53 protein-coding genes and 1 pseudogene (1 of these 54 running past the window's edge) are annotated in these 57,671 nt (G+C 35.4%); 44 read left to right on the top strand and 10 right to left on the bottom strand.

Going from position 1 to position 57,671, the window contains the following annotated elements; translation table 11 throughout:
- The 17 genes from fdhF to CER22_RS13005 form a co-directional block, all read left to right on the top strand.
- Positions 1 to 137, top strand: partial view of a formate dehydrogenase subunit alpha gene (fdhF, locus tag CER22_RS13090; RefSeq protein ID WP_088608894.1) — the 3' portion only. The gene continues 2,803 nt to the left of window position 1, outside the view; 137 of the gene's 2,940 nt are visible here — the last part of the coding sequence; its start codon lies off the left edge, out of view; it ends in the stop codon at positions 135 to 137.
- Between the two features lie 12 nt (positions 138 to 149).
- A complete protein-coding gene (locus tag CER22_RS13085; protein ID WP_087981472.1) occupies positions 150 to 632 on the top strand; it encodes a DUF1641 domain-containing protein in 483 nt (160 codons plus the stop codon).
- A gap of 116 nt (positions 633 to 748) precedes the next feature.
- Entirely contained in the window at positions 749 to 1,093 is a 345-nt protein-coding gene (locus tag CER22_RS13080) for a DUF2294 domain-containing protein (protein WP_000039582.1), read from the top strand.
- A gap of 16 nt (positions 1,094 to 1,109) precedes the next feature.
- On the top strand, positions 1,110 to 1,907 hold the full coding sequence (gene fdhD, locus CER22_RS13075) for a formate dehydrogenase accessory sulfurtransferase FdhD (RefSeq protein ID WP_075311558.1): 798 nt from the start codon (positions 1,110 to 1,112) through the stop codon (positions 1,905 to 1,907).
- A gap of 20 nt (positions 1,908 to 1,927) precedes the next feature.
- Positions 1,928 to 2,944: a GTP 3',8-cyclase MoaA gene (gene moaA, locus CER22_RS13070; protein ID WP_206773118.1), complete on the top strand. Its 1,017-nt coding sequence runs from the start codon at positions 1,928 to 1,930 to the stop codon at positions 2,942 to 2,944.
- Between the two features lie 200 nt (positions 2,945 to 3,144).
- A complete protein-coding gene (locus CER22_RS13060; RefSeq protein ID WP_033656377.1) occupies positions 3,145 to 3,924 on the top strand; it encodes a formate/nitrite transporter family protein in 780 nt (259 codons plus the stop codon).
- 24 nt (positions 3,925 to 3,948) lie between these two features.
- Positions 3,949 to 4,965: a molybdopterin-synthase adenylyltransferase MoeB gene (locus CER22_RS13055; RefSeq protein WP_088608892.1), complete on the top strand. Its 1,017-nt coding sequence runs from the start codon at positions 3,949 to 3,951 to the stop codon at positions 4,963 to 4,965.
- Between the two features lie 18 nt (positions 4,966 to 4,983).
- The gene (gene moeA, locus CER22_RS13050; protein WP_088608891.1) at positions 4,984 to 6,291 is read left to right on the top strand and encodes a molybdopterin molybdotransferase MoeA; all 1,308 of its coding nucleotides are present in this window, start codon (positions 4,984 to 4,986) and stop codon (positions 6,289 to 6,291) included.
- Positions 6,272 to 6,736 (top strand): molybdopterin synthase catalytic subunit MoaE, encoded by a 465-nt coding sequence (moaE, locus tag CER22_RS13045; RefSeq protein WP_088608890.1) that lies wholly within the window; start codon positions 6,272 to 6,274, stop codon positions 6,734 to 6,736. Before moeA ends, moaE begins: the two co-directional genes overlap by 20 nt.
- Before the next feature lie 4 nt (positions 6,737 to 6,740).
- A complete protein-coding gene (moaD, locus tag CER22_RS13040) occupies positions 6,741 to 6,977 on the top strand; it encodes a molybdopterin converting factor subunit 1 (RefSeq protein ID WP_088608889.1) in 237 nt (78 codons plus the stop codon).
- Between the two features lie 60 nt (positions 6,978 to 7,037).
- Entirely contained in the window at positions 7,038 to 8,087 is a 1,050-nt protein-coding gene (locus CER22_RS13035; RefSeq protein WP_087982172.1) for a P-loop NTPase, read from the top strand.
- A gap of 15 nt (positions 8,088 to 8,102) precedes the next feature.
- Positions 8,103 to 8,327 (top strand): hypothetical protein, encoded by a 225-nt coding sequence (locus tag CER22_RS13030; protein ID WP_060487359.1) that lies wholly within the window; start codon positions 8,103 to 8,105, stop codon positions 8,325 to 8,327.
- Between the two features lie 42 nt (positions 8,328 to 8,369).
- Positions 8,370 to 8,768: a hypothetical protein gene (locus CER22_RS13025; protein WP_060487358.1), complete on the top strand. Its 399-nt coding sequence runs from the start codon at positions 8,370 to 8,372 to the stop codon at positions 8,766 to 8,768.
- Between the two features lie 158 nt (positions 8,769 to 8,926).
- Positions 8,927 to 9,175: a DUF1294 domain-containing protein gene (locus CER22_RS13020; protein ID WP_000871331.1), complete on the top strand. Its 249-nt coding sequence runs from the start codon at positions 8,927 to 8,929 to the stop codon at positions 9,173 to 9,175.
- Positions 9,176 to 9,266: 91 nt separating this feature from the next.
- On the top strand, positions 9,267 to 10,208 hold the full coding sequence (gene rarD / locus CER22_RS13015; protein WP_088608888.1) for an EamA family transporter RarD: 942 nt from the start codon (positions 9,267 to 9,269) through the stop codon (positions 10,206 to 10,208).
- Between the two features lie 78 nt (positions 10,209 to 10,286).
- Complete coding sequence (locus CER22_RS13010; RefSeq protein ID WP_000447816.1) at positions 10,287 to 10,712, top strand: divergent PAP2 family protein; 426 nt, start codon at positions 10,287 to 10,289, stop codon at positions 10,710 to 10,712.
- A 99-nt stretch (positions 10,713 to 10,811) separates the two neighbouring features.
- The gene (locus CER22_RS13005) at positions 10,812 to 12,665 is read left to right on the top strand and encodes a terpene cyclase/mutase family protein (RefSeq protein ID WP_060487357.1); all 1,854 of its coding nucleotides are present in this window, start codon (positions 10,812 to 10,814) and stop codon (positions 12,663 to 12,665) included.
- Between the two features lie 73 nt (positions 12,666 to 12,738).
- Here the strand turns inward: CER22_RS13005 and CER22_RS13000 are convergent, their stop codons facing one another.
- Entirely contained in the window at positions 12,739 to 12,888 is a 150-nt protein-coding gene (locus CER22_RS13000) for a YfhD family protein (protein ID WP_060487356.1), read from the bottom strand.
- A 133-nt stretch (positions 12,889 to 13,021) separates the two neighbouring features.
- Between CER22_RS13000 and fabG the strand changes: the two genes are divergently transcribed.
- Positions 13,022 to 13,762: a 3-oxoacyl-ACP reductase FabG gene (gene fabG / locus CER22_RS12995; protein ID WP_000395032.1), complete on the top strand. Its 741-nt coding sequence runs from the start codon at positions 13,022 to 13,024 to the stop codon at positions 13,760 to 13,762.
- Between the two features lie 51 nt (positions 13,763 to 13,813).
- Here the strand turns inward: fabG and dhaS are convergent, their stop codons facing one another.
- Positions 13,814 to 15,298: an aldehyde dehydrogenase DhaS gene (dhaS, locus tag CER22_RS12990; protein WP_046954598.1), complete on the bottom strand. Its 1,485-nt coding sequence runs from the start codon at positions 15,296 to 15,298 to the stop codon at positions 13,814 to 13,816.
- 272 nt (positions 15,299 to 15,570) lie between these two features.
- On the opposite strand from dhaS, the gene CER22_RS12985 reads away from it, so the two are divergent.
- The 6 genes from CER22_RS12985 (at position 15,571) to CER22_RS12960 (ending at position 22,081) form a co-directional block, all read left to right on the top strand.
- Positions 15,571 to 15,849, top strand: a complete 279-nt coding sequence (locus tag CER22_RS12985) for a YhdT family protein (protein WP_000800722.1) — start codon at positions 15,571 to 15,573, stop codon at positions 15,847 to 15,849.
- A 3-nt stretch (positions 15,850 to 15,852) separates the two neighbouring features.
- Positions 15,853 to 17,292 (top strand): sodium/pantothenate symporter, encoded by a 1,440-nt coding sequence (gene panF / locus CER22_RS12980; protein ID WP_088608887.1) that lies wholly within the window; start codon positions 15,853 to 15,855, stop codon positions 17,290 to 17,292.
- Positions 17,293 to 17,411: 119 nt separating this feature from the next.
- Positions 17,412 to 18,344 carry a nucleoside hydrolase gene (locus tag CER22_RS12975; RefSeq protein WP_088122800.1) on the top strand — a complete coding sequence of 311 codons (933 nt, stop codon included), beginning with the start codon at positions 17,412 to 17,414 and terminating at the stop codon, positions 18,342 to 18,344.
- Between the two features lie 117 nt (positions 18,345 to 18,461).
- Complete coding sequence (locus tag CER22_RS12970) at positions 18,462 to 19,571, top strand: serine hydrolase (protein WP_088608886.1); 1,110 nt, start codon at positions 18,462 to 18,464, stop codon at positions 19,569 to 19,571.
- Positions 19,572 to 19,672: 101 nt separating this feature from the next.
- A complete protein-coding gene (gene argH / locus CER22_RS12965) occupies positions 19,673 to 21,181 on the top strand; it encodes an argininosuccinate lyase (RefSeq protein WP_088608885.1) in 1,509 nt (502 codons plus the stop codon).
- A 66-nt stretch (positions 21,182 to 21,247) separates the two neighbouring features.
- Entirely contained in the window at positions 21,248 to 22,081 is an 834-nt protein-coding gene (locus CER22_RS12960; RefSeq protein WP_088608884.1) for a GNAT family N-acetyltransferase, read from the top strand.
- A 35-nt stretch (positions 22,082 to 22,116) separates the two neighbouring features.
- On the opposite strand, the gene CER22_RS12955 is transcribed toward CER22_RS12960, so the two are convergent.
- Positions 22,117 to 22,866 carry a (S)-benzoin forming benzil reductase gene (locus CER22_RS12955; RefSeq protein WP_088608883.1) on the bottom strand — a complete coding sequence of 250 codons (750 nt, stop codon included), beginning with the start codon at positions 22,864 to 22,866 and terminating at the stop codon, positions 22,117 to 22,119.
- A 116-nt stretch (positions 22,867 to 22,982) separates the two neighbouring features.
- Between CER22_RS12955 and CER22_RS12950 the strand changes: the two genes are divergently transcribed.
- Positions 22,983 to 30,455 carry a DUF7507 domain-containing protein gene (locus CER22_RS12950; protein WP_088608882.1) on the top strand — a complete coding sequence of 2,491 codons (7,473 nt, stop codon included), beginning with the start codon at positions 22,983 to 22,985 and terminating at the stop codon, positions 30,453 to 30,455.
- Positions 30,456 to 30,502: 47 nt separating this feature from the next.
- Here the strand turns inward: CER22_RS12950 and CER22_RS12945 are convergent, their stop codons facing one another.
- Positions 30,503 to 31,060 (bottom strand): CatB-related O-acetyltransferase, encoded by a 558-nt coding sequence (locus tag CER22_RS12945; protein ID WP_000898179.1) that lies wholly within the window; start codon positions 31,058 to 31,060, stop codon positions 30,503 to 30,505.
- Positions 31,061 to 31,200: 140 nt separating this feature from the next.
- On the opposite strand from CER22_RS12945, the gene CER22_RS12940 reads away from it, so the two are divergent.
- From CER22_RS12940 to CER22_RS12900, 9 genes are all read left to right on the top strand, one after another.
- Complete coding sequence (locus CER22_RS12940; protein WP_088608881.1) at positions 31,201 to 31,542, top strand: ASCH domain-containing protein; 342 nt, start codon at positions 31,201 to 31,203, stop codon at positions 31,540 to 31,542.
- Complete coding sequence (locus CER22_RS12935; RefSeq protein WP_088064151.1) at positions 31,539 to 31,934, top strand: NUDIX hydrolase; 396 nt, start codon at positions 31,539 to 31,541, stop codon at positions 31,932 to 31,934. The genes CER22_RS12940 and CER22_RS12935 overlap by 4 nt, the downstream gene beginning before the upstream one ends.
- Positions 31,935 to 32,020: 86 nt before the next feature.
- Positions 32,021 to 32,641 (top strand): acetate uptake transporter, encoded by a 621-nt coding sequence (locus CER22_RS12930; RefSeq protein ID WP_000070936.1) that lies wholly within the window; start codon positions 32,021 to 32,023, stop codon positions 32,639 to 32,641.
- 139 nt (positions 32,642 to 32,780) lie between these two features.
- A complete protein-coding gene (locus CER22_RS12925; protein WP_001062763.1) occupies positions 32,781 to 33,224 on the top strand; it encodes a flavodoxin in 444 nt (147 codons plus the stop codon).
- Between the two features lie 16 nt (positions 33,225 to 33,240).
- Positions 33,241 to 34,140 carry a WD40/YVTN/BNR-like repeat-containing protein gene (locus tag CER22_RS12920; protein ID WP_088064150.1) on the top strand — a complete coding sequence of 300 codons (900 nt, stop codon included), beginning with the start codon at positions 33,241 to 33,243 and terminating at the stop codon, positions 34,138 to 34,140.
- A 215-nt stretch (positions 34,141 to 34,355) separates the two neighbouring features.
- Positions 34,356 to 34,556, top strand: a complete 201-nt coding sequence (gene cspB / locus CER22_RS12915) for a cold shock-like protein CspB (RefSeq protein WP_001179147.1) — start codon at positions 34,356 to 34,358, stop codon at positions 34,554 to 34,556.
- A 192-nt stretch (positions 34,557 to 34,748) separates the two neighbouring features.
- Positions 34,749 to 35,594 carry an exonuclease gene (locus CER22_RS12910; RefSeq protein ID WP_088608880.1) on the top strand — a complete coding sequence of 282 codons (846 nt, stop codon included), beginning with the start codon at positions 34,749 to 34,751 and terminating at the stop codon, positions 35,592 to 35,594.
- A 192-nt stretch (positions 35,595 to 35,786) separates the two neighbouring features.
- Positions 35,787 to 35,948, top strand: coding sequence for a hypothetical protein (locus tag CER22_RS33055; RefSeq protein WP_088064148.1), 162 nt, complete (start codon positions 35,787 to 35,789; stop codon positions 35,946 to 35,948).
- Between the two features lie 31 nt (positions 35,949 to 35,979).
- Positions 35,980 to 36,327, top strand: a complete 348-nt coding sequence (locus CER22_RS12900; RefSeq protein ID WP_142293473.1) for a hypothetical protein — start codon at positions 35,980 to 35,982, stop codon at positions 36,325 to 36,327.
- 393 nt (positions 36,328 to 36,720) lie between these two features.
- Here CER22_RS12900 and CER22_RS12895 read toward each other — a convergent pair whose 3' ends face one another.
- Positions 36,721 to 37,812 (bottom strand): DUF3900 domain-containing protein, encoded by a 1,092-nt coding sequence (locus CER22_RS12895; protein ID WP_000345047.1) that lies wholly within the window; start codon positions 37,810 to 37,812, stop codon positions 36,721 to 36,723.
- Positions 37,813 to 37,928: 116 nt separating this feature from the next.
- Positions 37,929 to 38,270 (bottom strand): hypothetical protein, encoded by a 342-nt coding sequence (locus CER22_RS12890; RefSeq protein ID WP_116480664.1) that lies wholly within the window; start codon positions 38,268 to 38,270, stop codon positions 37,929 to 37,931.
- Between the two features lie 362 nt (positions 38,271 to 38,632).
- Between CER22_RS12890 and CER22_RS12885 the strand changes: the two genes are divergently transcribed.
- Together CER22_RS12885 and CER22_RS12880 are read left to right on the top strand one after the other, a co-directional pair.
- Entirely contained in the window at positions 38,633 to 39,544 is a 912-nt protein-coding gene (locus tag CER22_RS12885) for a VanW family protein (RefSeq protein ID WP_000488977.1), read from the top strand.
- 191 nt (positions 39,545 to 39,735) lie between these two features.
- A complete protein-coding gene (locus CER22_RS12880) occupies positions 39,736 to 40,644 on the top strand; it encodes a VOC family protein (protein ID WP_088608878.1) in 909 nt (302 codons plus the stop codon).
- A 21-nt stretch (positions 40,645 to 40,665) separates the two neighbouring features.
- On the opposite strand, the gene CER22_RS12875 is transcribed toward CER22_RS12880, so the two are convergent.
- Positions 40,666 to 41,583 (bottom strand): GNAT family acetyltransferase, encoded by a 918-nt coding sequence (locus CER22_RS12875; protein ID WP_088608877.1) that lies wholly within the window; start codon positions 41,581 to 41,583, stop codon positions 40,666 to 40,668.
- Positions 41,580 to 42,098 (bottom strand): GNAT family N-acetyltransferase, encoded by a 519-nt coding sequence (locus CER22_RS12870; RefSeq protein WP_088608876.1) that lies wholly within the window; start codon positions 42,096 to 42,098, stop codon positions 41,580 to 41,582. Before CER22_RS12870 ends, CER22_RS12875 begins: the two co-directional genes overlap by 4 nt.
- A 288-nt stretch (positions 42,099 to 42,386) precedes the next feature.
- On the opposite strand from CER22_RS12870, the gene CER22_RS12865 reads away from it, so the two are divergent.
- Positions 42,387 to 43,064, top strand: a complete 678-nt coding sequence (locus CER22_RS12865) for an MgtC/SapB family protein (RefSeq protein ID WP_088608875.1) — start codon at positions 42,387 to 42,389, stop codon at positions 43,062 to 43,064.
- Between the two features lie 203 nt (positions 43,065 to 43,267).
- Complete coding sequence (gene colA, locus CER22_RS12860; RefSeq protein ID WP_088608874.1) at positions 43,268 to 46,183, top strand: collagenase ColA; 2,916 nt, start codon at positions 43,268 to 43,270, stop codon at positions 46,181 to 46,183.
- A 458-nt stretch (positions 46,184 to 46,641) separates the two neighbouring features.
- On the opposite strand, the gene CER22_RS12855 is transcribed toward colA, so the two are convergent.
- A complete protein-coding gene (locus tag CER22_RS12855) occupies positions 46,642 to 47,895 on the bottom strand; it encodes a sensor histidine kinase (protein WP_088064140.1) in 1,254 nt (417 codons plus the stop codon).
- Between the two features lie 783 nt (positions 47,896 to 48,678).
- Between CER22_RS12855 and CER22_RS12850 the strand changes: the two genes are divergently transcribed.
- The 5 genes from CER22_RS12850 (at position 48,679) to hlyIIR (ending at position 54,072) form a co-directional block, all read left to right on the top strand.
- Positions 48,679 to 49,119 carry a hypothetical protein gene (locus tag CER22_RS12850; RefSeq protein ID WP_088608873.1) on the top strand — a complete coding sequence of 147 codons (441 nt, stop codon included), beginning with the start codon at positions 48,679 to 48,681 and terminating at the stop codon, positions 49,117 to 49,119.
- 436 nt (positions 49,120 to 49,555) lie between these two features.
- A complete protein-coding gene (locus tag CER22_RS12845) occupies positions 49,556 to 49,849 on the top strand; it encodes an ArsR/SmtB family transcription factor (protein WP_088608872.1) in 294 nt (97 codons plus the stop codon).
- 441 nt (positions 49,850 to 50,290) lie between these two features.
- Positions 50,291 to 51,526, top strand: coding sequence for an N-acetylmuramoyl-L-alanine amidase (locus CER22_RS12840; protein WP_087984035.1), 1,236 nt, complete (start codon positions 50,291 to 50,293; stop codon positions 51,524 to 51,526).
- Positions 51,527 to 51,828: 302 nt separating this feature from the next.
- Positions 51,829 to 53,067, top strand: coding sequence for a hemolysin II HlyII (hlyII, locus tag CER22_RS12835; protein ID WP_088608871.1), 1,239 nt, complete (start codon positions 51,829 to 51,831; stop codon positions 53,065 to 53,067).
- A 399-nt stretch (positions 53,068 to 53,466) separates the two neighbouring features.
- A complete protein-coding gene (hlyIIR, locus tag CER22_RS12830; protein ID WP_000520491.1) occupies positions 53,467 to 54,072 on the top strand; it encodes a hemolysin II regulator HlyIIR in 606 nt (201 codons plus the stop codon).
- 142 nt (positions 54,073 to 54,214) lie between these two features.
- Here the strand turns inward: hlyIIR and CER22_RS12825 are convergent, their stop codons facing one another.
- A complete protein-coding gene (locus CER22_RS12825) occupies positions 54,215 to 55,693 on the bottom strand; it encodes an Lsa family ABC-F type ribosomal protection protein (RefSeq protein WP_046954623.1) in 1,479 nt (492 codons plus the stop codon).
- A gap of 1,006 nt (positions 55,694 to 56,699) precedes the next feature.
- On the opposite strand from CER22_RS12825, the pseudogene CER22_RS12820 reads away from it, so the two are divergent.
- Positions 56,700 to 57,671, top strand: a pseudogene (locus tag CER22_RS12820) (GGDEF domain-containing protein); the annotation flags it as partial.

Genomic DNA, 57,671 nt, shown 5'->3' with positions numbered 1-57,671 from the left:
TGGAAGTGCTAGAAGTTGATGGCGCAAATCCGATGCCAAAAGCGAACCCGCGTAACAAAAAACGTCATCCTCAAGCTGGTATTGAGGTAAATCGTAAGTGGGCACGTCCAGGGTATGTGCATTTAACGGATAAGTAGGAGGAGAAAAATATGGCTGCACCTATAAAAGTGATTCAAAAACAAGAATTAACTGAGGAAGAAATAAAACAGCAAAAATTAGATGATTTAAAAGAGCTTCTAGCTAATAATGAAGAGGCTTTAAATCAAATGTTTAATATTGTTGGGGAATTAAATGACATCGGAATGCTAGAAGCTGCAAATTCTATGTTAAAGGCGAAAGAACCGATCGCAAAGATTGTACTTGGCCAAGTGACTCGTGAGCCTGTTACGAATTTAATTAATAATATGATGGGTGCTGCGGGTGCTTTAACAGAACTTGATCCAGAACTTACGAAAAAGCTTATAGGTAGCTTATTAGTAGGGTTAGAAGAAGGTAATGAACATCTAGAGAGTAATAAAAAAGTAGGGGTATTTGACCTTATGAAAGTATTGAAAGACCCAGATATTAACCGTGCTATAGGGTTTGGGCTTCATTTCTTAAAAGGTATGGGTAAAGGGTTAAAAGACGAATAATCTTCATGAAGTGAATCTTTTCGCCCAAATGTTTGTACGAAATATTTTGGGCGGAAGGGTCATTTTGGTAAAATATATAATAAAGTAAAATGAGGATTTTTCGGAGGTATAATTGTATGTCAAAAAAAGTACATGAATTTAATGATATGATACGAAAACTTCGAAAGGAACTTTTCGGAAAAGGACCAGAACGAATTCATACTGTTTTTGCTGAAAATATGGCGATTGCGACCCTTTACGGAAACTTAACACCTACTGAAAAATTCATTTCAAGTACGATGGACGGTGCGGAAATGGTTCATATGGCTAGAACGAAAATGATTCAAGAAGTGTATGCTGCGAATTCCCGTGAACATTTGGAGGAACTTGTTGGAGCGAAATTAGTGAATTTATTTTCAGATATGAAAGTAGAAGAAGATATTGCAGTTTCGGTATTTGTTTTTGATAAAAATATAACGTGAGAGAAGGATACTGATCGTGAAACCGATACAGGTAGAAAGAGAAATCTTTCGTTATGAACAAGGGGCGTTTAAACATATAGAGGACAGTATTGTAACAGAGTTTCCTGTCACGATTAAAATGAACGGACAGGAGTTTGTTACAATGGTTAGTACTCCAGAATATATAGAAGATATGGTAATAGGCTTTTTAGCATCTGAAGGAATCATTCGGAAGTATGAAGATATTGATGACATATGGGTACAAGAGAAAGAAGGATTTGTGCATGTCACAACGAAAAAAGTGAATCCGTATTACGAACAAATGCAAAATAAACGTTATATTACTTCATGCTGTGGTATGAGTAGACAAGGGTTTGTTTTTGCAAATGATGCACTAAGCGCTAAAAAAATGAATGGTGTCCATGTACAGGTTGCTGCAGAAGACTGCTTTCGATTAATGAAAGAAATGCAGCAATCTGCGGAGACGTTTCAACATACAGGTGGCGTTCATAATGCATCTTTGTGTGATGTGAATGGCATTATTTTAAGCCGAATGGATATCGGTAGACATAATGCATTAGATAAAATTTACGGTTATTGCTTAAAAAATAATATTTCTATAAAAGATAAAGTCATTGTATTTAGTGGTCGTATTTCTTCGGAAATATTATTGAAAGTTGCAAAGATCGGTTGTGAAATTATATTGTCAAAATCAGCTCCAACCGAATTGGCTTTGCAGCTAGCAGAAGAATTAGGTATTACTACGATAGGGTTTATTCGGAATCAATCCTTAAATGTATATACGCATCCAGAGCGTGTTATAAATATAAAATAAGTAAAAGTGAGGCAATAAATATGAAATCTGTCACATTAGACAAACTACAACGTCCTTTAAAGGATTTACGTATTTCTGTTACTGATCGCTGTAATTTCCGCTGTCGTTATTGTATGCCAGAAGAAATATTTGGTCCTGATTATTCGTTTTTGTCTAATGATAAAATTTTATCTTTTGATGAGATTGAAAGGATAACACGTATTTTTGTTTCTTTAGGTGTAAGAAAGTTACGAATTACGGGCGGAGAACCGTTACTTCGAAGAGGTCTTCCGCAGCTTATTGAGCGCCTTAATAAAATAGATGGTGTGGAGGATATCGGTTTAACAACCAATGGATCACTACTGAAAAAGTTTGCTCCTGATTTATATAAGGCGGGTTTATCACGTGTGACAGTTAGTTTAGATTCCTTAGAAGAAGATCGGTTTTTCTATTTGAATGGTAATAGAAGCAAAGTGCAAAGGGTCCTGGAAGGCATACAGGCTGCAGCTGAAGTTGGTATGAAAATTAAAATTAACATGGTCGTTCAAAAAGGGAAAAATGAACAAGATATTTTGCAGATGGCGCAATACTTTAAGGAAAATAAGCATATTCTTCGTTTTATTGAGTATATGGACGTTGGAAATTATAACGGTTGGGAATTAAGAGAGGTCGTCTCGAAACAAGAGATAGTAGATGCCATTCATCAAGTTATGCCATTAGAACGGATAGAAGCAAATTATGCAGGTGAAGTTGCGACTCGCTATCGTTATATTGGAAATGAAGAAGAGATAGGTATTATTTCATCAGTAACAGATTCCTTCTGTTCATCATGTACGAGAGCACGTATTTCTGCAGAAGGAAAATTATATACTTGTTTGTTCGCTTCTAAAGGAAATGACTTGAGGGAACTACTTCGATCTGGATACAGTGACGAGGAAATAACAGATATCGTACGTGATATATGGAACAACCGAGAAGATCGTTATTCAGATGAACGCTTAAGTCATACAAGTAAAAAAAGATCGCCTAAAATTGAAATGTCACATATTGGTGGTTGATATATAAGAGTGACGCTTTGAGGAAGTATATACAAAATGGAAAGTATGCAACGTTTGTAGATTTTCTATTTTATAGTAAAAGTGATGATTGATATCTCTGTAAAAGATGTGCAGAGAAATTAAGCAGCATTCAAAAACCTTTATTTTGAGGAGGTTTTTTGAAGCTGCTTTTTTATTTGGAGAAAATGGAGGAATTAGTAATGGCATTTCATAAACCGGAACAAATTGCTGAGCTTGTAATTGAGGCCGGTGTTCAAAAAGTAAGTCAGACGTTGCCAGCAATGCTTATTCTCGGTTTTTTAGGAGGAGCGTTTATTTCGTTAGGTTTTTTGCTTAATATTCGTGTTTTAGGTAATTTACCTGAGCGCTGGGGTAGTTTAGTCAATGTTTTAGGAGGAGCGGTTTTCCCTGTTGGATTAATGCTCGTCGTATTAGCAGGAGGAGAATTAATTACCGGAAATATGATGTCACTTTCTATGGCGCTTTATGCAAAGAAAATTACATTGGTAAGTGTACTAAATAATTGGGTTTGGATTACTTTCATGAATTTCGTGGGAGCTATTTTTGTTGCGTATTGTTTCGGTCATCTTGGCGGATTAACAGAGGGAGATTATTTAAATAAAACGGTAGCGATAGCGGAAGGGAAATTACATGAATCATTTGGGAGAACTTTAATTTTAGCAATTGGTTGTAATTGGCTCGTTTGTCTTGCGCTTTGGCTCGCTTATGGGACGAGTGATTTTGTCGGGAAAATAATCGGAATTTGGATTCCGATTATGGCATTTGTAGTGATTGGATTTCAGCAAGTGGTAGCAAATATGTTTGTTATTTCAGCAGTTATTTTTGCAGGTCATCTGACGTGGATGGATCTTGCTAGAAATTTTGTTCCTGTTTTTATCGGAAATGTAATTGGGGGAGCTGGATTTGTTGGATTTGCTTATTTTGCTTGTTATCAAAAACAACATTCTAATATGAAATAGAGTTCGTGAGAGGAAGGATATGTAATGGATGAGCGGTATTCACGACAACAGTTGTTCAAACCAATTGGGAGTAGAGGGCAAGAAAAAATTCGGAATAAACATGTGTTAATTGTAGGAGCAGGCGCATTAGGAAGTGCAAGTGCTGAAAGTTTCGTACGTGCAGGTATTGGCAAATTGACGATTATTGATCGTGATTACGTTGAATGGAGTAATTTACAAAGGCAACAACTGTACTCTGAACAAGATGTGAGAGAGAAAATGCCGAAAGCAATCGCTGCTAAAAATCGGCTAGAACAAATTAATTCGGAAGTACAAATACATGCTTTCGTAATGGATGCAGTTGCAGAAAATATGGAGGACCTATTAAAAAATGTAGATGTAATAATTGATGCAACAGATAATTTTGATATTCGATTTATAATAAATGACTTATCACAAAAACATAATATCCCGTGGGTATATGGTTCTTGCGTTGGATCGTACGGTATGAGTTATACGGTTATTCCGCAAGAGACACCGTGTTTACATTGTGTGCTGAAGAACGTTCCTGTTACAGGTGTGACATGTGATACCGCTGGAATTATTAGCCCGACTGTTCAAATCGTCGCAGCATATCAAGTGGCGGAAGCACTCAAAATTTTAGTCGGAGATTTCTCAGCAATTAGAAAAACATTTTTCATGTTTGATATATGGAGTAATCAAAACCATTTTATAAAACTAGGGAAAATCAAAACAGAAGATTGCCCCTCGTGCGGTTTGAATCGAACTTATCCTTATTTATCATACGAAAACCAAACGAAGGTGGCTGTTTTATGCGGAAGAAATACAGTGCAAATTAGGCCGGTAGAAAATAGGAAGTACGATTTTGACGATATAGAAAAAGTATTAAAAAAATTGGGGGAAGTAGATCGGAATCCGTATTTACTATCTTGCCAACTAGATGATTACCGCGTCGTTATTTTTCGAGATGGTCGTGTTTTCATTCATGGTACAAATGATATTTCGAAAGCGAAACAATTATATTATCGCGTATTCGGTTAATAGAAAGGGTTGTCAATAATGGAAAGAAGAGTGCCAATTACGGTTGAAGAAGCTGTTCGTAAAGTAATGGGATTTGCTAATGAGGGATTAAAGGAGTTACTACCTATTGAATTAGCTTACGGACGTATATTAGCGGAGGATTTAATAGCTGACCATGACGTACCTTCATTCAATCGTTCACCGTATGATGGATTTGCTATTAGAGCAGAAGATACGAATGTAGCAAGTTATGAAACACCAATTGTGTTTGAAGTAATTGGTGAAATTGGTGCGGGATCAATATTTCACGAGAAAGTAGGGCCGTTTCAAGCGGTTCGAATTATGACGGGAGCGCAAATTCCGAATGGGTGTGATGCGGTTGTTATGTTAGAGCTGACTCGTCAATATGAGGAAGCTGGCAACAATTATATGGAAGTGAAGCGATCATTCAAAACGGGTGACAATATTTCTTTTCAAGGTGAAGATGCTCGTAAAGGAACGGTTCTTGCAAAAAAAGGATCATACATTCATTCAGGTATTTCAGCTCTTCTTGCTACGTTCGGATATAGTGAGGTACCAGTGGCAAGAAAGCCTGTAATTGGATTGTTAGCGACTGGTAGTGAATTACTGGATGTAAATGATTCATTACAGCCAGGGAAAATCCGAAATAGTAATACGTATATGATATTGTCTCAAATTCGAAGAGCGGGCGGAAGAGTAAAATATTTTGGGAAGTTTAGCGATGAGTTTCATACATGCTTCACAGCTGTAAAAGAAGCGTTAAGCCAAGTGGATATGCTCATTACAACAGGTGGTGTATCAGTAGGGGATTACGATTATTTACCAGCTATTTACGAAAAGTTAGGTGCATCGGTTCTTTTCAATAAAGTTGCAATGCGGCCAGGTAGTGTTACGACTGTAGCACAATTAAATGGCAAGTTATTATTTGGTTTATCAGGAAATCCATCTGCTTGTTACGTAGGATTTGAATTATTTGTAAGGCCTTGTATTCGGACGTATATGTTTAGTGAGAAAGCACATGTAAGAAGAGAAAAAGCGTTATTAGGAGAAGATTTTCTAAAACCAAATCCATTTACCAGATTTGTGCGAGCAAAACTGACATATAACGAAGGGCAATTAATCGCTTATCCGTCAGGGTTTGATAAATCTAGCTCGGTTTCTTCTCTAGCAGAGACAAATATATTTATTGTACTTCCAGGTGGTACGAGAGGTTATAAAAAAGATATGTTCGTAGATGTTCTCTTGCTGGAAGATAACGAAGGTAGTGAATGGCCTTGGGCATTTTATAAAGTGAGAGGTGTTTCTAATGGGACAAGCGCTATTTGAGATTGTAGATATACCGATTGTAGTTGAAGAAGTAACGAATAAAGTCGCAAGAAGAGAAGCAGGTGCAATTACAACATTTATTGGTACAGTGAGAGAATTAACAAAAGGAAAACGAACACTACATTTAGAGTATGAAGCATATAAACCGATGGCAGTAAAACAACTTACGAAAATTGGTGAAGAAATTAACGGAAAATGGCCGGACGCAAAAGTAGCAATTAAGCACCGTGTAGGGCGGCTAGAAATCATGGATATTGCGGTCGTTATTGCAGTCTCATCACCGCATCGTAAAGTAGCGTATGAAGCGAATGAATACGCGATTGAACGTATAAAACAAATCGTCCCAATTTGGAAAAAAGAATTTTGGGAAGATGGGACGATGTGGATTGGAGATCAACTTGAAAATACGGCATATCCAGAAGGAAAACCGAAGAAGGAAGAATGAGAAGATGATTACAATTTTATTGTTCGCAAATTTGCGTGAGGAAATCGGATCGGATCAATTAATAATTTCAGAAAAACAAGAAATGACAGTGCAGCAATTAAAAGAATGGCTCAAAGCAAGCTATTGCTTACAATTGCTTGATAGAGTGATGGTGGCTGTTAATGAAGAATTTGTAACGGATGAAGAGATGATAAAAGCTGGAGATATAGTCGCATTAATCCCGCCCGTTAGTGGGGGATAATAAGCTTTTTCGCCAAGAAGATGTTGTATATAAATTCGAATACGAGAAGGGATGAGTTCTATGATTACTCAAGAACAAATAATGAACGCATTAAAACATGTAGAGGATCCGGAGTTACACAAAAGTATTGTAGAATTAAATATGGTTAGAAATATACAAATGAATGGAACAGAGGTTAAACTTGAAGTAGTGCTAACGATTCAAGGTTGTCCATTAAAGGCAAAAATTCAACAAGATGTGGAAGAGTCTCTTCAGGCAATTGGTGCATCTAAAGTAGATTTGACATTTGGTTCTATGACACAAGAAGAACGAGCTGCGCTAACAGAGAAGTTAAAGAAAAATAGTAGAACAGAAACTGGAATGCCGAGCATGCTTCGCCTTGATTCAGGGGTACGATTTATTACTGTAACGAGCGGTAAAGGTGGAGTTGGAAAATCAACAGTGACAATTAACCTTGCAACTGCTTTAGCTCGTATGGGAAAAAAAGTGGGGATATTAGATGCAGATATATATGGTTTTAGCATTCCAGCTATGATGGAAACGAATCAAAAACCGACGATGATTGATCAAACGGCAATTCCGGTTGTAAGTCACGGTGTTAAAATTATGTCGATGGGATTTTTTGCAGAAGGAAATAACCCGGTTATGTGGCGCGGACCGATGTTAAATAAATGGATTCAAAATTTCCTTGCGAATACGCACTGGGGAGAATTAGATTATTTACTTCTTGATTTACCACCTGGCACAGGAGATGTAGCTATTGATGTTGCAGCAATGATCCCGCAGGCGCAAGAAATTATCGTTACAACACCACACAACGTAGCTTCATTCGTAGCATCTAGAGTAGGTGTTATGGCAAAACATACGAAACACGAGATTTTAGGAATTGTAGAAAATATGGCTTATTATGAAGAACAAGATGGATCGAAAAATTATCTCTTCGGAAAAGGAGGCGGCGAAATGCTTGCAGAACAATTGCAAACAGAAGTGATTGCACAAATACCTTTTGCAAGACGAGAAGAAAATAACGGTTCATCTGTATATGATGAAGAGTCTCTTGTAGGAGAAGTGTTTACATCGTTAGCGGAGGATATTATTTATAGAGGATAGAGGGGGAAGTTTAGTATGGCGTGTAATATCGATCATTCTATGGAAGATGTAATGAGTAAACTTGAAAGTCAAAAGAGTTTTTTACCGGAAGTGATTTTTAAAGAGTTAAAGGTATTTTTGCGAGGGAATCATTCACAGGAAATATTAAATGATATCTTTCATCTTTTAAAAAAGTATGATTTGGTTAGTGAAGAAGAACGAGAGATGAGAAATACTCAATTATTGCTGATTATAAAATAAATACGCTTTGGCTTTTGTTTTTTTGCAGAAGGGGTGAATGTAATGAATATGAAAAAGATGATTGAAACGATAGAAGCAACTAAAGTGACTAACGAAGAATTATCGATTTCTACTTTACATCAAAAGCTTGTGAAGTTGTATAGTCAAAAAGATAGTGCGGAGTATACGGAGATATTAAAATATATTTTATCATTATCCGTGCAGCTGAACCTACATTTCGTATTGAAATATTTTGGTGTGCGCCCGGTTGTTGCTGCAGATGAACGTATGCAATTTCAAGAGATATTTAAATGTTTAGCTAAGAAAGATGATAATGGGGAATGGTTTCTAAATTTCGTTTCTTTATATGTAGGACTAATTGTAGTTCTTCATTTTGATGAAAAAGAGATTGAGAGAAGTTTTTTCGATGATATGGTAGTGGATGAAGGGAATGCAATATAAGATTCTGCTCATAATATCTTTCTATTTAATTGCTGTAACTGCGATTTTAGTTGGTTATTTAAATATAAAGGTAACCAATTAATAAAAAGTGTTCTTCAGTTGTTTCCATCGTTTTTTCATGTTACTATTAAGCGAATTTTTCATAGGGAGAGAAAGCGATGAAATGGATTTATTTTATTATTATTAACGTTATAGCTTTTAGCCTTATGGGGCTTGATAAACGAAAAGCGAAGAAGAAACAGTGGAGAACGCCAGAAAGTACGTTGTTTTTATCAGCGGTAGCTGGAGGCGCAGTTGGTGCTTGGATTGGTATGTATATGTTTCACCATAAAACACATAAAAAGAAATTTGTTTTCGGTATACCGTTACTTGTCGTTATAACAGTATGTTTACTTTTTGCTGTATGAGAAATGTCGAAAGAATTGCAGATTGATTATTGGTAAAGTGAGCATGCGGGACCGTATAATGGAGAAAAATGAGAAGAGGAGAAAAGGGAAGATGGGGAGTCAATCAGCACAGCAAAAAAAAGGAATTATATATGCGGCTGGTGCTTATACGATGTGGGGAATCCTACCAATCTATTGGAAATGGGTTGAGGAAGTTCCAGCAGATGAAATATTAGCACACCGCATCGTTTGGGCGTTCGTTTTTATGTTACTTGTGTTAGGTGTTACGAAGAGGTTTCGTCAGTTTATTGGGGAGTTCGTGAATCTTTTTAAACGACCTAAATTATTAATGTCATTAACAATAGCTTCAGTCTTGATTAGCGGAAACTGGTTTGTCTACATATGGGCCGTTAATCATAATCATGTCATTGAAGCAAGTCTTGGATATTATATTAATCCGCTTATTAGTATTTTACTTGGTACAGTCGTTTTAAAGGAAAAGTTAAACTTTTGGCAATATGTTGCAGTTGGTTTAGCTGGAATAGGGGTTATCATTTTAACAGTCCGTTTCGGATCTATTCCGTGGGTTTCTTTATCACTTGCCTTTTCATTTGGATTATATGGATTAACAAAAAAATTGTTAAACTATGATGCGACAATTGGTCTTACGATGGAAACGATGTTAGTGACGCCGTTTGCGATTATCTATCTCGTTATGACAGGAGCGCATGGATTCGGTTCATTTGGATCTATTTCCATGTCATCGACGTTACTATTAATAGGAGCGGGCATTGTTACAGCTTTACCACTTTTTTATTTTGCAAAAGGAGCACAACTTATTCCGCTTTATATGGTAGGATTTTTACAATATATTGCACCAACGATTAGTTTAATTTTAGGTGTATTCGTATTTGGTGAACATTTCACATCTACTCATATGATGGCATTTTTCTGTATATGGGTTGCATTATTTGTGTTTTCAATAGCGAAAACAAAGTTTTTATTGCAGAAACAACCGAAATTTATAAAAAATAAATCAGCAAAAGTATCATAATGCGTAGTATTTTCTACGCATTTTTCTTTATACTGATACTATATAGATTTCCATTATAGTCAGTAGGGAGCTGAGAACGTGGAAACAATTTTACATAATGATCCGCTTATGGCCGCTGTAATTTCATGGTTTCTAGCACAATTAACGAAAGTAGTCTTTAAATTATTCAAAACGGGTGAATTTGATTTTGCAAAGTTTTTCGCTTCAGGTGGGATGCCGAGTTCTCATGCTTCAACTGTTACAGCACTTGCGACAGGTGTTGGCGTTGTAGAAGGTGTGGAAAGTACCTTATTTGCTATTGCTGCTATCTTTGCAATAATTGTTATGTATGATGCTTCAGGAGTAAGACTTGCAGTTAGTAAACAAGCGAAAATATTGAATGAGTTCTTTCACGGTAGACAAACAGAATATAAGAAGTTAAATGAACTTGTCGGGCATACACCGTATGAAGTAGTAGTCGGTGCTTTGGTAGGGATTATTGTCGGAGTGGGATATTGCTTATGAGCAGAACATTTTATATGTTCTGTTTTTCTTTGTTTTCATACATATTTAGCTACCTTTTTGAATATCGTTATACGGATTTCGAAAGGGTGGGTGAGTAACTTGTTATTATATGAAAAAGTGCATGAAGAAATAGCGAGAAGAACAACTGCACTTCAAACGATGCAACGGCAAGATGGTACGTGGCAGTTTTGCTTTGAAGGAGCACCATTAACAGATTGCCATATGATTTTTTTATTAAAATTATTAGGTAGAGATAAAGAGATAGAACCGTTTGTAAAAAGATTAGCATCACTTCAAACAAATGAAGGAACATGGAAATTGTATGAAGATGAAGTGGGTGGCAATTTATCTGCTACAATTCAATCTTATGCTGCCTTACTAGCTTCAAAAAAATATACAAAAGAAGATGCGAATATGAGGCGAGCCGAAATGTTTATTAAGGAACGTGGAGGCGTGGCGCGTGCTCATTTTATGACGAAGTTTTTATTAGCAATTCATGGAGAATATGAATACCCTTCGCTCTTTCATTTGCCAACACCGATTATGTTTCTGCAAAATGATTCACCCCTCAGTATATTTGAATTGAGTAGCTCAGCACGTATCCATTTAATTCCGATGATGGTTTGTTTAAATAAAAGATTTCGAGTAGGAAAAAAGTTACTGCCAAATTTAAATCATATCGCAGGCGGGGGCGGGAAATGGTTTCGGGAGGAGCGGTCTCCGTTGTTTCAAACGTTATTAAGTGATGTAAAACAAATCATATCGTATCCACTTTCTTTACACCATAAAGGATATGAGGAAGTCGAACGTTTTATGAAAGAGCGTATCGATGAAAATGGAACGTTATATAGTTACGCAACTGCCTCATTTTATATGATTTATGCTTTACTCGCGTTAGGACATTCTCTTCAATCATCAATGATTCAAAAAGCTATAGCAGGGATAACATCTTATATATGGAAGATGGAAAGAGGGAATCATTTGCAAAATTCTCCTTCAACTGTATGGGATACGGCTTTACTCAGCTATACGTTACAAGAGGCCCACGCTTCGAAAGATAATAAGATGATTCAACATGCAGCAGCGTATGTATTAAAAAAACAGCATACAAAAAAAGCTGATTGGAGCGTACATGCTCCGGCGCTGACTCCAGGCGGTTGGGGTTTTTCGGATGTGAATACGACAATTCCAGATGTCGATGATACAACAGCTGTGCTAAGAGCGTTGGCAAGAAGTAGAGGGAACGAAAATGTAGATAATGCTTGGAAGAAAGGGGTCAATTGGGTTAAAGGATTACAAAATAATGATGGTGGCTGGGGAGCGTTTGAAAAAGGTGTGACGAGCAATTTATTAGCAAATTTACCAATCGAAAATGCAAGCGATATGATTACAGATCCTTCCACACCAGATATTACAGGAAGAGTGTTAGAGCTTTTCGGGACATACGCGCAAAATGAATTGCCTGAGAAACAAAAACAAAGTGCGATAAATTGGTTAATGAATGTGCAAGAGGAAAATGGATCATGGTATGGGAAATGGGGGATTTGTTATATATATGGTACGTGGGCTGTTATGACTGGTTTACGGTCACTCGGAATTCCATCTAGCAATCGATCAATGAAAAGAGCAGCTTTATGGCTGGAACATATACAGCATGAAGATGGTGGGTGGGGGGAATCGTGCCACAGTAGCGTGGAAAAAAGGTTCGTTACTTTACCATTTAGTACACCATCCCAAACAGCATGGGCGCTAGATGCTCTCATTTCTTACCATGATGAAGAAACGCCAGCTATTCGAAAAGGTATTTCATATTTGCTTGCGAATCCTGATGATAATGAACACTATCCTACCGGAACAGGTTTACCAGGTGGGTTTTATATTCGTTATCATAGCTATGCATATATATATCCGCTACTTACTTTGGCACATTATATAAAAAAATATAGAAAATAAACCGAGAGGATATCTCTCGGTTTATTTTATTGGGTAGTAGGTCCCTGTTGAAAAGAATAAGGTTGTGCGTTCCTTATTTTTCTATTGACTGGCGTTTTTGACGTGCATCAGCGGCATTTGCACGTGCGTTCGCTTCTAAGTCATTGTGGTCAGCGAGTTCACGAGAGAACTCAACATCAATGCCATCAGCAGCTTTGTTTTGCTTGAAATTTTTTTTGTTCATTCGACACAATCTCCTTGTGTTTTATGCGACGTTGCAAAGTTAGTTTGACACAAATAGACTTTTTTATACAAAGAGGAATTGGGAAGCAAAGAGCCGAAATATACAGTATAAGTAATAGAAATGGGGGATAGGGATGGAGTTTTTAAATGGGAAAACAGCTGTAGTAACAGGAGCTGCACAGGGAATTGGAAAAGAGATTGCAAGGGTTTATGCAAAACTAGGGGCTAAAGTATTAATTAGCGATGTAAATGAAGAGAAGCTACAAAAAACGACACGTGAGTTATCAGATGAAGGATATGAAGTGAAGCAGTATCGTTGTGATGTGAGTAATCAAAATGATGCGAAGTCCTTAATTGAATACGCTGTCCAAACATTTGGTACACTGCACATTTTAGTAAATAATGCAGGAATTACGCGAGATGCTATGTTACATAAAATGGAGAAACCGGAATGGGAACAAGTACTGCAAGTAAATTTAACAGGTGTTTTTTATTGTATGCAGCCAGCACTTCTTTACATGAGACAACAAGGGTATGGACGCATTATTAATATATCTTCAATTAGTAGAGAAGGAAACATAGGTCAAGCGAATTATGCGGCTACGAAGGCAGGCGTTGTAGGTTTAACGAAAACGGCAGCGAAAGAAGTTGGAAGTTTCGGCATTACGTGTAACGCGATTTGCCCAGGATTTATGGATACAGATATGACAAAAACGATACCAGATAAAGTGAAAGAAAAGATGGTTGGCGCGATTCCGGTTGGTAGAATTGGAACGCCAGAAGATATTGCGAACGCAGCGGCCTTTTTAGCATCAGAGTACGCATCCTATATTACAGGAGAAGTATTAAATGTGAGCGGGGGATTGCAAGTTTAAATGAATACATAATGAAAAGAACCTGACCGGATAGGCCAGGTTCTTTTTTCGTTAATTTAAGTTGAGCCAAACACTCTTCACTTCTGTATAGTTATTTAATGCGTAAGATCCCATTTCACGACCAAGACCAGATTGTTTAAATCCTCCGAATGGAGATGCTGCATCAAAGACGTTATAACAGTTTACCCATACTGTACCAGCACGTACTTTACTTGCAACATAATGTGCTGTTTTAACATTTTCTGTCCACACACCAGCCGCTAAGCCGAATTGTGATTTATTTGCACGTTCAATTACTTCATCAATATCGTTAAAAGGTATTGCAGAAATAACTGGACCGAAAATTTCTTCTTTTGCGATGGTCATTTCGTCATTTACGTCAGCGAATACTGTAGGAGAAACGAAGTAGCCTTGATCGAATGGATTGCCTCCTCCGCAAAGTACTTCAGCGCCTTCTTCAATCCCTTTTTCAATGTAGCCCATTACACGTTTTTGTTGTTCTTCGGAAACGAGAGGACCGATTGTTGTTTCAGGGTTAAGACCGACACCTTGATTTAGTTTTTTAGAATAGAGGACGAGATCAGCCATGACATTATCATACATTTTCTTCGGAACAAATAAGCGTGATCCAGCAGAGCATACTTGTCCTTGGTTAAACATAACACCAGAAAGTGCACCAGGAATCGCGCGAGATAAATCAGCATCTGGCAAGATGATATTTGGTGATTTACCGCCTAACTCAAGTGTAACGCGTTTTAATGATTCAGATGCTTGTCGCATAATTTGTTTACCGACTGGAGTAGAACCAGTAAATGCAATTTTATCAACGAGTGGATGATTAACGAGAGCTTGTCCAGCTGATTCACCGAATCCAGGAACGATATTAATAACACCTTTCGGGAATCCAGCTTCTTCAATTAATTCAGCTAAGTATAGAGCGGATAGTGGAGTTTGCTCTGCAGGTTTTAAAACGATTGTACATCCTGTAGCAAGCGCTGCTCCCATTTTCCACATTGCCATAAGAAGTGGGAAGTTCCAAGGAATAATTTGACCGACGACACCAACAGCCTCATGGCGTGTATAGTTAAAGTAATTACCAGAAACAGGAATTGTTTGACCAACGATTTTCGTAGCCCAGCCAGCATAATAGCGCATATGTTCAATTGCAAGTGGTATGTCTGCTGCCATTGTTTCACGGATTGGCTTTCCGTTATCTAATGTTTCGAGCTGTGCGAGCTCTTCTTTATGTTCTTCCATTAAATCAGCTAACTTGTACATAAGACGGCTTCGCTCAGCAGTGCTCATGCGAGACCAAGGACCTTCGTCGAAAGCCATGCGAGCTGCAACGACAGCTTTATGAATATCTTCTCGACCAGCCTCAGAAACGACGGCAAGTGTTTCGCCGGTTGCTGGGTTAGGTGTTTTAAATGTTTTTCCGGAAGCGCTTTCGATGAAAGATCCATTCACATATAACTTTTTTGTACCTTGAAGAAACTTTTCTACCTTTTCATGAAGATTTACAGCTAGTTGACTCATTGTATAACCCCCTTGAAAATATAATGTAAACGCAGTACGAGACGGCGTTTATTCCGAAATCAAGGATGTGGGAACTAGATGGAAAGCCTCTAATTTTAATCATAATTAACAAATACTGAAAATTCAAATTTCATTTGTGTTACAATTGTAAAAAATATGTAATGTAAGAGAAACTTCTATATGATTATAAAAAATCCTGCTTGTTTTTGCTTTCTAGTAGGAAAAACTAGAAGAACAATGGTACAATAATACATCGTGAGAGGAGGGAGAAAATGAAGAATTATCATGATGATCCGCGCTTTCGAATTGCCCATAGAGAAGCGTTAATTGGCCTTGGACTTGCTATTATCAATTTTATAATATGGTACGGATTTGCTTATGGGCTTGGTAGTAAAAATCCAAGTGAATATACATATGTATTCGGTTTTCCAGCATGGTTTTTTTATAGCTGTATCGTTGGATTTATCGTTATGGTTATTTTACTTAGTTTAGTTGTTCGTTTTGTATTTCAAGATATTTCACTCGATGAGGAAGAAAAAAGTGAGGAATAATAGATGAATTGGTATGTAATCATTCCAATGATAATTTCGTTTATCGTTGTATTTTTAATTGGTGTATATGCTTCAAGACGCGTACAAGCGACTGCTAATAATAAATTTTTACAAGAATATTTTCTTGGTGGGCGTGAACTTGGCGGTTTATTATTAGCGATGACAATGATTGCTACGTACGGTAGTGCTAGTAGCTTTATTGGTGGTCCAGGTATTGCGTACAATATGGGCCTCGGATGGGTATTATTATCTGCGATTCAAGTTGTAACAGGGTATATCGTTTTAACGGTTATCGGTAAAAAGTTTGCAATTATCGCTAGGAAGATGGAAGCCATTACTCTTATCGATTATTTAAAGGGAAGATACAATAATAAAGCAGTTGTTATACTTTCTGCGTTATGTATTATTATCTTCTTATTTTCAGCAACAGTAGCTCAATGGGTCGGTGGTGGCCGATTAATTGAATCACTAACGGGTCTATCTTATACAACAGCACTATTTTTATTTACTTTTTCTGTACTTGTGTACGTATTAATTGGTGGATTTCGTGCAGTTGCTTTATCAGATACGTTATTAGGAATCATTATGTTAGTTGGAACGACAATCATTTTAATTGCTACTGTCATTGCTGGTGGTGGAATTGAAAAGATTATGCAGGAGCTTATTCAAATCAATCCAAATTTAATTACACCATTCGGAGCGGATGATAGTTTAACGAAATCATATGTGACATCATTTTGGATTTTAATTGGAATTGGTGTTGTTGGGTTACCGCAAATTAGCGTGCGTGCCATGTCTTATAAAAATTCAAAAGCTATGCACCAAGCGTTAATAATTGGAACGGTTGTTGTAGGTACAATTATGATTGGTATGCATTTAACAGGTGTATTTGCGCGAGTCGTACTTCCGGGTATAACGGTACCGGATAAAGTCATGCCGCTACTCGCGATGGAAGTGTTGCCACCTTGGCTAGCTGGAGTTTTCTTAGCTGCGCCAATGGCAGCAATTATGTCTACAGTAAACTCGTTATTGTTACTTGTAAGTTCATCAATTATTAAAGACATATACGTAAATTACATAAATAAAGATGCAGCAGACAGTACGATTAGAAAAGGAAGTTTGTGGATTACTGGTATCGTAGGGCTGCTCGTTTATGCAGCAGCAATTAAACCACCAGATTTTTTAATATGGTTAAATTTATTTTCTTTCGGTGGGTTAGAAGCAGCATTCATTTGGCCAATCGTATTAGGGTTATATTGGAGTAAAGGAAATGCAACAGGAGCGCTTGCCTCTATTTTAGTTGGGGTAGGCTCATATATGTGTATTCATCTTTTCTATCCAAATCCGTTCGGTATACATACAGTTGTCTTCCCAATTTGTTTTGCGTTTATAGCTTATATCATTGGAAGTATGAGTGCTGTGAAGAAAAACAGTATAGGTTAGAGGAAGAACGTAGTCCTTATAGAGGACTACGTTTTTTTGTGTGAATTTATTCTTTTTTATTCTGTATATGTAAGGTTATTCATAAATTAATAACAATTGAGGGGATGGAGTTGAGGTCGATGAAAAAAGTATTATTTTTGGGAGACCCAGGAATTGATGACTCTTTAGCCATCATGTACGGAATTATGCATCCTGATATTGATATTGTTGGTGTTGTAACCGGATATGGAAATGTAACGCAAGAAAAGGCGACGAGTAATGCAGCATATTTGCTGCAAATGGCGGGGCGGGAAGATATACCTGTTATAAATGGTGCAAAGATCCCTTTATCCGGGGATGTTACAACGTATTATCCAGAAATTCATGGGGCAGATGGATTAGGACCAATTAAACCTCCAAAAGCTTTTTCGCCAAATATAAAACCTTTTTGTTCTTTTTTTGATATTCTTGAAAAGTATAAAGGAGAATTAATCATTGTTGATGCTGGTAGGTCAACGACACTAGCGACAGCATTTATTTTAGAAAAACCGATGATGAAGTATGTGAAAGAATATTATATAATGGGCGGTGCTTTTTTAATGCCCGGCAATGTGACACCAGTCGCAGAGGCGAATTTCCATGGTGATCCGATTGCATCACAATTAGTTATGCAAAATGCCAAGAATGTGACATTAGTGCCACTTAACGTTACATCTGAAGCAATTATTACGCCAGAAATGGTGAAATATATTACGAAACACTCTAAAACGAATTTTAATAAATTAATTGAACCAATATTTACGTATTATTATAAAGCGTATAAAAAGTTAAATCCGAAAATAACAGGTAGCCCAGTGCATGACGTTGTTACAATGATGGTTGCGGCGAATCCGTCTATTTTGGATTATGTGTACCGTCGTGTCGATGTAGATACAGTAGGGATTGCAAAGGGAGAAAGTATTGCTGATTTCCGTCCACAACCTGATGCAAAATCCTTAAAGAATTGGGTGCGAATTGGTTGGTCATTACATTATAAAAAATTTCTCGAAGACTTCGTAAAAATTATGACGTAGACATAATAGGAGAATACAAGTTAAAATAATGGAGATGATTACTAAAATAATCATCTCCATTATTTTGTTTGAAAGAGATAGATAGAGAAGAGTTATACAATAGGAGAGGAATTTTACTTGAAAAAAACTATAGTATGCGCAGTGATTGTGGGTATTTTTGTTTTGCTAATATCGGGTAATTTTTTAGTGAAAAAAGTGTGGAGTTCAAATAATGATGATGCACAGTATATCGCATCCTTTATTGAAGAACATAAAGATGAAAAAAATAGTGCACTTCTCGTGAAGAGAAATGATAAAGTTGTTTATTCTGTGAATCCAAATGTTGTATTGCCAGTTGCTAGTACGATGAAGTTAATTGTGGCGCTTGAATATACGAAACAAGTTACGGAAGGGAAAATTGATCCGTCAAGTTTCGTTTCCATTAATGATATAAATCGTTATTATGTGCCGAATACAGATGGCGGTGCACAAGATAGATGGCAAACGTATTTGCAAAAGACAGACAAGATAACAGAAGGGGCAGTTTCTTTAGAAGAAGTGGCAAAAGGAATGGTTAAGTTTAGTTCGAATGCGAATGCTGAATATTTAATGGAAGTGTTAGGATTAGATAATATTAATCGTAATTTACAAAGTTTATCGCTTCCAGCACATCAGCCGCTATTTCCGATTGTTTCATCTTTATACATCCCTGGGTATTTGCATAAAGAACTACATGTTCCGAAATATAAAATAGAGAAAAAGTTAAAAGAAATGTCTCAAGAGCAATATCGTGAATATGCGATGATTATTCATGAACGCTTAAAAAAGAAGGGGCCATTATTACAGAAGGAAATACCTCTTTATTTAGAGGAACGTTACGATAAAATTTGGTCAGATCGATTACCAGCAGCTTCTGCAAACGATTATATGGTACTGCTTCAAAAGGCGAATCATAAAGGTGGCCTAACAGACGCAGAAGAAAAAGTGTGGGCTAATATCGTTGAAACGGATATGAGTGCTAAAAAATATCGTAAAACATTTAGACATGCAGGGCAAAAGAATGGTTATACGCCATGGACAGTTACAAAAGCAGTTTATGCGATGGATAAACGTGGGAACTGTACAGAAATAGTGTTTTTAGCCAATAATTTAAATGAGGACGACAGTGCAGAAATACGGAAACATTTAGCAAACTTACATTTCCAAGTGTTGCAAAGTGATAAGTATGATGCGACTTTTATTAAGTAAACTCGGTGCAGAGAGCATCGAGTTTATTTTTATATACAAGCACTTTTTTACTCTCTCTGGGTATGATGGGTAGTAATACTTAGATGAGAGGGGAAAAGGTGATGAAACAAAGTAAAGAAGAGTTTATAAAGAGTGAAGGCGCTGATTTCCCTGGAAAAACATATGTAGATTGCGTATTACAACATGTATTTCATTTTCAGCGAAATTACTTATTGAAAGATATGTTTCAAGTGCATAAAGCGCATATCACGATGCTGACTGAAGAAAATTTAATGAAAAAGGAAGAAGCTAAAGTTATACTACACGCACTAAAAAAGATAGAGGGAATTCCAAAAGATCAATTGCTATATACAAAGCAGCATGAAGATCTCTTTTTTTTAGTGGAACATTTAATTTCTCAAGAAGCGAAATGCGATTTTGTAAGTAATATGCATATTGGTAGAAGTAGAAATGATATGGGGGTAACGATGTATCGCATGAGTTTAAGACGATATGTATTACGATTAATGGAACATCATTTATTATTGCAAGAAAGTATATTACAACTTGCCGATGATCATAAGGAAACGATTATGCCAGCTTATACACATACACAACCAGCGCAGCCCACAACATTTGGTCATTATACGTTAGCGATTTATGATACGATGCAGAGAGATTTAGAACGAATGAAACGAACGTACAAACTTTTAAATCAGTCTCCAATGGGAGCCGCCGCTCTTTCTACAACAAGTTTCCCAATTAAACGAGAGCGAGTTGCCAATTTACTTGGGTTTACAAATGTAATTGAGAACTCATATGATGCTGTTGCTGGAGCGGATTATTTATTAGAAGTTAGCTCGTTACTTATGGTAATTATGACGAATACGAGCAGATGGATCCATGATTTCTTACTATTAGCGACGAAAGAATATGATGGTATTACTGTCGCAAAGCCATATGTACAAATAAGTAGCATTATGCCGCAAAAGCGAAATCCAGTTTCCATTGAACATGCCCGTGCGATTACGAGTAGCGCTTTAGGAGAAGCATTTACAGTATTTCAAATGATTCATAATACACCATTTGGTGATATTGTCGATACAGAAGATGATTTGCAGCCGTATTTATATAAAGGGATTGAAAAGACCATTCGTGTTTTTTGTATTATGAATGCAGTGATTCGAACGATGAAAGTAGAAGAAGAAACGTTGAAGAGTCGTTCTTATAAACATGCAATTACGATAACTGATTTCGCAGATGTTTTAACAAAAAACTATAGCATTCCATTTCGGCATGCGCATCATGCAGCGAGTGTTATTGCGAATATGTCATTGGAGCAAAAAAAAGAGCTGCATGAATTACATGTAAAAGATGTAAATATATACTTACAAGAAAAATTTAAAATAAAATTATTAGAAAAAGAGTGGGAAGAAATTGTATCACCAGAAGCTTTTATACAAAAAAGAAATGTATACGGTGGACCGAGTAAAAAAGAAATGGAGCGTATGATTAAAAATCGAAAAGAGTCATTTCAAAAAGAAGAAGAGGTATTTGAAAAGGAAAAACAGAGAATTTTACAAGCGGAAAATGATTTAAATACGTTAGTTTCGAATATTATTGAATCGTAAAAGAGGAATTTAATGAATTAATCGCCAATACTTAATGAAACTATAAATAGAGAGAAGAGATTGTCGATGATTCAATTACATGTATATGAAGAGATTCTTACTTTTAAAAAAGAGGTTACACCATTTTTAGAAAAGAATGAGCAGGAAAATAATCTCATATTAGGTGTATTACAAATGGTTCAACAACCGATATTTATGGGAGTAGCAAAACAAAGAGAAGAAATTAAAGTTGTATTTCTTCAAACAGAAGAGAAGAAACAAATCATTGTTGCTACGTCTGAAATGATGGAAGAGGAAATTGTGGAACTTGCAAAAAGATTAGCAGAAGTATATCCAAATGTTCCTGGATTGATCGGTAATAAGAAAACTGTACAGAGATTAGCGGAAGAGATTGCCGTGTTAGAAAATAAGAAAACGAATGTTGTAATGGAACAAGGTGTGTATGCATTACAACAAGTTAAGAAGAAGTGGACCGAGGATGGGGCTTTTCGAGAAATAGGTAGTGATGAGCTACCATTAATAGAACAGTGGATTTATCAATTTTGCGAAGATGTAAGGCTTCCTACTACGAAAGAAGAAGCGAAACAAACCGCTCATACATTAATTACGAACCGTCGTCTATTTGGTTTAGATGTAGATGGGAAGCTTGTTTCTGTAGCTGCAAAAACGAGACCGACTACAAACAATATAACAGTTAATTTCGTATATACACCGAAAGAAGCGCGGAAAAAAGGGTACGCATCTCGTTGTGTCGCTGCACTTAGTCAACGTATGTTAGATGAAGGGTATAAGACGACTACGTTATATACTGATCTAGCGAATCCTACGTCTAATAAAATTTATCAAGAAATTGGTTATGAACAAATTGCGGAGTCTGTACTTATATTTTTAGAGAAATAAAATGAAAAGGCACGCTATTAGAGCGTGCCTTTTTGTTATTCATCAATTCGAATGACTTCACCTTGCGGGAAATTCTCAGTTTCTAGTAAGCTACGAATTGCTTTCGCAACGTATTCAGGTGACAGTAGTTTTCCTTCTTCTTTTAGTGCGATGAAGCGGTCTAAATTTATGAAATCTTCTTTATTTGTTTCACGAATTTGTGCTTGCATACTTGTGTCAACAACACCAGGTGCAAAAGAGACGATTTTTACTGGATATTCTTTTTCTGCTTCTTCGGTTGCTACGCACTGTGTAAACATATTTACACCAGCTTTCGTCGTGCAATAAGCGCCCCATCCGAAATAAGGATTTTTCCCTGCACCAGATGAAATGTTTATAACACGTTTATCTACTTTCCAGTCTTTCGTATGTTTCATGAAAGTGGAGGTAAGGATCATCGGTGCAAGTAAATTAATTTGAACATTCGTAATGAGTAGTTCGCTTTCAGCTTTTTCTATTGGTCTCATTGGTGCGAGTGTACCAGCGTTATTAATTAAATGAATAGATGATACAGTGTCTTCTTGAATGGATGAAATGATTTCGTTAAAGTTCGTTTCTAAATTATGTACATCTTGAAGATCTAAGGAGTGGAAAACACAATTGCTGTTATATTGCTGTGCAAGTTTCGTAAGCTCTTTATTTTCTCTTCTAGAAATAGAGATGATACTCGTGTTTTCTTCTAACAATTGTGCGGCAATTGCCTCACCTAAACCTTGTGAAGTTCCCGTTACGATAACATAGCGCATAGTGTAGTAAGCTCCTCTCGTATGTGCGGAATTTTGTTGGACAAAGTACATTGCATAGTTTGTCTACATTTTATAGTATAGAGCACTTTTTACTATAATTGAAATGAGATGATTGTGTGCCTTTTATAAATCGTTTTACAACAACAGTACCTGGTGCCGTCACGTTCACTGGGAATACGTTAGGGCTTAGCCCTACATCACCTGCACCAGGTAATATTTTTGGTACACTTGCTGTGTTTACGACAGTAAATACAGCGCTACAAGTACCAGGATTCCCGGTAGGGACAACAGATGAATGGCAATTGAATTCTTCAAGTGCAATTTTAAATCTTCCAGCGGGAAGTAGTGTGTTATATGCAGAATTAGTTTGGGCTGGTACTTTCCGGACTGATACGGAAGATGTTTTACCGTTTTTAAATGATAATATTACATTTACAACACCGGCTGGGACTTTTTCTGTTACGCCAGATCCTGCTACTGCGCAGCAAGGTTCAGTAGGGAATCAGTTTTATTATGCGCGCTCTGCCAATGTAACGAATCTTGTTAGTGCGGGTGGGGCAGGCACATATACAACCGGGGCTGTGCCAGCTGCAAGAACTTCATCTGATCCAACTATTAGTCGTTCGGCTGGGTGGACGCTTGAGGTTGTGTATCAAAATGCTGGTTTGCCACTTCGGAATTTATCAGTTTATGCAGGTCAAGAAATTATCGATGCTTCATCACCACCAGTGGATGCTACTATTTCAGGATTTGCTACTCCAGCCACAGGAGCTGTAACAGGACGGGTGCTCGTAACTGCTCAAGAAGGTGATTCTAACATTGTTGGAGATCAACTTCGTTTTGGACCGAATGCAAATACTACAGTTGCATTATCCGGCCCGAGAAACCCCGCAAATAATTTTTTTCAGTCACAAATTTGTAACGATATTGGAGAGTTAGATACAACTGGAACGTTTGGAGATTTGAATCAGCCTTTAGGGATAGCTTTAGCCGTCCGAAGACAAGGGTGGGATATTACAAATGTAAATGCCTCTGCATCATTAGTAAATAATCAAACGTCAGCAACGGTTCGATTCGTTACTAATGGAGATGGATATGCTGCAGCTGGTTTTGGGGTTCAAATTGATGCAACGGGGCCAATTATTAATCCTGTTAAATCGGTCAATAGAACAGTTGCAGGAGTTGGAGATATTCTTACCTACACAATTACAGTTCCTAATACAGGTACGGGAAGTGCAGAAAATGTTATATTACAAGATAGTATTCCGAACGGAACGACGTTTGTTACAGGTAGTGTAACGGTAGGTGGAGTAACACAGCCGAATGCGAACCCTGCTAATGGAATTAATTTAGGCACAATCCCAACTAACGCGCAAAGAGTTGTTACATTTCAAGTGCGAATAACATCGTTTCCGAACCCAAATCCTATTCCGAATCGCGCAATGGTGTCATATCAATTCCGTCCTTTCGTCGGTAGTCCACCAATTACAAGTATGTCTTCTTCAAATTCAGTACAAACGACAGTGAATCAAGCAACTATAAGTATGCAAAAATCTGTAGATTTACAGACAGCAACCCTTAATGATGTATTAACATACACAGTTAATGTGACGAATAATGGAAATGTCACTGCAAATAATGTTGTTTTTGTTGATAGTATCCCTGGTGGCACAACATTTGTTCCAAATAGTGTCACGGTAAATGGGGTAGCACGTCCAGGAGCAAATCCAGCAAGTAGTATTAATCTAGGAAGTATTAATGCTTCACAAACGACGGTAGTGCGTTTTCAAGTTCGAGTAACATCTAATCCGCTTGTAAATCCAATTCCAAATCGTGCGAGTGTAACATTTAACTTTACTCCAGTACCTGGTCAACAACCAATTTCAGGACAGGCGACAAGTAACACTGTATTTACTACAATTAATGTAGCTGATATAAGAACGAGAAAAGCAGTTGATAGAGCTTTTGCGACAGTGAATGACGTTCTTACGTACACTATTACAATTGAGAATGCCGGAAATGTACTTGCGACAAATGTTATTTTTCAAGATCCAATTCCAATTGGAACAACTTTTATCGCAAATAGTGTGACTGTAGATGGGGTTTCACAACCAGGAGCAAATCCTTCGACTGGGTTTGCGGTAGCAAATATTTCTCCAGGTGGAAGTAGGACAGTGCGTTTTCAAGTCCGAGTGACATCTACGCCATCAGGAGGTACGATTGCGAATCGTGGAAATGTATCTGCTAATTTCGTCGTTATTCCGAATCAACCACCAGTGACGATTAATAGACAAACGAATACAGTTGTGACACAAGTTAATACAGGCGGTTTAAATGTAATAAAAGAAGTGAATACAACGCAAGCGGCAGTAGGGGATACTTTAACGTACAAGATTGCCGTTCAAAATACAGGAAACGTTCCGTTAACAAATGTATTTTTCCAAGACCCTATTCCTTCCGCTGTTTCATTCGTTGCAAATTCTGTAACCGTTAATGGAGTATCGCAAGGTGGATTGAATCCGAATACAGGATTCTCTCTTCCGAATATTCCTGCGGCTCAAACAGTTGTAGTCACATTTGACGTATTAATTGTACAGGATCCAGAAAATGAAGATATTTTAAATCAAGCAAATGTAACAGCGAGTTTTCAAGTGAATCCGAGTGAACCACCAGTAACAATCAATGTTCCGAGTAATGTTGTGAATACAACAGTACAATCAGGGAACTTTGAAGTTGTGAAATCAGTGAATACGAATGTTGCAACGGTAGGGGATGTTTTAGTATATACAATTGAAATCATAAATGCAGGTAGTGTAACAGCTACAAATGTGTTTTTTCAAGATTCAATTCCACAAGGGACATTATTTATTGAAAACAGTGTAGTTGTTAATGGGGTTTTACAAGAAGGGGCAGATCCAGAACTTGGATTCCCATTAAATGATTTGCCTACTGGTGCGAGTGTAATTGTTGGGTTTGAAGTATTAATTGATGAAATTCCCCAAGGAAATAATGTCGTAAATAATGCGAATGTAACTGGAGATTTTCTTGTAAATCCAACAGAGCCACCGATAACTGTAACAGTACCAAGTAATACTGTTATGACAGTGGTGAATTCTTCAGGGTTAAATGTAATAAAAAGTGTAAGCGCTGCTGAAGCAGGTGTAGGAGATACGTTAACGTATACAGTTCGTATACAAAATAGTGGAACAGTAGCAGCGACAAATGTATCATTCGTTGATCCAATTCCATCTGGAACAACGTTTGTAGCAAATAGTGTAACGATAAATGGAACGCCTCAGCCAGGTTTAAGCCCAACAATTGGATTTCCACTTGCTAACATTCCGGTAGGAGGGATGGTAACAGTTACTTTTCAAGTGACGATTACGAGTGTACCACCAAATAGAGTTCTTCCGAATAATGCGAATGTAACTGCTGATTTCCAAGTAAGTCCTCTCCAGCCACCAGTTACAATTGTAACGATTAGTAACATTGTTGTGACGCGAGTGAATGTAGGATCACTTAATGTAATGAAGAGTGTAAATACACCACAAGCAGGAGTAGGAGATACGTTAACGTATACGATTCGCATTCAAAATACAGGAACTGTTCCTGCAACGAATATTATTTTTCAAGATCCAATTCCGTCTGGTACTGCGTTTGTAGCAAATAGTGTGACGATAAATGGAGTTGTTCAGCAAGGCGCGAATCCTATGGTAGGTTTCCCAGTACCAAATATTCCGGTCGGGCAAACATCTACGATTACGTTTCAAGTTACAGTGACGAGTGTTCCGAGCGGTGGAAATATAAGAAACCAATCGAACGTTACTGCAAGTTTTCTTATAAATCCAGCAAACCCTCCAATAACGACTGTTACGAATAGTAATTTCGTTGTGACGCAAGTAAACACTGCTCGATTAAATATACAAAAATCTTCATCTGTACAACAAGCTGCACTTGGAGAGACTTACACGTATTCTGTAGTCATTCGAAATAACGGCACAGTAACAGCAACGAATGTTTCCTTCATTGATCCAATTGCTCCAGAAACAACATTTGTAGCAAATAGCGTAACGATAAATGGAACATCTCAACCTGGATTTGATCCAAATATAGGTTTTACGCTTCCTAATATCGCTGCTGGAACATCATTGACTGTAACGTTCCAAGTAACAGTAGTTGCGCCATCCACGCGCGGAGCTGTACTAAACACGGCATCTGCAACAGCCACTTTTTTATTAAATCCTTTACAGCCCCCTGTAACAACAACCAATTCAAGTAATACGACAGTAGTTACGATACCGTTACCTCCTCCTGGTGAAGTAACAGCGGTAAAAACAGTTGACGTTGCTTCAGGAGCTGTTGGAGATGTATTAACGTATACAGTGCTAATAACAAATGTAGGAATTATCCCTGTTACAGATGTACTCTTCCAAGATGTCATTCCAGAAGGGACGACGTTTGTTGAAAATAGTGTAACGATAGGTGGGGCGCAGCAACTTGGCTTAAATCCAGAAACAGGATTTCCAGTTAGTCCGTTATTAAATGCAGGTGCAAATATTGCTGTGACGTTCCAAGTGACGATTACGGAGATTCCAGATAATGAAGTCATATTAAATGATGCAGATGTTACATTTACTTCACAACCAAATCCGCAGGAACCACCAATTACGGAAACGATATTAACGAATTTAGTCGTTACGACAATTAATATAGCGTCTATATTTCCATTAAAACTAGTCGATAAAGAGGTAGCGACGGTTGGAGAAATATTAACGTATGATGTATTAATCTTTAATTTCGGTACAGTGGCAGCAACGAATGTTAAATTTATAGATACAACTTCCGCCGGTGTAGCATTTGTACCGGGAAGTGTGAGCATAAATGGGGTGCCGGCACCAGGATTAGATCCTTTCATTGGCTTTACAGTTCCAGATATCCCTGTAGATGATTTTGTACTTGTCACATATCAGGAAGTGGTTACGAGCATACCTGAGGGGGGAACGATTGTTAACTTTGTAGACGTTACAGCTACATTTGCTGTAAGTGAAACAGAGCCGCCTATTACAGAAACAACAACAAGTAATACGACATTAACAGAAATTAATGAACCAGGTTTAAATGTTTTAAAATCAGTAAGTCAGCCGGTTGTTGCAGTAGGTGATACAATCACATATACAACAATAGTTCAAAATACAGGTACAGTGGTAGCGACAAATGTTCAATATAGTGATGTATTACCGTCCTCGATCACATTTATACCAGATAGTGTAACGATAGATGGTGTGCTACAACCTGGATTCAATCCTAATAATGGATTCCCGCTTCCAGATATAAGCCCAGGTGAAAGTGTAGAAGTTACGTTCCAAGTAACAGTTGTCAGTGTTCCATCAAACGGAACAATTGCTAATACTGCAAATATTACGGGAAGCTTTATATTAGTACCAGGAGAACCACCAGTTGTAGTAAACCAACCGAGCAATACAACACTTACAACTGTAAATAGAGGACGATTTAATGTTATTAAACAAGTAAATAGGGCTGCTACTCTCGTTGGAGATGTATTAACGTATACAGTTCAAATAACGAATACAGGAACAGTAACAGCTAATGATGTTCAGTTTATTGATACGATTTCAGCAGGAGCGTCATTTGTACCAAGTAGTGTAACGATAAATGGAGCCCCGCAACCAAACTTAAATCCGATTACTGGCTTTGGAGTTGGAGATATACCAGTTGGAGAAACAGTTATCGTGACGTTTCAAGCGACAGTTACAAACATCCCGTCATCAGGAACCATTACGAACGTTGCAAATATAACAGGAAGCTTTACTTTAGTACCAGGAGAGCCGCCGGTTGTAGTAACTGAACCGAGTAATACGACAATAACAAGGGTAAATAGAGGGAGATTTAATGTTATAAAAACCGTAAATAAGCAAGCAACACGATTAGGGGATACGTTAACTTATAGTGTGCAAGTTACAAATACGGGAACGGTATTAGCGACGAATGTTCAGTTTATCGATGTTCCGTCACCTAGTTTAGAATTCATTCCTGGAAGTGTACAAATAAATGGAATTTCGCAAGTAGGTTTAGATCCATTTGTAGGCTTTTCATTACCAGATCTTGCAGTAGGGGACAGTATATTAATTACATTTGAAGTAAATGTAATCGCAATTCCGCCTTCTAGTAGCATTATGAATACAGCGAGAGTAACTGGTGATTTCGAATTGATTCCAGGAGAGCCACCGTTTACAATTACGAACTCAAGTAATACGACAGTCACACCAGTAAATCGAGGTAGTTTAGATATGCTGAAAGAAGTAGATCATCCGACTGTTGGAGTGGGAGAAACGGTAACGTATACTGTTCGTATATTAAATACTGGTACGGCTGATGCGATGAATGTTCAATTTATAGACGTGTTATCTCAGGAAGCTGAGTTTGTTCCAAATAGTGTAACGATAAATGGAGTTCCGCAACCAGGGTTAAATCCACAGGCTGGATTTACGATACCAGACATCCCAGTGGGTGAGACGGCACTTGTAACATATGAAGCTACGATTACAAGTTTTCCAGATGGTGGTACAGTAGTGAACCTTGCTGGGGCGTTAGCAGAATATATTTTAGTACCAGGAGAACCGCCAGTTACAGTGATGGATACGAGCAATACAGTTATAGTGACGGTAAATACGGCAATCTTATTTGTTGCAAAAGGAGCGGATTTTGAAGTAGCGATGGTAGGAGATGTTGTCACTTACGGAATTGCTGTTATAAATGATAGTACAGTTCCTGTGACGAATATTGTTTTAACAGATATCATTGATCCGAATACGTTATTTATAAATGGCTCGGTAACGGTAAATGATGTACCTTTTCCATTTGCCAACCCGAATACAGGTATTCCGTTAGGTGATTTTCAGCCAAATGATGCAGCAATTATTAATTTCCAAGTTGTAATAACAGGAGGGCAAATAAATAACTTAGTTACAAATACAGCTACGGCGAGTGGGCTTGCAATTGTGAATCCAAATGAACCGCCTGTAGTAGTTGAAGGCGATAGCAATACAGTTGTTATCCCGTTTATTCCTCAAAATGTCTCAACGACTGTTGTAAAAGTGGCAGACCATCAAACAGCAACAATAGGAGATGTTATTACGTTTACGACAGTTATTACAAATACGGGAGATACAGCGATACAAAATATTCGTTTTCAAGATATGTTAGATAGTAGTGTTCAATTTGTCCTTGGAAGTGTAACGGTTGATAATACGCCAGTGCCAAATGTAAACCCAATATCAGGATTTCTTATAGGAAGTTTAAATCCAGGTGAAGCACGCACAGTCTCGTTCCAAGTAGTAGTTCAGAGCGCGCCAAGTGGTTCAGGAAATTATATAAATCAAGCGAGTATTCGCTTCGAACATCAAGTAGGTACAGTGTTACCGCCTGTTACACAAATAATAGAAAGTAATATTGTGGTCATACCGTTCGTCCCAACGATCGAACAAATTTGTGAAACAAACTTTAATTGCTTAGATAAAATTCCATTTCAATGTTCTCCGTGTAATCATTTGCACGAACATAAAAAATAAAACAAAAAAGAGCATCCTGAAAGAATAGGATGCTCTTTTTGTATTAATCACATAGATTCATTTTCGGGTGAGGTAAAAAACTCGTTGATTTTGTTGGAAAGTAGAAATGGAATGGCTCCTTTTATAACAGAAATATCCCAATCCCACCATGCGAGATTTTCTAGCTTGTCAATCGTTTCTTGCGGGAAACGATATCGAACAAATTTTGCAGGATTACCAGCTACAATTGCATATGGAGGTACGTCTTTTGTAACAACACTCTTTGCCCCAATAATGGCTCCGTTACCAATTGTAACACCAGATAAAATGCAGGATTGATAACCAATCCATACATCGTTGCCGACTACGATGTCACCTTTTGAAGAAGGATGACCAGTAATATGTGCTCCTTCATTAAAAAATGCATTAAATGGGTATGTCGTTATCCAGTCTGCGCGATGTTCACCGCCAAGTATAAAAACGACTTCTTCTCCTAATGAACAAAACTTACCTATTTTTAATTTTGTTTCATCATTCCAAGAAAAAATGGTTGGACCTACTTTACTATAAGTATAATCACCAATATCATATTTATTATATTCAGGTTTTTGATTTAAAAATAACATAACAAATTTAGCATCCTCTCTAAAGCAAGTAATGGATATGGAACATTATATGCAACTTGGAATAAGTCGAACTGTGTTGTATGAATTGGTAATGCACAAAAATAGTAGTAGGCGTAATGCATAAAAAAGGAGTGGAATGAATGATATACGAAATGGGATTATATAATAAACCTTTTCAATCAATTCAATTAGGAAAAAAAGTATATGAAGTACGTTTATACGATGCAAAACGTCAACTTATAAAACAAGGCAATCATATTGTATTTACGAACCTTACGACAGAGGAAACGATGACTGCCAAAGTAACGGAAATAAAACGATACGAAAGCTTTAAAGCGATGTACGAACAAATTGATAAAAAATTATTGGATTGTGAAAATGATAGTTTAGAGGAAATGCTAGAAAGTACATACAAAATATATACGAAAGAACAAGAAGAAAAGTGGGGAACAGTTGCGATTCGTATTGAGGTAATAAAATGATAAGAAATCGCGGCGCGGCTATCATTGTGCAGGAAGGGAAAATCGTACTTATAAAACGTATCCGAGAAGGAGAAATATATTATGTTTTTCCGGGAGGAGGAATTGAAGAAGGAGAAACACCTGAAGAGGCAACGAAGCGAGAGGCTTATGAAGAGTTAGGGGTACATATAAAAGTGGAGCATCTAATTGCAAAGGTGGAGTATAAGGGAACGGAGTATTATTTTAATGCCCATATTGTAGGTGGAGTTTTCGGAAGTGGTAAAGCTGAAGAATTCGAAATGAAAGATAGAGGGAGTTATATTCCATTATGGTTGCCGATACACGAGTTGGAGAAAGTGAATATAAAACCGTATGAAGTGGTCGGAAGTATATGTAATCATTATAAAAAGTAAGGTCTGACAACATACAAAAAAAACCATTGACATAGCCTTCTGATTTAAGTATTGTATTCGAGTATGTTTATAATCAGGAGGTTTATATGAGCAATCAAACAACTACACATCATGTGAAAATGACAACAGCAGATCCATCTGGAATTGGTCTATTTGGATTAGCGATGGTAACACTTGTAGCATCATCTCAAAAGTTAGGCTTAACAGATGGCGTTTCACTTGTATTACCGTGGGCAATCTTTTTAGGAGGATTTGCACAAATCTTTGCGTGCATTCACGATGCAAAGCATAACAATACGTTCGGTACAACAGCATTCGGTGCATACGGCCTATTTTGGTTAGGTGTTGGAATGACTTGGTTAATTCAACTTGGAGTATTTGGCGAAAAATTAGCACAAGCTGCAGATTCAAAACAGCTGGGTGTAGCCTTTATTGGATATTTGATTTTCACAATCTTTATGACAATTGGTGCAATGGAAACACATAAAGTATTATTTATGATTTTCGTCCTTATTGATTTCTTATTTATTGGTCTTTCATTAAGTACTTTAGGTGTTATGCCACATGCAATGCATAATTTAGCAGCGTATTCTGAACTATGTATTTCATTATTATCTTTCTATGGTTCAGCAGCAGCAGTGTTAAATACACACTTCGGTAAAGTTGTATTACCAGTTGGAAAGCCGTTTGGTATTTTTAAAAAGTAATAAAAAAGCACAGGTGATTGTATAGTCATCTGTGCTTTTTTGTATGGAATAAATAAAAATGAAAAATATAATTGAAATTGATTCTCATTATTAATATAATGAGAATGAGAATCATTTATTGTAAGAGGGGGATGCCGAAGTGGCAAAAATTTTAATAGCTTATGCAAGTATGTCAGGAAATACAGAGAGTATTGCTGATTTAATAAAAGTTAGTTTAGATGCTTTTGATCATGAAGTAGTATTGCAAGAAATGGAAGGCATGGATGCTGAAGAATTATTAGCCTATGATGGAATCATTTTAGGATCTTATACGTGGGGCGATGGTGAATTACCGTTTGAGGCGGAAGATTTCCATGAGGACTTAGAAAATATAGATTTATCAGGAAAGAAAGTAGCGGTATTCGGATCAGGTGATACGGCGTATGAACTATTTTGTGAAGCGGTAACGATATTTGAAGAAAGACTTGTAGAACGCGGTGCAGAGCTTGTACAAGAAGGATTGAAAATCGAACTAGCTCCAGAAGATGAAGAGGATGTTGAAAAATGCAGTAATTTTGCAATTGCATTTGCTGAGAAGTTCTAAGAATGGGAGTGTCAACGTGGAGACAATGTTAAGTGCGACCGCTATTACAAAGTTAAGAGATGGAAAACTTATGTTAGCTACTACATATAATGGCTTATTTATTGAACGAGACGGAGAATGGAAACAAATATTAAAAGGTTTTCAAAAACGAATTAGGGATTTACATAGCGAAGATAATGTAGTGTATGGTGTAGGTGACGAAGGGATTTTTATTCGTAGTATGAATGGTGGAGAGAACTGGACGGTTCAGCGTTTTCCAACAAAAGCAACGAGTTGGAATGTGTGTAGTAATGTACAAGGAACAGTCATTGCTCATGGAGATAAAACGTTGTATCGTTCTAATGATTTTGGTTCGACATGGGAAACCATTCATCCATTTCTTGAGTATGGTGGCGGGGCACCATCTATTCGATCGTTATTTTTATATAAACATTACTTATTTATCGGTACGAAAATACATGCTAAATATGGTGGTGTTTGGCTCTTTAATTTGGAGACACGTAAATTAAAGAGGATTAAAATCGTGATGAATCAGATGATCTCAGCGTTGACTGTACACAATTCTTATATAGTAGCAGCGAGTGGATCGTGCAAGGGGATTAGTGGGAATATTTCTTTTTGTAAAATAGATGAAAGTATTGAGAGTGAAAAAACATATTGGCACACATGTCAAAGTGAGCAGAAAGCAAGTAGCTATTTAGCCTTGAGTGTAGATCAACATGTGCTATATACAACGTCAACGCAAAATAAGGCGGGGATTAGTACGGTTTGTCGTGTACTTTTAGAAGAAGGACTTGTTACAGTATGTGACTCAGTTAAAGGGCATGGCTGGCGCATCGTTAACCAAAAAGAGGGTTATGTTGTAGCTGGATCAGGTGAATCAAAAGCGATGCAGTGGAAGAAAAAAATTATATAGCAAAAAAACTTTACTTTTATTATATTGATATGATATAGTTACTTTAAACCATTTTACTTTTAATAATATAGAGATTTAAATGAGCTGTAACTTCCGAGGAGGATAGCAATGTTAAATCTCCTCTGGGGTTGCAGTTTTTTAATGTTTGAAGTATTATTGTAAAGTGGTTGAAAATGAATATGTACATATAGGTACATTGTAGGAGGATTTTTTAAATGCAAAACGGTAAAGTAAAATGGTTTAACGCAGAAAAAGGTTTCGGTTTCATCGAAGTTGAAGGCGGAGAAGACGTATTCGTTCATTTCTCAGCTATCCAAGGCGACGGCTTCAAATCTTTAGAAGAAGGTCAAGAAGTTACTTTCGAAGTAGAACAAGGTAACCGTGGACCTCAAGCTACAAACGTTAACAAGAAGTAATTACGGAAAAAAGAAGGGCTTGCCCTTCTTTTTTTTGCATTTTTATTGAATAACCTCCTATGTACATATAATAATGAGATTAAATTTTCGTTTATTAGACGAAGTATTTCATGCATAAAGTGTATGAATGAATAAATAAATACTGAAAATAGAGTATGTGTGTGAAAAGGAATTTAGAAAGAGGTAAATAAATTGGAAAACGCTACACATTTTATTGTGTTCGATATAGAGAGAAATTTCAGGCCGTATAAATCAGAAGATCCGTCAGAGATAGTTGATATCGGAGCTGTAAAAATAGAAGCAAGTACAATGAAGGTAATTGGAGAATTTTCGGAGTTAGTAAAGCCGAGTGCACGACTCACTCGTCATACGACAAAATTAACGGGAATTACAAAGGAAGATTTAATTGGTGTGGAGAAATTTCCGCAAATTATAGAGAAATTTATTCAATTTATCGGAGAAGACTCTGTATTTGTTTCATGGGGAAGAGAAGATTATCGTTTTTTATCTCATGATTGTACGTTACACGGTGTAGAATGCCCATGTATGGAAAAAGAGAGCAAATTTGATTTGCAGAAGTTTGTTTTCCAAGCGTATGAAGAGTTATTTGAGCATACACCAGGTTTACAATTTGCAGTAGAACAGCTCGGTTTAACGTGGGAAGGGAAGCAGCACCGAGCTTTAGCGGATGCTGAGAATACAGCGAATATACTTCTTAAAGTATATAGCGAGAGAGACATTCGTAAACGGTACAAAAGACATGGTGAGCTTGAACTTGTAGAGAACGGAAAACTAACAGAAAAAGCGAAAAAAAAGATGCGAAAATGGGTATTTAAAGAAATGAGAAAAAATACAGAGCGTCCTTTCGTTTGGAGTGCATTTGAAAATAGTGACACGTGGGAAAGTATAACAGAAAGATATTATATAAGTGAAGCTACAGTAGAACTTTTGAAAAAGCATTTTCGTACGGCGGTTAGAAAAGCGGAAAGACAGATTAGGTATTTGGCTGAGATGGAGGAGAATGTAGAGGTTAAATGACATTCTCCTCTATTTCTAGCTACATAAATTTAACGTCATTGTACTGATGGATGAATAAAGTATTCATATTAAATAGGAATTGAATTGTTGTGATTGGGCCATTATAATTGCTTTGAAAATTAAGGTGTGGTAAGAATTTTTAAATACATTCATAAAATTAGAGCCCATAGAAATGAAAGAGGGTAGAGTTAAATGGAAGCAATCTTTAACATTGTAACAGTTTTAGTTTTTGGGATAATATTTACCACGCTATTAGCAGTAATTACACTTCCTTTCATAGCAAAGAAGAAAAATTGGAAAACGCTTAATATATCTTTAAATCATGGTGTATTAAAGGTTAAAATCGAAGAGTAAAATATGAGTTTTATACAAGGGAGGTGTGATGGTGATAGACTTGGATATTAAAGACGTCGCCGTAAAGATGGAATTAAACGGAGTCTTTTGGAATGAGGATGGGATTGCTGAAATGACCGTGACTACAAAAGAAGAGCATTCTCTTCTTCTTCGTCTAGTAGTTGACTTAGAATGTAAAACTATTAGGGCGAAGAGTGCCGAAATAGTGAATGGATTCTGCCCTCTGTGCAAACAGAAAAGGGACGAATGTAGTGAACTTAATGACTTACAAAACAAAATGGATATTTTAGAAGAAGCTTACGATTGGGTGAGAGAGCATCCAGAATATCGTTTTCAATTATCTTTTTACGAGTACAATAAATTTGAGGTAGTGAAGTGAAATTTTCATTTTACCAATATACATAGTGACTACTCTAATGGAAATACACTTGTACAACAAGGAAGGAATCTACTGGATTCTGCAACAATTGTTATCTTGGATTAAAAATAAGCATATTTTGTTTTAAAGCAGAAAAACCGATTCTTAGAAGAATCGGTTTTTTTATATAACTGTCAACTATGTCCCAAATAAAAGAGCGTTTGTTAACAGCGCTCAGTAAAAATAGTTATATGGAAGGATTTATCCCGCATTAACGGGCAGTAAGACCCCCCACCTTAAAATTCAGCTGAAGCAACGAAGTTAGGTGGGGGATCAACTGCCCGTAAAAGCCCGATTGGTGAGGGCTGATAATCAGTGGGGATGAACAAAACCCCCACTGATTAAAGTTTCACTTTATTCAATCCCGTTCGGATCGTAAGAATACTGTTGCTTATTCTCAATCCGCTCAATCACATCTTGCAATTCATCTGGCTTCAGAAATTCAATCGGAGAGAAGCCTTTCTCAAACGTAAGTGTATCAGCTTCAATCATTAATACGTATCGGTCATTTACCTTTGCGATATGTATTTGATCCCCGAAATCAGCAAGCAGGGCCTTTACGGAGATGTGGTCTGCTTTTAGCTTTAATTCCACTTCAGGAGCGTGCTCGACGATTTGAGCGGTAGCTTCCATTACTTCTTCGGTTGAAAATTGTTCCATAATTTCGCGTTTCGGACTGGCAGCCCATACTTCCATTGCTTGGTCGAATTGTTCGCGTTCTTCCGTACCTTCTTCAAATACATCTTCAATTTGGTCGTATACCATGTCCATTACTTGTGTTTTCATAATTTCAGGCATAGAGCGTTCGTACTCGACGAATTTTAAGAAGTCCTCAAAATAACGGGCGTGAGATGCTTGGTGAATTTTTAGTTCGCCTACTTCGACCATACCTTCTTCAGGCATGTACGGATATTGGATAGATTTCATGTTTTTTGTTGTGATGGCCATTTCAACGTTACGAATCAGTGTGGATTCATCTGAAATAGAAGCGACTTTCGGTTCGAAGTCACATTTCATAACGAAAACGAATGGATCATCAAAGTATTTGCGTAGTTTTGCTTGCGCAATTAAAAATACACCACCGCGTACAGCGCTTGTGTCCAGATATGTATAAACGAGAGGTTCACTCATATCTTTGAAGTTTTCTTTTGTTTCCGCAAAGCGAATGCGATTAAAGAGGTTGTAATGAGGGTTTGAATCAAGTTCGTGCCCTTCTTCTACAATGAAGCGACCGATCTTTGTCGGAGCTTGTTCTGTTTTCGCATGACGTTCTACTTTTCGCTTTGAAATTTTTAATAATTCACCATTCAAAAATTCTTTTAAGGAGCTATCTTCATACTCTTCAGCGTCTAACGTTTGAAAATGTTTGTAGCGTTTATCAACAGCTTCACCTTTTCCTTCTACTTGTACAACATAAAAGGAAAGATAATTTATTTCAAAATCCATATTTATCACCTTGTTTCATTTCATTAACTCTTATCAGTATAGAGATGGAGAAAACTTTCGTCAATTTATATAAGGAAGGGGGAGCCCCTTCCTTTATATATTTTTTACTTTCGAAATTAAAATCCGTCTTCTAATGCTGAAAATGGAATGTTTAGTCTGTTTTCTATTGTACGTAAACGCTGGTTTAAGCGGTTTAATCTACGTGTATGACGCTCAACCGTGTTTTCTAATTGACGTACTCTTTGCTCAAGTTCATTTACTCGTCTTTCTAGTTGACGGTTTCCAGTACCAGGAAAAGAGATTGGAAGTTGGAATTGTCGATTTTGATCATATGGATTAACTTGTTCTGCTGGATCTATATATTGTTGGTATTGTGCTTGTAAATCATATTGAGGTTGATAACCATTTTGGTTATATGGATCGTATGGATTGTAGGGGTACATAAAAACATCCTCCATTTCTTTAAAATAGGTTAATTCACCATAATGTATGTGTAAAAGCGGAGTGTGGCACGGCAAATACCTATTTATGTTCACAAGGTGTTCCTTTATAAATAAGAATATGGAGTTTTACATTTGTATTTCTTTTGTTTTATGGTATATACTGGATAAAAAGGTGAGGTTACATAAAGGTTACAATTCTATCGGACTCCAACTTTTATATAAATATGTATAGACATTTAGAAAAGAAAAGAGTAATTTATATAGAGTAAAAAATAACTTGTAACATTTTATAAATATATTGTAAAATGATTGTAACAAAACATACATAAAAATGAAATAATACATAAAAGTAATATTGGGAAAAAGGGGAGAGTATATTGTTCCGTAAAGTAAAGGGTATATTAGTTGGGGTGTTATGTGTAGCTATAGTGAGTGGTTGTGGTGCAAAAGTAAGTGATGTTGCATTAGTAAGTGATATTGGTGGCCACACGGTAGAGGCTAAAGCAGAGGTACAGGATTCTATTAGTTTAGTAGATGGTCGTACTGGTACGGAAGTGAAAAAGCTAGATTTATCGAGTCTAGGTTATTTTGAAGACGAAGCAAAATTTAAAAAATCGGTAACGAAGGTTGCTAGCGAGGTTGGAAAAAGCGTTGACAAAAAGATGGTCCCTTCACGTGTAGCACCTGATGGAAGTTGGCAAGAAGGAAAACCTTCTTATGAATTAATGGAAAAAGAATTAGTAGATAAATTATTAAACGTTGGCATGTGGGATTCTTCATATCAATTACCTATTGTTGAGAAAAAGCCTATCGCAACATTAAGTGATGCGCAAGGAAGTGGTACGGTAATTGGTAGATATGAAACGAATTTAGGTGGCTCAGCAGGTGGCCGTATTGAGAATATTCGCTTGTCAGCAGCGAGCATAAATGGAGTTGTATTAGCAAAAGGAGACAGTTTCTCTTTCAATGCATTAATTGGTGATACAACGCCAGATAAAGGATATCAACTAGGAAAAGAAATTGTAGATGGTAAATTAGTAGATGGATACGGCGGTGGTGTTTGTCAAACATCATCAACATTATACAATGCAGCAGATCAAGCTGGTTTGAAAATGGTAGAGAGAACGACACATTCTAAAACGGTAGGTTATGTTCCACAAGGAAGAGATGCTACAATTGCATATCCATACTTAGACTTAGTGTTTGAAAACACGAATGATGCACCTGTGAAACTTTATATGGGCATTCAGGGTGGAAAGTTAGTTGCCGAAGTACATAAAATGAAATAAGAGTTACAGCATACTGTTTTTGTAAAGTCACCTTTTCTGAAAGTTAGAAGAGGTGACTTTTTTATTATGAAAATAAAAAATGCGTGTAAATTCTGACTTTTCTTATTTACATAGGATGATTTTAGTTGTATCCTTCATAGTAACGGTTATATGAAATAGGAAAATATCGGGATAAGGAGATGGAGTAATTCATGGTACAAATTCATCCGAAAACATGTATTGGTCATGTTGAATTTAAAGTGCAAGATTTAGAGCGCCAAATTGCATTTTATGAGAATGTAGTAGGCTTAGAAGTAATTAAGCAAGAGGAGAATAAAGCATATTTATCAGGAAAAGGTGGAAAGAACACGTTACTTGTTCTTGAAAAATTAGAGGACGGGGTACTGCAAGAACCGCGTACGACTGGTATATATCATGTAGCCTTTTTAGTTCCGACTCGTGAGGCTTTTGCTTCGGCATTATTTGGTGTGATTCGTAATAAGAATGTAATTGATAGTCCGGCTGAGCAAGAAGGACGTTATACATATTCAAATGAAATTTTACCGATCTCAAGGTTTAATAGTGCAAGTGATCATACGTATAGCGAAGCGTTTTATTTACAAGATTTAGAGGGGAATGGTATAGAAATTTATGCAGACCGTCCGCGCGAACAATGGGGAGAAGGACCAGGAGGCAGTACGCCGCTTGATTTAAAAGAACTGGCAACACTCGTTGATTATGAGGTTGATGGGTTGCCTGCTAATACTGTCGTTGGGCACGTACATTTACGAATAGCAGATGTAGAGAAGTCACATGAGTTTTATGTAGAGACAGTAGGATTTGAAGTACAACAGCGTGAAGATGACTGCTTATTCATTTCTGCAGGAGGATATCATCACCATATCGGTGCAAATACGTGGAACGGAGTAAATAATCCACACCCATCCGCACATGCAACTGGACTTAAAGTGTATACAATTGTATTACCACATAAAGAAGCGTTAGATGAAGTGAAAGAAAGATTAATAGAAAAACAACATAAAGTAAACGAAAGTACAAACGGATTTACAGTAGTAGATCCTAGTGGTATTACAGTGCAGTTTGAAATAGAGAAAGCATAAAAGAAGTCGGAAGGTGTATAATCACTTTCCGACTTCTTTTTGATACGTAATCCAAGTAGCACAAGGATTGAAAGGAAAAGATTTTAATATCTCCATTGCGTATATACTCGTTGAATCGAATTCACCTTGAATGAAAGAATAACCGTGTTTACTTGTATACATAGCTTGTTTGAAAACGAGAAGTTTCAGTAAGGATAAATTTTCTGTAGTGTGAGTCCCACACCATCCTAGTTCTACCGTATTATCCTTTTCTGATGTATGGAGGAAAGAGTACGCAATAATTTTATTCTCTTCATCTATCATTACAAAGCTCCCATCTAGTAACACATCATCAGTTAAGATCTGTTCTTTCCAAGTTTCGAGCGGGTATGAGGCAACGGGATTTGCTAAGTGAGTATCCTCATAATTCGTTTTTACTAAGTGAGCTAGCTTTTCAAAGGAGCTATTATTGGATAGGATGATTGATAAGCTTTGTACATCATAATTTGAATGAAGCTTTGTATCGATAGCTATGATTTTGCGTACTTCTAATATCGGCATATATGTTCTTCGGATTTCCATAAAATTATGTTCTTCATAATAGGCTTTTAAATGAGCCGATGTTCCCCATATAGAGGTTTGTAATGGTAGTTTGAAGTTTTCTCGTTTTTGAATCTCGTTTAATAAAAATTGTTCAATGTGTACCTCTGAATAGAACGGATTTGTATACATTCGAAAGTATGTGCAGTATGGATGGAAGTTACTGTTCCACGTGAAAAAGACGCCTACTACATCTTTTTTATAGTAGGCAATATACACACATTTTGTTTTATTATCTCGTAATAAGTTAAATAGATAAGAGTCTTCATTGTATAAATCAATAAGTTGTTTTACTTTTAGCTCATTACTTCTACTATATTTCTCTATAACAAGATTATTTTCATCCGATGACTTCTTCATAGCTCAATCCAAAATCTTCTTACTACATTTCCATCTTCCTCAATGAAATCATCATCACGAAGCCCGCCGTTATGTAAAATTGTTTTTTCTGAAGCTGTATTCACTTCGTCGCAAACGACAAGTGCTTTCGTAATGTTTAATTCCTTCGTTTTTTCTAGCGATAATTCTAATAACTTCGTAGCATAACCTTTTCTTCTTTCAGAAGGGCGAATGCCATAACCGATATGACCTCCAGCGTTAAATAAATGTTCGGTTAAACTATGACGTATATTAACAGCTCCTACAATTTTATTTTCATCTGTAACGAGCCAATACGTAGAGTCTGGTACCCAAGATTCAGGGAGGTTTATTCCGTTATGCGCATCGAGCAATTCTTGAATCATAGCCGGAAAGTTAGAAGGGTCCTTTGAAATAACCCACGGAATCATCGTTTCACCGCTATTTTTCCATTCGTTATAAAAATCTAAGTATTCTTCTTGTAAATCGGTAGTAGGTGTTAGTAAAGAGACGTTCATTGTTGGTAATCCCCTTTATTTATGTAGTATTTTTTAAAAATTTTGATACAAAATGAAAGCGTTTTCTAAACTTTCTCAACCTCATTTCATGTAATCCGCCTTTTTTTAAAGAAAATTAGTGGAGGTTTAAAGCTATAAGTTATTTGTTTTATGTTAATATTTAAAATATTAACATAAAACGGTCAGAGTATTAAGTGTATTTTAGCAAAATTCCTTCATATCGATAAAAGGATGTGTGTGATAATTTTTGTTTTATCTATCTATAATGAATGAAAGGGGGAAGGGCTCGTGAGTGTAAATTTTGATTTGATTATACGAATCGGTGTTGCGGGTTTGTTAGGAGCAATAATCGGTATTGAAAGGGAAATTCGATCAAAAGAAGCGGGATTAAAAACACATTTCCTAGTAGCGGTAGGAAGTGCATTAATAATGGTCGTTTCGAAATATGCTTTTTCAGATATTATGAATGAGGAACATATGGCTCTTGATCCGAGCCGTATTGCAGCACAAGTTGTAAGTGGAGTAGGGTTTTTAGGTGCAGGTACAATTATTATTCAAAAACAGGCAGTGAAAGGATTAACGACAGCGGCTGGTTTATGGGCTACAGCAGGAATTGGATTAGCAATTGGGGCTGGCATGTATGTAGTAGGCATTGGAGCGACGATTTTAGTTTTAATTGGTTTAGAGATTGTGAGTCGTATTTTTAAGGTGCAATTTTTATTTCCGCAAAATATAACAGTGCAAATGTGTATAAATAAACATGAGGTGGTACAACAAATAGTAGAAACGCTACAAGTGAAAGGTATTCCAATACTGTCATATGAAGTGGAAGCTTTACAGCGAGGTACAGAAATAGTTTATAAGGTAGGGATGCAACTGAAAAATATATCGTCAGAAGAAAAGAATGAATTTATTCAGCATATGCAAACATTACCGGAAGTTACGTTTATAAAGTTAAAATCATAGCGTTGAAAACGAGGATAGATATAGCAGGAATTTCGCTAGTATCTATCTTTTTTTGATATAAAATTCACATAAAGTCAAGTGTTAATTTTGCGCGGTATGGATACATATGTGAACGTTCCCTTATTTTTTCTCAATACAGAATAAAAAGTAAGAATAGTAAAATAATGGTGCGGGACACTAAAAAATGTAAGGTAGGGGAGAGCATGAAAGGCTATTCAAAAAAAGTGTTAGTAGGGGTAAGTTTTGCTAGTTTAATGTTAGGGAGTTTTCAAGGGAGCACATTGGCAGAAAGTAAAAAGGGAGAGCAAGTTTCTTATCGGAATGTGCTCAAAATGGAGCCAGTTGGTGTACAACTGCCAATGCAAGAATTAGCTCATCCATCAAAAGTGCTTGAAAATAAGCCTTTTGAGAAAAGGCTACAATTTGCTGATTTGTCGCAAAGGCCACCTGAAGTAAAAAAAGAAAGTAAGCAATTAGCTGCAGCGAAAACTTATACAATTGCTGAATTAAATCAATTAAACAATCAGCAATTAGTAGATCTACTCGTAACAATTGATTGGGAGCAAATTACGGGTCTATTTCAATTTAATAAGGATAGCCTTGCATTCTATCAAAATGATAGTAGAATGCAGGCAATTATTGATAAATTGAAGCAGCAAGGACAAGCTTATACGAAAGATGATTCCAAAGGGATTGAGACTTTAGTAGAGGTATTACGCTCAGGATTTTATTTAGGATTTTATCATGCGGAATTAAGTAAACTAAATGAGCGGAGCTATCATGATAAATGCTTACCTGCATTACAAACGATTGCGAATAACCCGAATTTCAAACTCGGTACGTTAGAACAAAATAGAGTAGTATCATCATACGGAAAATTAATAGGAAATGCTTCGAGTGATGTGGAAACGATAACATCAGCTGCAAAGATTTTTAAACAATATAACGATAATTTTTCTACATTGGTAGACAATCTTTCAGCTGGAAATGCGATTTACGATATTATGCAAGGTGTTGATTACGACATTCAATCGTATTTGTACGATACGAGAAAAGCACCGAAAGATACAGTATGGTACCAAAAAATTGATAGCTATATTAATGAATTAAGTCGTTTTGCTTTAATTGGAACGGTGACAGAGAAGAATGGTTGGTTAATTAATAATGGTATTTATTATACAGGTAGACTTGGTACGTTCCATAGTACAGGAACGAAAGGATTGCAAGTTGTAACGGACGCAATGAAAATGTATCCGTATTTAGGAGAGCAATATTTCGTAGCGGCTGAGCAAATTGCGACGAACTATGGCGGGAAAGATGCAAATGGAAATGTTGTGAATTTAGATCAAATACGAGAAGACGGGAAGAAAAAATATTTGCCGAAAACGTATACGTTTGATGATGGGGCAATTGTTTTAAAGGCTGGAGATAAAGTGACAGAAGAAAAAGTAAAACGTCTATATTGGGCGGCAAAAGAAGTAAAGGCACAATTCCATCGTACAGTTGAAAGTGATCAACCTTTAGAAAAAGGAAATCCTGATGATGTATTAACGATGGTTATTTATAATAGTCCAGCTGAATATCAATTTAATCGTCAATTGTACGGATATGAAACGAATAACGGTGGCCTATATATAGAAGGAACAGGTACGTTCTTTACTTATGAACGTACGCCAGAAGAAAGTATTTATAGTTTAGAAGAATTGTTCCGACATGAGTTTACTCATTACTTACAAGGTAGATATGAAGTACCAGGGCTTTGGGGACAAGGTAAGATGTATGAGAATGAGAGATTATCTTGGTTTGAAGAAGGGAATGCGGAGTTTTTTGCGGGGGCAACGAGAACGGATAATGTTGTACCGAGAAAGAGCATTATAGGAGGAATATCTTCAAATCCAGCAGAACGTTATACGGCAGAGCGAACGTTAAATGCAAAGTATGGAACGTGGGATTTCTATAATTATTCATTCGCTTTACAATCGTATATGTACAATAAGAGATATGATATGTTTGACAAAGTTCATGATCTTATTAGAAAAAATGATGTAACAGCATATGATGCATACCGCTCTGCATTAAGTAAAGATGCGAATTTAAATAAAGAGTATCAAGACTATATGCAAATGTTAGTCGATAACCGAGAGAAATATAATGTTCCATTAGTATCAGATGATTATTTAACAACTCACGCACCAAAACCAGTTTCAAATATTGCGGCAGAAATTACAGCAGAAGCAAAATTAAGTAATGTATCAGTTAAGAAAAATAAATCACAGTTCTTTAATACATTTACACTGCAAGGAACGTATACAGGTACTACTGCAAAAGGGGAATATGAAGACTGGAAAACAATTACACAAAACGTAAATGATACGTTAAAACGTTTAAGTGCAAAAGAATGGACAGGCTATAAAACAGTAACAGCTTACTTTGTAAATTATCGTGTGAATGCATCAGGACAATTTGAATATGATGTTGTATTCCATGGTATGAATACAGAAGAAGGTGCTGTGAATAAAGCACCAGTTGCGGTTATAAATGGTCCATATAACGGAAATTTAAATGAAACAATTTCGTTTAAAAGCGATGGATCAAAAGATGAAGATGGAAAAATTGTTGCTTATAAATGGGAGTTTGGTGATGGTACTGTAAGCAATGAACAAAATCCAACTCATGTGTATACAAAAGAAGGAACGTACACGGTAAAATTGACAGTAACAGACGACAAAGGATTAACGAATATTGTTACAACGAATGTAACGGTTCAAAAGAAAGAAGATAACAGTGTAGAAAAAGAGCCAAATAATTCATTCCAAACAGCAAATAAACTGCAATTAAATCAAGTTTTACGTGCTAGTTTAGGAAATGGTGATACGAGTGATTACTTTGAAATAAATGTGGAAACTGCGAAAAACCTACAAATTAATGTAACGAAGGAAAATAATATCGGAGTAAACTGGGTTCTTTATTCAGAAGCGGATTTAAATAATTATGTTACGTATGCCCAGCAAGAAGGGAATAAGTTAGTAGGAAGTTACTACACATATCCAGGGAAATATTATTTACATGTGTATCAGTATGGCGGAGGAACAGGGAATTATACGGTAGAAGTGAAATAGCAAAAGAGAAATTGTCTTTCAATGAATGGAAATTAATTTAAGTCTATATCAAGTAATACAGGTTACAATATCAGTTATGAAGATAAAAATTGGTATCTTTATGAATGTTAAAAATTAAATATTTAAAATAAAAAAATAACTATAGGTAATGTATCTAATGATATTAAGAAATCAAGTATCAAGAGATCTTATCTTGAAGTTAAGTAGACCTAATCAGTAAATGAGATACAATCGATGAATTATGATTTCATAGAGATGTGAGCAAAGTAATAAAATTTAAGTATATTTGATTTAATTAAAGGACTAGAGTATATCCGTAAAAACAGATATGCTCTGGTCCTTATTACGTTTAATTTATTCACGAAATCAAGATGATTAATGAGTTAAGTAGCGGCATTTTTGAAATTTATTTTATAAGTTAAATAGAAAAATTTAATTATTTAAATAATTCCGTCATATTAGCAAGGGATACTAATGGAAAATCGTGTACCTTGGCCTAATTTACTCTCTATTTCTATATCACCGTTTAATTCTTTAATAATACTATAAGCAATCATAGTACCAAGCCCAGTTCCTTTTTCTGTTGTTGAATAGAATGGTAAAGCAATCCGCTTTATTTGTTGAGAGGACATTCCAACCCCTGAATCAATAATATCGATTATAATATTACCTTTAATTTTCTGTATATTTATTTGTAATACTCCACCATTTATCATGGCCTCAATTCCGTTTTGTATGATGTTGTTTAGACAGATCCTGAATTTTTCGGGGTCTCCATTTATATAAAAGGAATTTGTACTATTTTGTATTATTTCAACTTTGTATGATAGAGCGAGTGGTGAAATAGTGTCTTTCACTTGATTTAAAATATGATTAATATCTATTTTCTCTTTTAGGGTGTTCTGTGGTTTTGTTAAAGATAAATAGTTATTAATAGTAGATTGTATATGTTGCATTTCAATTAACATGATTTCTAAGTACTGATTCTGAGGTAGCTTAGAGGCATGTTTTTCATTTAACAATTGAGTGAATCCATGTACTGTGGTTAGTGGATTGTGGATTTCGTGTGCAATGGACGCGGCTAGTTCGCTAGCTATATAAAATTTTTCAGCCCGTTGCAGCTTTTCTTTCATTTTATATTTCTCAATCATTCCCTCTATTAAATACACTGATAATAATACCGTAAATATATTAATGATTATATAATTTAATAAAAATTCTATGAGAGTAGAGTCAATTTTACCACCTGTATTTATTTGAGTTACAATACCGCAGATAGAAAGTGAAGTTGTACATACTAAAATAAGAAGCAAGCTTAATAATATCTTTTTTTCTTTAACATACATTGGTAATAAGTAACGAAAGAGCATTGTTATAACAGAAATAATAGTAAAGATAATAAATGATGGAAGAACTCCATTTCCGCCTAAGAAAAATCGATAAGAAAGATATAAAATTCCTATAAAAACAATGTTTTTTGTATTTCCATATAGAAAAACTAATATGATAGGAATAAAACGTAAATCATAAATAAATCCAGCATGTAAATGAAAAGGAAAAGTCATGCAAAAAATAATAGCAATGGAGGAAAGGATAGAAATCAATATATTATTACATGTTTTTTTTTCTTTAAATTCTAGCCAAAATACGTGGTAGCTAAGGATACAAATTATTATTATAAAGGTATTTAATAAAAGAGTAGATATTCCCATAGGTTTGCATCTCCGATAGTTTGTATATTGGATTATGTATGAGTTAAACTTAGATGTTTAGTTATCAGTAGACTTTCTATCTAAAAAAGGAAGAGCGCTTGAAAAAGTACTATAATATTACTTTTATCCCGCATTAACGGGCAGTAAGACCCCCACCTCAAAATTCAGCGGAAGCAAAGAAGTTAGGTAGGGGATCAACTGCCCGTAAAAGCCCGATTGGTGAGGGCTGATAATCAGTGGGGGATGAACAAAACCCCACTGATTAAAGTTTCACTTTATTAGAATTGATAAGGAAGTTAGGAAAAATAATAGATAAAAAAATCTACTTAGATATTTATACATATGAAACTAGAAATTGACTTTTGTATAAGGAAAACTAGGATTGAGTTACTAATAAAATAATAGGATTTTAAGTATGAATATTCTATGAAAAAATATATTTTGTGGATTCTATTTGTAGCCTTCGTTATATTAACATGGAATATACCAAATTATAAAGTGTAAATTTCAAAATTTTTCATTAGTATATTTTATCTAAAATGGAAACGCTATTTATTTGCGTGCTTGGTACTTAATTGTATGAATTCTCGTTAAAAAGATTTTGAAATTTACATGTTTTTTATGAATCATAATACTGTAGCTTTATCAATGTGAGTTTTTCAGTAACTATTAAGGTGTAAAGTTAAAATATATAGGTTTAAAGATATGAATTATTACATAAAAACGCACCTGAAAAAGAATGTATGATGGTAATAGATTACAAACATCAAGGGGGAACTTAAAATGAAGTTAAATAAACTAGTGCTTAGTTGTGGAGTAATTTCAGCATTAACACTTGGTGTGTTAGGAAATAATACTTATGCTGAAGAAATACACAAAACGAATGATACAATTCATATAGTCGAACATGTTCCTGTAGACTTATTATTAACTCAAACAATGGATTATAGTGGAGAGGCTGTAACTTCTTTTGTATATAATGGGAGTGAAAATTTAAGCTTCTTTATGAAAAATAATGGCCAAAATACAATGGGATATAGTGTGAAAGGTCCAAATATGGAGCTAATTGTTGGTGGTTATATAAAACCTGGAGAACAAAAAAATAATGTTACAAATGTACGGAATGCTTTATCTCCATTACCAATTGGAACATATAAAATTTACGTTTCAAATGATGATGGTTCTAAGGGACAATTCCAAGTTGCAGTAAGATCTATGAATTAAATTTAAAACGCTTTGTTTTAAGTTGATTTAATCTTTCCTTATTGGAAAGAAACTAAATTGAATTGAGAATTACCGATCAAAATGAAAACGAGCACCTTATCTAATTTGAGAGGATGTTCGTTTTTTGCTATTAAACAAAAAACAATTACTTCCAACCGCTTATTAATACATTTTCATATTTCCATCGCTAATCTACTAGTTTGTGTCAACGAGAGAATGTCTACTATAAAATAATTTTTTAAAAACAAAATATAATTTGGCTAAAAATTAGAGGGCATCAATTCATTGGAACAGTAAAAGCTGTTTATTGGATTGGTGTCTTTTTTTGTTTAAGAACGAGAATACATTTTCTCAACAGGACAAATGGTAAATATCTATAAGTACTACTTATGAGGATAATTGGAAAATAGAAATTAATAATAAAGGGGAATGCGAAATGACAATATTAATATCTAATAGAGATCTAGCTAACATTCAAGAGGAAGATGTAGATATATTAAAAGTAATGGCACATCCCGTTCGATTGAAAATTGTAAATGAATTAATGCACCATAAACTGTGTAATGTTACACAGTTGACAGAAATATTAGGACTCCCGCAATCTACTGTTTCACAGCATCTATCAAAATTAAAGGGAACCGTGCTCCGTGCAGAAAGACGAGGGTTAGAGATGCATTATTATATCGATAATGTTAAGGCTCGTCAGATTGTAGGAGTTCTAGGTTTGTAGCTAAAAAGAGTACTTTTCAAAAGTGCTCTTTTTAAGATGTGCATTAGGACTTGAAGGAGGCACCAATGCTAGTTTAGAGGGAGTGTGCTTTGAATCAATCTTTGCTTAAAATACGAGATAATTGTTTATATCGTTTAATAATTACTTAATATATTATTAAGTTTGTTACCTTACAAAACTGTAAGGTTATTTCAATTGACACTCGTATATATAAGTAACTATACTAGTTACACAATGTTGGTGAATATATGTAATAGTCTCAATCTATAAGTGTATGCCGAAGGGTTCTTTTCGGAATGATAATTCTATACTAGATTCTTTATCTTATAATAGTGATGACGCCAACTTAATCTATAATTTATTCGAATTCATATTATTTAAAGATTAACTATATTTTACATAATTTACCGACTTGTAATAATTTTTTAGAGGTGCTAAATTTTGAAGAACAAATTAATTGCTACAGGAATTCTTGCTGGAAGTTTACTATCTTATTCTACTAGTATTTTTGCAGATACTCACAAATTTCCAGATGTTCCTGCATGGGCTGACAAATCCGTTACTTATTTAGTTGATAAACAAGTATTGAGTGGTTATCCAGATGGAACTTTTGGTTCAAGTGATACACTAGATAGAGCTTCTGCAGCAACCATTATGACAAGGGCTCTTGGTATACACATTGATTTAAATGCAAAACCATCTTTTAAAGATTCACAAAACCACTGGGGAACCCCTTATATCGCCGCAGCTGAAAAGGCAGGAATAATTAAAGGTGAAGGAAATGGAATATTTAATCCTTCTGGAAAAGTTACTCGTGCTGCTATGGCTACTATGCTAGTGAATGCATATAAACTACAAAATAAAAACACTAGCAATGGACAAAGTAAATTTGAAGATTTAAAGGGACATTGGGGTGAAAAGTTCGCAAATACTTTAATTGATTTAAAAATTTCAGTTGGTACAGATAATGGTTGGCAACCAAATAGGTTCATAACACGCGCTGAAGCTGCACAACTAACCGCAAAAACAGATATGCTTCAATATAGTCAAAGTAATCCTTTAGAAAATAAGACAATAATTATTGATCCCGGACATGGTGGCGCAGATCCTGGAAAAGACACAAAGGGATTACCTGAAAGTAAGATTGTACTTGACACTTCTTTACGTCTACAACAATTGCTTGAAAAACATACACCATTTACAGTTTTACTAACTCGTGAATCTGATACTAGACCTGGACATGATCAAAAAAGCTCTTTACAGGAACGTGTTAAATTTGCTAAACAAAATCAGGGGGATATCTTTATAAGTGTTCATGCAAATGCTTATAATGGTAATGCAAAAGGGACAGAAACATACTACTATAAATCTTCTAAATCTGAAAAAACAAATCCTCATGTGGAAGAAAGTCGTGTTTTAGCTGAAAAAATTCAAACCCGATTAGTAGACGCTCTTCAAACACGTGATAGAGGCGTTAAACATGGCGATCTTCATGTTATAAGAGAAAATGAAATGCCAGCTGTGTTAACGGAACTTGCTTTTATAGATAATGGTATTGATTACAGTAAGTTATCTACAGAAAACGGAAGGCAGGTTGCAGCAGAAGCCATTTATGAGGGGATTTTAGATTATTATGAATGGAAAGGGAATAATGTATCTGAATATAGGTTGCAATAAGTAAATGAAAATATAGTAATTCTCGAAATAAAGAATTCTATAATTTTTTTGCATTTTTTTAAACAACAATTTTAAATATGTATTTAAAATTGTTGTTTAAATTGTTATTATGTGTTTTAATAATATTGATAATAGTTATCAGTAAAAAAAGAGATGGAAATTAGAAAAACAAGTGTTGATAGTTATTGTCATAAAGATTAATAAATTTCTACATTGTAAAGTTATGAACCTATCTCTAGTATTGAGAGCTAAAAGTAATATGTTTATACCTTTTAAATGTTTAAGAAGGAGAGGCTGTCTGTATGAAAAAAACAAATGGAATAGCTAAAAGTGTTGCGGTAGCGTCCGTTATTATGTCTGGATCACTTGGTTTACAAGCAACATCTGTATTTGCAGATTCTAAAGGAACTGTAGAAAATCTTCAAAATGGTGGAAAAGTCTATAATAGTTTTAAAACTACTTATGACATGAAGCAAAATATTAAAAATTCAATAAAGGTTTCTTTTATTGAGGATCCTTACGCAGATAAAAAGATTGCAATTGTTACTACTGATGGTAGTAATATAGATGCTAAATATACAATTAATGGCGGATACTATAACGCAGGTTTAAAGTGGCCATCGGCTTATCATACTGAAGCAGAAATAACAAGTGGTGATAGCGCTCAATTCCATAAAGCTGCCCCAGTTAATACAATGACTTCAGCAAAGGTTACTTCTGAAGTAGGGTATACACTTGGCGGAAGTGTTAAAGTTGGGGTAAATGATAAAGGCCCAAATGCTGATGCAAGTATTACAGGTAGCTTTGCTTGGAAAGAAAGTGTATCTTATGATCAAGTAGACTATAAAACGGTATTAGAGACTCACACAGATAAAAAATTAAATTGGAAAGTAGGATTCCAATCATTTAATTACCCGGAGTGGGGAATTTATAATCGTGATTCATTTAATACTTTCTACGGTAATCAACTATTTATGAAATCACGTAGTTACAATGAAGGAACGAATAATTTTGTTTCAAAAGATACAGTACCAGCTTTAACAGGATATGGTTTTTCTCCTAATGTAGTAGCAGTTATTACTGCAGATAAAACAGAATCTACATCTGATTTAAAAATAACAAATCGTAGAATATCAGATCAGTACAATATCGAATGGGTAAGTTCGAAATGGTGGGGAACAAATAATAAAGATACATATAATGAGTTCTTTACAAACAACTATAAGTTAGACTGGAAAAACCATCAAGTTACTCTTGATAACCAAAAAGCCCTTGAAGAACAAATGAGTAGTATCAACAATGTGAATAACCAACTTAACAAAGGCAAAGGGAAATTATCTTTTTCAATGAATGGAAATCAGCTCAAAGCGACATCTAGCAATGCTGGTTATGGTATTAGTTACGAGGATAAAAATTGGGGTATCTTTGTGAATGGTGAAAAGATCTATACGTTTAATGAAAAAACAACTGTAGGTAATATTTCGAATGACATTAACAAATTAAACATCAAAGGACCTTATATTGAGATTAAACAAATCTAATCAGTAAATGAATTGCAAATGAAAGGGCCAGAGTTTATCTGTAAAGATAGATAAACTCTGGCCCTTATTATTTTTTTCATTCTTATACGCAATTAGAAAAGAACGTGAGGTATTTGAAAGCTATTCATGCCACGCAGGGAGATATTGTTTTAAGTAGGGTGTTTATTTTTATTTCATTTTTAAATGAATTCTTTGTATGATGACATAGGGTAGGCGATGTTCAGGAGATGTTTCTTTTTGAGGAGTATGTTGTGTGGCGAATAGTTTAAAGTAAGCAAGTCTTCATCGGTTGTTAAGTTATTACTTTAAATATATAATTAAACTTCATTAAAAAGATACTCTATTCAAAGTCCTTAGTGGATTTTTGAAGTGAAATATATATTATTTGAGGTGTGTGAAATGGGGAAATCTCGAGAGCAGACGATGGAAAATATTTTGAAGGCTGCTAAGAAAAAATTTGGAGAGCGTGGTTATGAAGGTACGAGCATACAAGAAATTGCAAAAGAAGCGAAAGTGAATGTTGCTATGGCTTCTTACTATTTTAATGGGAAAGAAAACCTATATTATGAGGTGTTTAAGAAATATGGTCTTGCTAATGAGTTACCTAATTTTCTTGAGAAGAATCAATTTAATCCTATTAATGCTCTAAGAGAATATTTAACAGTCTTTATTACACATATAAAAGAAAATCCTGAAATTGGCACATTGGCATATGAGGAGATTATTAAGGAAAGTGCAAGATTAGAAAAGATTAAACCGTATTTTGTAGGTAGTTTTGAACAGTTAAAAGAAATATTGCAGGAGGGGGAGAAACAAGGAGTATTTCATTTCTTCTCTATAAATCATACGATACATTGGATCACTTCTATTGTTTTATTTCCAAAGTTTAAAAAGTTCATTGATTCTTTAGGACCAAATGAATCGAATGATACAAATTATGAATGGATGCCAGAAGATTTGGTGAGCAGAATTATTTCTGCTTTAACAGATAAGCCTAATATGTAAATTACTCATTGTTTATGAATCCTAATTTTCCTGTTAAAAAGCCTAATTTCTCAATGGATTGTAGAGAAATTAGGCTTTTTTGGACACTTCATTCAAATACTTTATAGACTAATGGCTTGATTTATTAATGATTCGAGTGGAGTTACATAGATATAGTTTTCGTTGCAACGGTTTGTTGAAATGCCTTATCATGCTCAACAATAATCATTGTGGGATTAAATTGTTGAATCAGCTCTTCAATTTGCATACGTGAATAAATATCTATAAAGTTTAATGGTTCATCCCATATATACATATGGGCTTTTTCACATAAACTTTTAGCGATAAGCAGTTTTTTCTTTTGTCCACCAGAATAATGAAATATATCTTTCTCAAATTGAATTCGGTCAAAATCCATCTTTCGTAGGATGGATTTAAATAATGTCTCATCAATCTTGTGCTCTTCAATAAAATTTGATAGCGATCCTTTCAAATGAGAAGTATCTTGTTGGACATAGGAGATGGTGAGTCCTGTACCTAAAGTAACTGAACCTGTATGCTGTATCGGATACCCTAGAATTAGTTTTAGGATACTGCTTTTCCCGCTCCCATTTTTGCCATCAAGCACAATTCGGTCACCTTGTTCAACTACGAAGTTAATTGGCTCATTCACGACTTGTTCATCGTACGTAACAGACACGTCAGCCAAAGTAACTAATTCATTTGACTTGAACTTTAATGCTTCTAATTTTAATGACTCAGTTTTCTCCACATTTTTTAGTAATTTTGACTTTTCTTCAATAGCTTTTTGTTGCCTTGATTCTAGGTTTTTTGCCCTTTTCATCATCTTGGCTGCTTTATGTCCTACAAATCCCTTATCCAACTTAGAACCTGAATTTCTTGTTCCATTTTTTGAAGCTTCTACATCATGAGACCAACTTGCTGAACGCTTGGAAGACTGTTTTAATCTTCCTATGTCTTTTTGTAGACGATCATTTGTAGCCTCTTCGTGCTCTTGCTGTCTATCGAAATTTAATTTCCAAGAAGAATAGTTCCCGCTTTGAACTTCAATATTTGCTCTATTTATAGATAAGATATGGTCAACGCATCCATCTAAAAAGACTCTGTCATGTGAAATTAAAATAAACCCTTTTTTCTTCCTTAGATAATCAGAGACTATTTTTCGTGCATCCGTGTCTAGGTGGTTTGTTGGTTCGTCAATTAATAGGAATTGGCCCTCATTTAAAAACAGTGCAGCAAGCAACACCTTTGTTTGTTCTCCATTTGATAAAGTTTTAAACGGTCTGTACATGACCTCGGCATCAACATTTAAATAGGATATTTCACGTAGAAATTCCCAATCTTCTGCTTGGGGACAAATTTCTTCAAGGATTTCATGAGTGAATTTGTTCTTATCTGCAACAGTGTAGGGGAAGTAATTGAATTCTACCGAAGCAAGGATTTTTCCACTATACTCGTAATTTCCTAATAATAAATTAAAGAATGTCGTTTTACCTCGTCCGTTTCTACCGATAAATCCTAGTTTCCAATCCGTATCTATTTGAAAGTTTACATCTTCAAAAATATTATCAAAGCTACCTGGGTATGAAAAAGTTAAGTCTTGAACTTTTATCATTGACATAATAATTCCTCCTTTATATATCGAAACGTTTCATATAAAGTCGGAACATCCATCCATTTTTTAATTTCTCTATATAAGTTTGATGGATATTAACGACTTATATAGAGCATTACATGTGTAACAATAGTATCTGAATTAGCCATTTTTTTCGCTCCTTTATTTGTTAGGTAAATTTAGCGATTAATAAATTTTAACTTACATAAAAGGGAATAAAAAAATCCCCCGATTTTTAATCGGAAGGATTAGTCTGTCGCTTAAGTAAGTACTTATTAATCATTTGAATCATGACAAATAAAGTATGAAATGAATTATAAAAATGGATAGACTAACCCTATATTTTGTAGTTTGAAGTTATAAAATTCAACTTAAAATATAAATTAGTTAATCATTATTCATCCATCATTCCTTTCATCATTCTATTTTTAGAGTAACATTCTTTTTTGGGAGATGCAATATCATCTTCACTTAATGCTAGATCATTTATATTTCTTTGGTTAGGTCGATATAACATTACATCTTTCTTATAAACATCTTATTTTTGTTCAAAATGTCACGTCTTTTGTCCATTAAAAGGGGAGGTATTTGAAATTGACAGCACCCTTCACTGTAACTATAATAGTTACAGTGAGTTCGGTCATTTAATTCGAATTTCTAAATTAATGATAGTATATTACCCTTCTTTCTAAGTGTGACAATAAGCGAATAACTATGTTGCTATGGAAGTTTAGATTCTATCTCATATTCAAAGAACAGCTAAGTTGTATTATTCAAATTTACGATGAGTAAATACCGAAAAATAACATTTTCCATCGTATTCTTTTTGGAATGCTTAGTTAAAAAAGAAGAAATATCTGCAGAAAGTAAATCAGGCTGTGGTATGTAGAAAGAAATCCTATAAAAAGTTCATAATATGGAATAATAAGTAAGTTCATTTTGATGAATACGAGCAGTGCAGCATCAGGTCATTTTTAATAAAAATCTAGAAAAAATTAAGAAGGTGAGTCCGTTGCGTAAACATTCACATGTGCAATTTTATGTATTGATATTAGCTCTACTAGCTTATTTAAGCTTTTGTTTTATATTTTTATTTGTTTTTCCGAATCATTATTTTGTATCAGATTTTAATATACGACTATCATCCTTAGTTGTTGAAACTACTGTATTTATCTCATTACTTTACTCTATGGTATCAAGAAAAATTAAACTAGGAGTCTTTTGGGTTTGTATTACTATTGCAATAGGGTGTTTCTTGATAGGGAATTTTATATCTGCTTTTCAAGTACTTAATGTAGAATTACCAATAGAAAATTTTAATATCTCTGATGTATTTTTGTTGTTTTTCTTATTCTTCTTTCTCCTTGCGTTCTTTTATAAAATCATTATGGAATGTAACAAGTGGGAAAAAGCGTATTTAATTTGTGATTTATGTATTGTTGTTACTGCTATTTTTACCTTAGAATGGTACCTATTTAATAAACCTTCTGCAAATATCTTATTCTTATCAATTGGAGATGTTTTTCTTTCATTTATTTTCCCAATTATAGATCTATTGCTTCTATTACTAGGAGTTAGCCTTATTTTTCGACCAGCAATTTTTAATGCGAAAAGTAAATTGTTTATTTTTATCTTAGTATTAACTGGCTTGTCTATTACGGACTATTTATATTTCTATTTACAAGATGATTTATCACATCGTTCACTTATATTATTAAGGTGTTTGTATAGAGTTTTTCTATTATTTATTGCCATTGCTGCTACTATTCCAAGGAGTACATCTTCTAGAAGAGATTACTTTATTATTAATCCGACATTTGGAAAGAAACTTCTTGTCATATTTCCTTATCTTTCAGTTGCAATTTTAATTGGTTTTACTTTCAAAGAGCAAACTTCTTCCTCTACACTGATTACGGGAAATTGTATTGCCTTTGTATTTGTACTGATTCGTCATACAATTGTACGAATGCAAAACAAAGATTTA

Source organism: Bacillus sp. K2I17 (assembly GCF_002209985.1).
Lineage (GTDB): Bacteria > Bacillota > Bacilli > Bacillales > Bacillaceae_G > Bacillus_A > Bacillus_A wiedmannii.
This window is presented reverse-complemented; position numbering and strand designations above follow the sequence as displayed.

What these genes read in the sequence shown, in the direction of transcription:
- CER22_RS13085 (WP_087981472.1), top strand. Translation starts at nt 150, where the DNA reads ATGGCTGCACCTATAAAAGTGATTCAAAAACAAGAATTAACTGAGGAA.
- CER22_RS13080 (WP_000039582.1), top strand. Translation starts at nt 749, where the DNA reads ATGTCAAAAAAAGTACATGAATTTAATGATATGATACGAAAACTTCGA.
- moaA (WP_206773118.1), top strand. Translation starts at nt 1,928, where the DNA reads ATGAAATCTGTCACATTAGACAAACTACAACGTCCTTTAAAGGATTTA.
- CER22_RS13060 (WP_033656377.1), top strand. Translation starts at nt 3,145, where the DNA reads ATGGCATTTCATAAACCGGAACAAATTGCTGAGCTTGTAATTGAGGCC.
- CER22_RS13055 (WP_088608892.1), top strand. Translation starts at nt 3,949, where the DNA reads ATGGATGAGCGGTATTCACGACAACAGTTGTTCAAACCAATTGGGAGT.
- moeA (WP_088608891.1), top strand. Translation starts at nt 4,984, where the DNA reads ATGGAAAGAAGAGTGCCAATTACGGTTGAAGAAGCTGTTCGTAAAGTA.
- moaE (WP_088608890.1), top strand. Translation starts at nt 6,272, where the DNA reads ATGGGACAAGCGCTATTTGAGATTGTAGATATACCGATTGTAGTTGAA.
- moaD (WP_088608889.1), top strand. Translation starts at nt 6,741, where the DNA reads ATGATTACAATTTTATTGTTCGCAAATTTGCGTGAGGAAATCGGATCG.
- CER22_RS13035 (WP_087982172.1), top strand. Translation starts at nt 7,038, where the DNA reads ATGATTACTCAAGAACAAATAATGAACGCATTAAAACATGTAGAGGAT.
- CER22_RS13030 (WP_060487359.1), top strand. Translation starts at nt 8,103, where the DNA reads ATGGCGTGTAATATCGATCATTCTATGGAAGATGTAATGAGTAAACTT.
- CER22_RS13025 (WP_060487358.1), top strand. Translation starts at nt 8,370, where the DNA reads ATGAATATGAAAAAGATGATTGAAACGATAGAAGCAACTAAAGTGACT.
- CER22_RS13020 (WP_000871331.1), top strand. Translation starts at nt 8,927, where the DNA reads ATGAAATGGATTTATTTTATTATTATTAACGTTATAGCTTTTAGCCTT.
- rarD (WP_088608888.1), top strand. Translation starts at nt 9,267, where the DNA reads ATGGGGAGTCAATCAGCACAGCAAAAAAAAGGAATTATATATGCGGCT.
- CER22_RS13000 (WP_060487356.1), bottom strand. Translation starts at nt 12,888, where the DNA reads ATGAACAAAAAAAATTTCAAGCAAAACAAAGCTGCTGATGGCATTGAT.
- fabG (WP_000395032.1), top strand. Translation starts at nt 13,022, where the DNA reads ATGGAGTTTTTAAATGGGAAAACAGCTGTAGTAACAGGAGCTGCACAG.
- dhaS (WP_046954598.1), bottom strand. Translation starts at nt 15,298, where the DNA reads ATGAGTCAACTAGCTGTAAATCTTCATGAAAAGGTAGAAAAGTTTCTT.
- CER22_RS12985 (WP_000800722.1), top strand. Translation starts at nt 15,571, where the DNA reads ATGAAGAATTATCATGATGATCCGCGCTTTCGAATTGCCCATAGAGAA.
- panF (WP_088608887.1), top strand. Translation starts at nt 15,853, where the DNA reads ATGAATTGGTATGTAATCATTCCAATGATAATTTCGTTTATCGTTGTA.
- CER22_RS12975 (WP_088122800.1), top strand. Translation starts at nt 17,412, where the DNA reads ATGAAAAAAGTATTATTTTTGGGAGACCCAGGAATTGATGACTCTTTA.
- argH (WP_088608885.1), top strand. Translation starts at nt 19,673, where the DNA reads ATGAAACAAAGTAAAGAAGAGTTTATAAAGAGTGAAGGCGCTGATTTC.
- CER22_RS12960 (WP_088608884.1), top strand. Translation starts at nt 21,248, where the DNA reads ATGATTCAATTACATGTATATGAAGAGATTCTTACTTTTAAAAAAGAG.
- CER22_RS12955 (WP_088608883.1), bottom strand. Translation starts at nt 22,866, where the DNA reads ATGCGCTATGTTATCGTAACGGGAACTTCACAAGGTTTAGGTGAGGCA.
- CER22_RS12945 (WP_000898179.1), bottom strand. Translation starts at nt 31,060, where the DNA reads ATGTTATTTTTAAATCAAAAACCTGAATATAATAAATATGATATTGGT.
- CER22_RS12940 (WP_088608881.1), top strand. Translation starts at nt 31,201, where the DNA reads ATGATATACGAAATGGGATTATATAATAAACCTTTTCAATCAATTCAA.
- CER22_RS12935 (WP_088064151.1), top strand. Translation starts at nt 31,539, where the DNA reads ATGATAAGAAATCGCGGCGCGGCTATCATTGTGCAGGAAGGGAAAATC.
- CER22_RS12930 (WP_000070936.1), top strand. Translation starts at nt 32,021, where the DNA reads ATGAGCAATCAAACAACTACACATCATGTGAAAATGACAACAGCAGAT.
- cspB (WP_001179147.1), top strand. Translation starts at nt 34,356, where the DNA reads ATGCAAAACGGTAAAGTAAAATGGTTTAACGCAGAAAAAGGTTTCGGT.
- CER22_RS33055 (WP_088064148.1), top strand. Translation starts at nt 35,787, where the DNA reads ATGGAAGCAATCTTTAACATTGTAACAGTTTTAGTTTTTGGGATAATA.
- CER22_RS12895 (WP_000345047.1), bottom strand. Translation starts at nt 37,812, where the DNA reads ATGGATTTTGAAATAAATTATCTTTCCTTTTATGTTGTACAAGTAGAA.
- CER22_RS12890 (WP_116480664.1), bottom strand. Translation starts at nt 38,270, where the DNA reads ATGGAGGATGTTTTTATGTACCCCTACAATCCATACGATCCATATAAC.
- CER22_RS12880 (WP_088608878.1), top strand. Translation starts at nt 39,736, where the DNA reads ATGGTACAAATTCATCCGAAAACATGTATTGGTCATGTTGAATTTAAA.
- CER22_RS12875 (WP_088608877.1), bottom strand. Translation starts at nt 41,583, where the DNA reads ATGAAGAAGTCATCGGATGAAAATAATCTTGTTATAGAGAAATATAGT.
- CER22_RS12870 (WP_088608876.1), bottom strand. Translation starts at nt 42,098, where the DNA reads ATGAACGTCTCTTTACTAACACCTACTACCGATTTACAAGAAGAATAC.
- colA (WP_088608874.1), top strand. Translation starts at nt 43,268, where the DNA reads ATGAAAGGCTATTCAAAAAAAGTGTTAGTAGGGGTAAGTTTTGCTAGT.
- CER22_RS12855 (WP_088064140.1), bottom strand. Translation starts at nt 47,895, where the DNA reads ATGGGAATATCTACTCTTTTATTAAATACCTTTATAATAATAATTTGT.
- CER22_RS12850 (WP_088608873.1), top strand. Translation starts at nt 48,679, where the DNA reads ATGAAGTTAAATAAACTAGTGCTTAGTTGTGGAGTAATTTCAGCATTA.
- CER22_RS12845 (WP_088608872.1), top strand. Translation starts at nt 49,556, where the DNA reads ATGACAATATTAATATCTAATAGAGATCTAGCTAACATTCAAGAGGAA.
- hlyII (WP_088608871.1), top strand. Translation starts at nt 51,829, where the DNA reads ATGAAAAAAACAAATGGAATAGCTAAAAGTGTTGCGGTAGCGTCCGTT.
- hlyIIR (WP_000520491.1), top strand. Translation starts at nt 53,467, where the DNA reads ATGGGGAAATCTCGAGAGCAGACGATGGAAAATATTTTGAAGGCTGCT.
- CER22_RS12825 (WP_046954623.1), bottom strand. Translation starts at nt 55,693, where the DNA reads ATGTCAATGATAAAAGTTCAAGACTTAACTTTTTCATACCCAGGTAGC.